Here is a 55,850-nt window from a genome sequence, read left to right as displayed (position 1 = left end):
TCGAGGACATCTACCTCGGCAACGGCGTCTCCGAGCTGATCCAGATGGCGATGCAGGCGCTGCTCGACGACGGCGACGAGGTCCTCGTCCCGGCACCGGACTACCCGCTGTGGACGGCGTCCGTCTCGCTGGCCGGCGGCACGGCCGTGCACTACCGCTGCGACGAGCAGTCCGACTGGATGCCGGACCTGGCCGACATCGAGCGGAAGGTCACCGACCGCACCCGCGCGATCGTCATCATCAACCCGAACAACCCGACCGGCGCCGTCTACGACGACGAGATGCTGCGGGGCCTCACCGACATCGCGCGCCGCCACAACCTGATCGTGTGCTCGGACGAGATCTACGACCGGATCCTCTACGACGGCGCCACGCACACCAACACCGCGGCCGTCGCGCCCGACCTGCTGACGCTCACCTTCAACGGCCTGTCGAAGAACTACCGGGTCGCCGGCTACCGGGCGGGCTGGATGGCGGTCTGCGGCCCGAAGCAGCACGCCGCCTCGTACATCGAGGGCCTGACCATCCTGGCGAACATGCGCCTGTGCGCGAACATGCCCTCGCAGCACGCCGTGGCGACCGCGCTGGGCGGACGGCAGTCGATCCAGGACCTGGTCCTGCCGGGCGGGCGGCTGCTGGAGCAGCGCGACACCGCCTACGACCTGCTGACGCAGATCCCGGGCATCACCTGCGTGAAGCCGAAGGGCGCGCTCTACCTGTTCCCGCGGCTCGACCCGGCCGTCTACAAGATCAAGGACGACCGGCAGATGGTCCTCGACCTGCTGCGGGCCGAGAAGATCATGGTGGTGCACGGCACGGGATTCAACTGGCCCGAGCCGGACCACTTCCGGATCGTGACGCTGCCGGCCGCCCCCGACCTGGCGGACGCCGTCACCCGGATCGGCAAGTTCCTGGACGGCTACGGCCAGCACTGACGCACCGGCCGCGCCCGCGGTCGAGGAACGCCCGAGGGGCGGTGGAGGGGTCCGGCCCCGCTCCACCGCCCCTCGGTCCAGGATCGGGAAAAACTTTAGAACGAATCCAATGTAGGATGGTCTCCTGACTTTCAGGAGGCCACTCATGTACGAGCCGATCCGGACCAAGCCGGTCGTCCACCGTGTGGGCGGCCGCCACTCCGACTATCCGCACAGCACCCGCGCCGAGGCGCTCGACCACCAGCTCGCCGGGCACCTGACCGCCCTGCTGGCCGTCACGGACGCGCTCGGGCAGGACGACGCCGGCAACCGCATCGCCGCCCAGGTCGCCCGGCTGCGCGGCAGCGCCCCCGCCCGGGCGCCGCACGACCCCGCCGCGGACCCCGCCGCCCTGCACCGGCGGGCGCACGACCTCGCCGGCCGGGCGCTCGTCGTGGCCGCGTCACGCGCCGACACCACCGTCGCGATCCTCGCCGCCGAGCTGATGGACGCGCACGCCGCAGCCCTGGGCCGGTTCTCCGAGAACCTCGCCGGGCGCCTCTGACGGCCCCGGTCCGGGGCCGCGGAGGCTCCGGACCGGGAGCCATGGCCGCCGTACGCCCGCCCCGGCCGGCTCCGGCGGCACCCGCGGGTCCGTACGCCCTCCCCCGCCGCCCGCGGTCACGGCGCGGGCGTGAACTCCGCCCCCGCGACCCCGCACCACGGCACCGCCGCGAACGGCCACACCGGCCCGACGGCCTCGCCCCGCTCGACGGCCTGCGGGGCCACCCCGGGGATCCGGACCAGCGCCTGCGCGGCCCGCCCGCCCGGCCGGGACCCGTCGTCGTCGCGGAACTCGACCGTCACCACGTACGCCCCCGCGACCTCGGGCCGCCCCGAGGCCTCGACCGCGGCGACGACCCGCCGGCTCGCTGGGTCGACCCGGCACCCGGTGACCCGGACGTCCTGCAGCGCCCCGCGCGGCGGAGCGGCGGCCGGGCCGCCGCCGCCCCACACGTACAGGCCCAGCGGCGTGAACACCAGCACCGCCGCCACCGCGGACAGTCCGAGGAGCCGGCCGTGCCGCTTCAACGCCGTCATCGCACCCATCGCGCCCAGCCCATCGCGTCCGGCGCGTCCCCCGCGCCCTGCGCGCCCGCGCCCAGGAGACGATCCTGACGGCCCGGCGGGCCCGCTGCCAGCACCGGCCGATGCGTACGCCGTTTCGAAGAGGGACCGGTCGGCCACCGTGCGCTCACCCGTCTCGCCGTGGAAAGTGCGTTCTGACGGGAGCAGGCTGCCCGCCCGCGGGCCGCGGAACGCATCGCGATGCGGGCGGAACACCCGGGGCGGTGCGCATGGGGGCGCAATGCGCGAGCGGCGGGCCCCCGTGCACCGGGGGCCCGCCGCCGGCGGGTGCGCGCGGCCCGCCCGGAGGAGCACGGGGGCTCTCCGGGACGGTCCGCGGCTGCGGTGGGAACCGCTTGGTCGGGGGCTCCCACAGCGGTGGGAATCGCTTGGTCGGGGACTCCCACGTTCAAAGGGCCCTTCTTCAGGGCGCGTTACGGCTCAGCCCAGGCGCTCCACGAGCGCGTGGTACTGGTCCCACAGCTCCTTGGGCGTGTGGTCGCCGTACGTGTTGAGGTGCTCGGGCACCAGCGACGCCTCGTCCCGCCACACGTCCTTGTCGACGGTGAGGAGGAAGTCGAGGTCCTCGTCGGCGATGTCGAGGCCGTCGAGGTCGAGGGCGCCCTTGGTCGGCAGGATGCCGATCGGGGTCTCGACGCCCTCGGCGGTGCCGTCGAGGCGGCCGACGATCCACTTCAGGACGCGGCTGTTCTCGCCGAAGCCGGGCCAGACGAACTTGCCCGCGTCGTTCTTGCGGAACCAGTTCACGTAGTAGATCTTCGGGAGCTTCGCGGCGTCCGCGGAGGCGCCGACCTTGATCCAGTGGGCCATGTAGTCGCCCATGTTGTAGCCGCAGAACGGCAGCATGGCGAACGGGTCGCGGCGCAGCTCGCCGACCTTGCCCTCGGCGGCGGCGGTCTTCTCGGAGGCGATGTTCGAGCCGATGAAGACGCCGTGGTTCCAGTCGAAGGACTCGGTGACCAGCGGGACGGCGGAGGCGCGGCGGCCGCCGAAGAGGATCGCGGAGATCGGGACGCCCTTGGGGTCCTCCCACTCGGGGGCGATCGTCGGGCACTGGGCGGCCGGGACGGCGAAGCGGGCGTTCGGGTGGGCGGCCGGGGTCTCGGACTCCGGGGTCCAGGGGTTGCCCTTCCAGTCGATCAGCTCGGCCGGGGGCTCCTCCGTCATGCCCTCCCACCAGACGTCGCCGCCGTCCGGGGTGAGCGCGACGTTGGTGAAGACGGTGTTGGCGTACATCGTCTTCATGGCGTTGGCGTTGGTGTGCGCGCCGGTGCCGGGGGCGACGCCGAAGAAGCCGGCCTCCGGGTTGATCGCGTACAGGCGGCCGTCCTCGCCGAAGCGCATCCAGGCGATGTCGTCGCCGATGGTCTCGACCGTCCAGCCCGGGATGGTCGGCTCCAGCATGGCGAGGTTGGTCTTGCCGCACGCCGACGGGAAGGCCGCGGCGACGTAGCGGGCCTCGCCCTGCGGCGGGGTGAGCTTGAGGATCAGCATGTGCTCGGCGAGCCAGCCCTCGTCGCGGGCCATGACGGAGGCGATGCGCAGCGCGTAGCACTTCTTGCCGAGCAGGGCGTTGCCGCCGTAGCCCGAGCCGTAGGACCAGATCTCGCGGGTCTCCGGGAAGTGCGAGATGTACTTGGTGGTGTTGCACGGCCACGGCACGTCGGCCTGGCCTTCGGCGAGCGGGGCGCCGAGGGTGTGGACGGCCTTGACGAAGAAGCCGTCCTCGCCGAGCTCGTCGAGCACGGCGCGGCCCATGCGGGTCATGGTGCGCATGGCGACCGCGACGTAGGCGGAGTCGGTGATCTCGACGCCGATCGCGGAGAGTTCGGAGCCGAGGGGGCCCATGCAGAAGGGGACGACGTACATCGTGCGGCCCTTCATGGAGCCGCGGAAGATGCCGTTCTCGCCGGTGAAGATGTCCTTCATCTCCGCCGGGGCCTTCCAGTGGTTGGTCGGGCCGGCGTCCTCCTCCTTCTCGGAGCAGATGAAGGTCCGGTCCTCGACGCGCGCGACGTCGGAGGGGTCGGAGGCGGCGTAGTACGAGTTCGGGCGCTTGGTCTCGTCGAGCTTGCGGAAGGTTCCCTTCGCGACGAGCTCCCCGCACAGGCGCTCGTACTCGGCCTCGGAACCATCGCACCAGACGACGCTGTCCGGCTGGGTGATCGCCGCGATCTCGTCGACCCAGGCGATCAGGTCCTTGTGGTTCGTCGGTACGGAAGTGGGAGCCGCGTTGTCGCGCGCCACGATTGCTCCTTGTTGAGGGGTTCGTTTGGTGAATGCCCCGTGGGGGCTGCGACCCGGACGCTTCGCGCTCCGCTCATCCGGTGCCGACCGCACTCATCTGATCATCCGGTGCATGTGCGCATATGTCCAGGGGGCCTCTCACGTGAGCATCGCCACTCCCGTCAATCTTCCGTAAAGCACACCGGGAGAAACCTACGGACCCGTAGGTAGCATGTGGACCATGACTTCTGACGCCGCAGTCGTGCGGGAGGCCGCTGCGGCGGCTGCCGCGCCGGAGGCCAAGCCGCTGATGCGCGGCTGGCTGCACGCAGGGATGTTCCCCGCCGTCGTGGTGGCGGGCCTGGCCCTCATGGCCTTCACGGACTCCGGGCGCGCCCGGGTGGCGTGCGGGGTGTACGTGCTCACCGCCTGCCTGCTGTTCGGGATCAGCGCCGTGTACCACCGCGGCACGTGGGGTCCTCGCGGCGAGGCGGTGCTGCGCCGCCTCGACCACGCCAACATCTTCCTGATCATCGCGGGGACGTATACCCCGCTGACCGTCCTGCTCCTCCCGCCCTCCACCGGACGGACGCTGCTGTGGGCGGTCTGGCTCGCGGCCGCGGCCGGGATCGCCTTCCGGGTCTTCTGGGTCGGCGCCCCGCGCTGGCTCTACACCCCCTGCTACATCGCGATGGGCTGGGCGGCCGTCTTCTTCCTGCCCGACTTCCTGCGCGCCGGCGGCATCGCCGTCCTCGTGCTCGTCGTCGTCGGCGGGCTGCTCTACAGCGCGGGAGGGGTCATCTACGGGATCAAGCGCCCCAACCCCTCACCGCGCTTCTTCGGCTTCCACGAGGTGTTCCACTCGCTGACGCTGGCCGCGTTCGTCGCGCACTACGTCGGCATCTCGCTGGCGGCGTACCGGCACTGACGGGGCGGGCGGGCCCGGGCGGTCAGGAGCCCGAGCCCGCCGCCGTGCCGAGCTGGGCGGCGAGTTCCGCCGGGTCCGCCGTGGGCCGCTCGCACACGAAGTGCCGGCACACGTACGCTGCCGCCCGTCCCTCGACGGGCGTCCGCCCCGCCAGCAGCGGGAACTCGCCCTCGGCCGCGCCCGGTCCGCCGTCCGCGGCCGGCTCGCCGACCGCCACGACCGCCCCGGGGGCCGTCGCCAGCAGCGCCGTCCGGTGCAGCTCCGCGCGCGCCGGATCGTCCGGCCGGCCGACCACGGCCACCTCGCGCGGCCCGTCCAGCAGCGCCTCCGCCACCGACAGGCCGTGCCCGATGAAGCGCGGGACGCGCGGGCCGAGCGCCCGCACCACCCCGAGCGCCCGCTCGGCCGCCGTGCGGTGCGCCTCCGAGCCGGTGTGCGCGGCGTACGAGAGCAGCGCGCCGGCCGCGGCCGTCCACCCGGAGGGCGCGGCGGTGTCGGTCGGGTCCTGCGGCCGGCGGATCAGCTGCTCCGCGTCGTGCGCGGTGTCGTACAGGGAGCCGTCCTCGGCGGTGAACCGGTCCAGCACCAGGTCCAGGAGGAACCCGGCGAATTCCAGCCAGACACCCTCGCCGGTCACGGCGGCCAGCGCCAGGAACCCCTCGGCGACGTCCCCGTAGTCCTCCAGCACCCCGGCGTTGGCCCCGACCTGCCCGTCCTTGCTGGTGCGGGCCAGGCGCGGGGCGCGCCCGTCCTCCGCCCGGAAGTGGACCCGTACGAGCAGGTCGGCGGCCTCCGTGGCCCGCTCGACGAGATCCGGCCGGTCGAAGTACGCCCCGCACTCGGCGAGCGCGGCGACCGCCAGGCCGTTCCACGCGGCGACGACCTTGTCGTCACGGCCCGGCGCAGGGCGGGCGGCGCGCGCCTCGAGCAGCCGCTGCCGGATCCCGGCGATCCGCCCCGCGTCGACGACCGGCCCGTCCTGCGGGAGCCGGAGCACGGACGCGCCGTGCTCGAACGTGCCCTCCTGCGTCACCCCGAAGCACGCGGCGGCCAGCGCCGCGTCCTCCGCGCCGAGCACCTCCTCCAACTGGGCGGGCGTCCACGCGTAGTACGCGCCCTCCGCGGGCTTCCCGGTCCGCGGGTCCTCGCTGTCGGCGTCGAGCGCGGAGGCGAACCCGCCCTCGGGGGTGCGCAGCTCCCGCACCATGAAGTCGGCGGTCTCCAGCGCCACCCGCCGGGCCAGGTCCGAGCCGGTGGCCCGCCACAGGTGCGCGTAGACGCGGCACAGCAGGGCGTTGTCGTAGAGCATCTTCTCGAAGTGCGGGACCACCCACTCCCGGTCCACGGAGTAGCGGGCGAAACCGCCGCCGAGCTGGTCGTAGATGCCGCCGCGGGCCATGGCCTCGCAGGTGTCGGCGGCCATCTGCAGCGCACCCTCCGCCCCGGTGCGCGCGTGGTGGCGCAGCAGGAACTCCAGCACCATCGACGGCGGGAACTTCGGCGCCCCGCCGAACCCGCCGCGCGCCGCGTCGTACTCCCGGGTCAGCGCCAGCAGCGCCTGCGCCGCCTCCTCGGGGCCGGGGGCGGCGGCCCGGCCGTAGTCCAGCTGCCGGCCGGCCAGGTCCTGCGTGATGCGCTGCGCGACCTCGGCGACCTCCCCGCGCCGGCCCGTCCAGGCGGTGCTGATGCCCTCCAGGACCTGCGCGAAGGAGGGCATGCCGTGGCGCGGCTCGGGCGGGAAGTAGGTGCCGAAGTAGAACGGCTCGGCGTCGGGGGTGAGGAAGACGGTCATGGGCCAGCCGCCCTGGCCTGTGGCGGCCTGCACGGCCTCCATGTAGACGGCGTCGACGTCGGGCCGCTCCTCGCGGTCGACCTTGACGTTCACGAAGTGCTCGTTCATGTACGCGGCGGTGTCGTCGTCCTCGAACGACTCGTGTGCCATGACGTGGCACCAGTGGCACGCCGAGTAGCCGACCGACAGCAGGACGGGTACGTCGCGCCGCTTGGCTTCCTCGAACGCCTCGGGCTCCCACGGCCACCAGTCGACCGGATTGTCGGCATGCTGAAGCAGATACGGCGAGGTCACACCAGCCAACCGGTTCATACGACCCAGCCTCTCACAACGGCCGACGCGACCGGTGAAACCCCCGCGAGGCCGCCCCGGTTGGCCGAATCGCGACGACCGGTGCACGCCGGCTCGCCGTCGGTCACGCGAAGGCGGCGGCGTTGCGCCTGGCCCAGTCGGTGAACGGGGTGGCGGGGCGGCCGAGGACCTTCTCGACGTCGGGGCTGACGGCCTGCTCGCGCGGGGTGGGGGTGCCGAGGATGTCGAGGGTGGTGTCGGCGACCGGGGCGGGCATGAAGGCGAGCATCTGCGCGCGGGCCTCCTCCCGGGGCTGGTCGGTGAAGGCGACCTGCTCGCCGATGGCGTCGGCGATGGCGGCGGCGCGCTGGAGCGGGGTGGTCGGGGCGGGGCCGGTGAGTTCGTAGCCGGCCTTGCTGTGGCCGGGGCGTGTCAGGACAACGGCGGCCACGGCGGCGATGTCGTCGGGGTCGATGACCGGGAGGCCGACGTCGCCGAAGGGCGCGGCGACGGTCCGGCCCGCCTTGACCGAGGGCGCCCAGGCGTAGGCGTTGGAGGCGAAGCCGCCCGGGCGCAGGATGGTCCAGTCGGCGCCGGAGTCCATGACGGCCTGCTCGTAGGCGGCGAAGGCCCGTCCGTGGGACAGGGAGTCGGGGCGGGTGACCACCCCCTGGGAGGACAGCAGGACGATCCTGCCGTAGTGCGCGAACGGGGCGACGACGGCGGCGGGGTCGCCGGTCATCATGAGGTCTCCCCCGACGAGCAGGAAGACCGCGTCCGCCGCGGCGGGCAGGTCGGCGACCGGCCGGGCCAGGTCGGCGGCGACGGCGTGCACGCCGGGCGGGACATCGGCGGGGGTGATGCGGCGCGACACGGCGGTCACCTCGTGTCCCTGCTCGGTCAGCAGGCGGACGAGCGTGCGGCCGACGTTTCCGGTGGCACCCGTGACAACGATCATGCGGAGTTCCTCGAATCAGAGCGTGGTGGACTGGCAGCCGTAGTTAGTTAGCTGACTAACTAACTCGCTGGATCGGAGGCTAGCACGGGTCGAGGCCGTAAAGTAAGTCAGGTGACTCACTCGAAGGAGCCCGCCCGCACCCGCGGCGCAGGCGCGAAGCGGCGGCGGCTCATGGAAGCCGCGGCCGACGTCGTCCACCGGCAGGGCGCCGAACGCACCACCATCGCCGACATCGCGCGCGCGGCCGAGGTGCCGGTGGGCAACGTGTACTACTACTTCAAGACCAAGGACGAGCTCGTCGCCGCCGCACTGTCCGAGCACGAGCGGCACCTGAACGTGCTCGTCAGCGAACTGAACCTGCTCCCCGATCCCCGTGAGCGCCTCAAAGGGCTGATCGACGGCTGGGCGGGGCAGCGCGATCTCGCCGTCCGCCACGGCTGCCCGACCGGCACGCTCGCCGCAGAGCTGGGAAAACGCGACGAGGGAGGCCTGGACGTCGAAGCGGGCAGGGTCATCCGCCTCCTGCTGACGTGGGTGGAGGACCAGTTCCGCGAGCTCGGCCAGCCGGATCCCGAGGGCCTGGCCCTCACCTTGGTGGGCGCCTACCAGGGCATGTCCCTGCTGGCCAACGCCCTGCGGGACCCGGGGGTCATGGACCGTGAATGCGCTCGCCTGACGGCCTGGATCGACACCTTCGAGGCCGCCTGAGCCCGTGGGCGAGGGGGGCCGCCCGCCGTGCCCGGGGTCGCACGCGGCGGGGCGACCTGACGGGGCGTCGGGCGGGCCGGCTCAGCGGTCGACGAGCCCGCGGAGGAGTTCCAGGCCCGCCGGCCAGTCACCGAGGCCGCTGCCGGAGTTGATGTGGCCGTGGCCTTGGACGAGGTGGGCCCGGGCCTGCCAGTCGCGCCCGAAGGAGACGGAGGCCTCCGGGCCGCAGTAGGGGTCGTCGTCGCTCGCCACCATCAGGCTCGGGCACGGCAGGGGGCGGGCGGACAGGCCCCGGAACGTCGGTGCGGCCTCACGCGGGAACGCCGGCCCCCCGGGGTCGGGAGGGGCGACGAGGAGCGCCGCCACCGCGTCGGGTCGAGCCTGCTCCAGCCAGTGTGCGGCCGCCCAGCAGCCGAGGCTGTGCGCCACGAGCGCCACCCGGCCGCAACGCCGGGAAGCGGTCTCGTAGGCGGCCTGGATCGCCGCGGTCCAGTCCGGCAGGTCGGGCCGGCTCCACGAAGCGGGCGCGATCCGCACCGCCGAGGCCCCCCACCGCTCCTCCCACAGGCTCTGCCAGTGCCGCTCATCCGAACCGTCGATTCCCGGGATGATGACGTACGCGACCATCGTCCACCGCCGTTCCGCTCCCGGCCCCCGCACTCCGCCGGGGCACCCAGGGGCGATTCTTGATCGATCGGCGCCTGCGATCGGGCCCGGCGAGCGATCTCAAGGAAAGCGGGGGCGAGGACGATGGAATCACTCGACGAGATAGACCGGGCCATCCTGGACCTGCTCCAGGCCGACGGCCGGCTCACCGCGGCCGAGGTCGGACGCCGGGTCGGGCTGTCACAGCCGGCGACCGGCGCCCGCATCCGGCGCCTGGAGAAGAGCGGGGTCATCACCGGCTACCGCGCCGTCGTCGCCCCGGCCGCGGTCGGGTTGAACATCCACGCCGTCGTCCGGCTGCGCACCACCCACGCACGGCTGGCCCAGGCGCTCACCCTCGCCGCCCGGATTCCCGAGGTCGTCGCGACCCTGCGCGTGACCGGTGAGGACTGCCTGGTGCTCGACGTGCACTGCTCCCACGCCGAACGCCTGGAGCAGATCGTGGACTCGCTCGCCCGCCACGGAGCGGTCACCACGTCCCTCGTCCTGCGCAGCTACCCGCCGAAGCCGCTGCCGACGGCGGGCGGCCGTCAGCCCTTGTAGGAGTTGATGAGCCGGGCCAGGTGTTCGCCCGCGACCGTCAGGGGCGTCTCGCTCTTGAAGACCTGTGCGGTGAGCTCGGCGCCTTCGAGGGTGCTGATGACGGTGGTGGCCAGGTCGTGCGCGTCGCGTTCGGGGAATCCGGCGCCGCGAAGGGTGTCCGCCACCATGTCCCGCCAGTGCTGGAACGCCTGGGTGACGGCCTGCTCGATCTCGGGTACCCGGCCGGTGGTTTCGAGTGCGGTCGCGCTGATCGGGCAGCCGTCCACCCATCCGGAGTCGCGCAGGTGGCCGGCGAGCGCGCGGGCGCAGGCGGCGACGGCCTTCGCCGGGTCGGCCTCCTGCGACAGCGACGCCGACAGCAGCTCGGCGAACTCCTGGTCCGCGTGCCGGACGGCGGCCACGCCGACGGCCTGCTTGCCGCCGGGGAAGAAGTGGTAGACCGAGCCGAGCGTGGCCTTGGCCTCCTGGGCGACCTGCTTGATGCCGGTCCCCTCGTACCCCTGGCGCTGCATCAGCAGGGAGGCCGCGCGGACGATGCGCTCCCGGGTGTCCGGCTGTGGTGATTTCGCCATGCGGCAGAGCCTACTGGGTAGAGCGTTCGTTCTAGCTTGTGGATCAGGTGAACGCCGTGCTAGCTTCCGACTAGTTAGAACGTTCTTTCTAGAACTTCTCGACGCCAAGGAGCTGGAGATGGAACACAAGCGGATCACCGTCAACGGCCTGGACCTGGCCTACGTCGAAGCCGGCGAAGGGCCGCTCGCCCTGATGCTGCACGGCTTCGACACACCCAGGCTGTACCGGTACCTCATGCCCGCGCTGGCCGAGGCGGGATACCACGCCGTCGTCCCCACCATGCGCGGGTTCGCCCCGTCCCAGGTGCCGCCGGACGGCAGCATGCGCCTTCCCGACCTGATCGCCGACGCCAACGGCCTGCACGAGGCGCTCGGCGGTGGCTCCGACGCGGTCCTGATCGGGCACGACTGGGGCGGCTTCACCACCTGGGGCGCCGCCGCGGCCGCACCCGAGCGGTGGTCCAAGGTGGTCGTCAACGACGTCCCGCCCCTGGAGTTCTACGACCGGGGCAGTGCGGATCCCGACAGGATCGAGCGGTACGTCCACTTCTACTTCTTCCAGATGGCGATAGCCGACCAGCTCGTCGCGGCCGACGACCTCGCCTACCTCGACTGGCTCTGGGACCGCTGGACGGGGAACGTCCCCGGCTACGACTCCACCGAGGACCGCAAGGCGATGAAGGAGGGACTCAACACGCCGGAGAGGCTCCACCTCGGGCTGGAGCTCTACCGGCAGAACTTCCCGGCCGCGACCTTCGGCACCCCGCAGTGGGACATGGTCCGCGTGCTGGACAAGCTGCCGACGCAGCCCACCCTGTACCTCCACGGAACCGAGGACCCCGTGGTCGACGAGGCGACGCTCGCCGAGATCGTCGCCATGCTGCCCCCCGGCTCGGACGGCGCGATGATCGAAGGCGCCGGCCACCACCTCCTCGCCGAGAAGCCGCAGGAAGTGAACGAGCGCATCCTCGCCTTCCTGGCCCGCTGACCACACACTGCGGCGCGGGTCGACCGGCGGTCGGCCCGCGCCGGGCCGGTACGGGTCAGCGGGCGGCGTCGGGGCGGGGCAGCTCGTCCAGGTCGAGGGTGTAGGTCCGCCCGTCGGCGAGCTCGATGGGCAGCTTGCCCGTGCCGTACCGGTGCGTGTGCGCCGCGATGTAGCCGGAGCCGGTCGGCCGGGTATGGACGACGACCTCCCCGGCGTACGGGTCCACCACCACGTAGACCGGGATGCCGTGGCGGCCGTACTTCGCGGTGCAGTCGTCGTGGTCCTTGCGGGAGGAGGGGGCCGACACCACCTCGGCGATCAGCAGAACGTCCTCGAAGCCGTAGCGCTTGCCCTGACGTTGCGCGTCCTCCCGCATGATCGCGAGATCGGGGGCGGAATTCTCGTCGGCCGGGAAGTCGATGTAGACGTCGGAGATGGTCTTCGCGTGACGCCCCAACGACACGATCGTGTCGTACTGCATCGACTTGATGGTGTTGGAGCGCTCTGCGCTCTGCGGGGTCATGACCACCTTGCCGTCGACTCCGAAGAAGACCGCGTACCCGGCGGGAAACTCGGTTTGCGTGACCGCGTCGACGCTCATCGACGACTCCCTCCTGCCACCTCACAGGACAACGATCCCTACGGGGTCCGCTGCAGAGAGCAGGCCGCCCTCCGCCACGCGGCGGGCCCCCGCCGGGGCGCGGCGGGGGCGCGGGGCCGGGTCGGGCCTGCGGGGGCGGGGCGTGGATATATGCGCCGTGCGGGGCGGCGGGGCCCCAACTGGCTCTGATCTAGCTCAAGTTATGTCGCGCATCGGGGGGTCCGGTCCCACACTTGGGGCACGTTGCCGGAGCTCTCTTGAGGGGATGCCGATGCGGGACAGCCATCGCGGTGAGGCCGAGCGACTGCTGCAGCGGGCCGTGGACGAAGAGGCCAGGCGGGCCGCCGGTGCGGGGGCGCCGTTCGACGGGGCCGCGCTGCTGACCCGCGGGCTCCAGGCGCTGGACTCCCTCGCGGCGAGCGCCGCCGAGGAGTACGAGGCGTACGTACGGGCGCTGGACGCCTCGGACGCCGGGGCCGAGTCGCTCGGCGAGGCCTTCCGGCGGCAGAACACCTCGACGGCGCTGCTGGTGACGGCGGTGGCGGCCGCCGCCGCGGCCGGCGCGGACCTGTCGCTCGGGTTCCCGGCCGGGGCGGCGCTGACCGCCGGGGCCGTCACCGGGGTCGCGGGCGCGGCGGCGGCCGTCGCGAAGGTGACGGCCGGGCACCTGCCGGCCGCGAACCGGCGGGCGGGCGAGCGGGGGCGGCCCGGCGGGCCCGAGCAGCTGAGGCTGAAGTGGCTGACGGCGCTGGAGGTGCGGGGCATACGGCCGTTCCTGGAGCAGCAGCGCGCGGTGGCGGCCGCGGCCCGCGCGCCCCGGCAGGCCCGGCAGCCCCGGCCGGCGGCCGCGGCACCGCCGCCGCGCGGGGGTGACCGCAGTGCGCAGGCGCGGCGGCGCAGCGTCCTGGAGCAGTCCTTCGGGCAGCTCCCGGAGCCGGCGGCGGAATTCACGGGCCGGCGGGCCGAACTGGCCCGGATCGCGCAGTGGGTGCAGGCGGCGCGGGCCAGCACGGAGACCCGGCCGGTGGTGGTCGTCCTGTACGGCGAGCCGGGCGTCGGCCGGACGGCGCTGGCCCTGCGGGCCGCGGACGCGCTGCGGGACCAGTTCCGCGGCGCGTGCGTGGTGGACCTGCGCGGCGGCTCGCCGGGCGGGCGGACGCCGCTGCCCGTGCGGGAGGCGCTGCTGCACCTGCTGAACCGGCTGGGCGCGCCCCGTGAGCAGCTGCTCTTCCGCGAGGGCTCCTCCGTGGAGCAGCAGGTGCGGCGGCTCGGCGAGCTGTACCACCAGCAGGTGCAGGGGCTCCCGGTGACGGTGGTGCTGGACGACGCGGTGGACGCGGAACAGGTTCGCCCGCTCGTACCGGAGCGGTCCGAGAGCCTGGTGCTGGTCACGGCGCGGGCACCGCTGGAACTGCCGGGACCGGCCGCCTGGGTCCACCAGCTGCCGGTGCAGCCGCTGCCCGCCGCTGAGGCGGCGGACCTGGTCCGGGCGGCCGCGGCGGGGGCCGGAGCCGTGGACGGGCCGGACGACGCGGCCGTGGCCGAACTCGTCGCCCTGGCCGCCGGCCTCCCCCTTGCCCTCCGCGCCCTGGCCCCCGCGGCCGCCCCGCGGGAAACCCCCGCCGCCGCGGGCGGGGCCGGGGTCTCGGACGCCGACGCGGCGGCCCCGCGCGGGAACGGGCGCGCCCCGGCGGTGCTCACGGGCGGCAACGAGGACGCGGACACGCACGCGGGCAGCGACGGAGATCCCGGCGCGCCCCCCACGGGCGGGCACGCGGGCTCCGCCCGGGTGGCCGCGGCCGCCGGCGGGCATGCCTCCGCGGCACTCCCCGGCGGCCACGAGGGCGCTGCGGTGCCCACGGGCAGCGGCGAAGGTGCCGGCGCGCTCCCCCCGGGCCGGCACGCGGGCGCCGCCCGGGTGGCCGCGGCCGGCGTCGGGGGCGACGGGACGCCCGCGGTCGGGGACCCGGCCGCCGCGGCACTCGCGGGCACGGGCGTCGACCGGGCGGCCGCAGACGGGCATTCGGCCGTGTCCGCAGCGCCCGGAGGCGGGGGTGCCGGCGTCGGCACACCCGCCGGCGGGGGCATGGCCTCCACCGGGGAGACCGGCAGCAGGGACGGTACTGCCGCCGCGGCGGCCGTGAGCGGGAACGCGGGCGCCGCCAGGACACCCGCGGACAGCGGCGAAGGTGCCGGCCTGCCCTCCACGGGTGGGGCGATGACAGGCGGGGTGGACACAGGGGCCGGGCAAGCCGCGGGCCGCGACCGGGCCGCCGCGGCGGGCGCGGTGCAGGACAAGAGCGCCGGCGGGGCGGCGGCCGGGACCGACAACGCTTGCCGGGTGGTCTCCCGCAGGGACGCGGGACCCGACGGATCAGCGCCGGGCAGCGGCCACCACGCCGACGGATCAGCCGCAGACCGGGCCCAGGCCACCCCCGCGGCGACCGGCGGAGTCCCCGCACGCGACGACGAAGGAACCGCCGGAGCACCCACAGGCAGCGGCCACGGCACCGGCCGACCGACCCCAGGCCAAACCCACACCACCCCAGCGGCAGCCGGCGCGGCGCACGCGCGCAGCGACGAAGAATCCACCGGAGCACCCACAGGCAGCAGCCACGGCACCGGCGGACCGACCGCAAGCCGAACCCACGCCGCCCCAGCGGCAGTCGGCGCGGCGCACGCGCGCAGCGACGAAGAAACCGACGAAGAAACCGCCGGAGCACCCGCGGGCAGCGGCCACGGCACCGGCGGACCGACCGCAGGCCGAACCCACACCACCGCGGCGGCGCCCGGCGGGGGCGCCGGGGCGCCCTCGGGCGCGGACGCCGGCACCGGCGGGGCCGCCCCCGGCGGGGCCGGCGCGGCCCTCGCGGGCGGGGCCGGCGCCGGGCAGGTCCTGGAGCGGGCGCTGGCCCGGGCCTACGGGCGGCTGCCCGAGGATCGGCAGCGGCTGTTGCGGCGGCTCACGCTCGCCGGCCGGGCCTCCTTCGGCCCCTCCGCCGCGGCCGCGCTCATCGGCACCGGCCCGGTCGAGGCCGCACGCCTGCTGCACGAGCTGGCCCGCGCGGGCCTCCTGGACCACGTACGCGGCGAACGCTTCCGCATGCACGACGCGGTCCGCGCCTACGCGGCGGCGCGACTGGCGGCGGACGGGGACCGGGCGGGCGCCGCGGCGGCGCACGGCCGCCTCATCCGCGACTACGCGCAGCTCGCGGATGCGGTGATCCGGATGGTCGACGGGCAGACGTCGACGCGCTCCGGCCACTTCGGCGGGCACGGCTTCGCCTCGCTGGAGGCGGCGCTGCGCTGGCTGGACGAGGAGTCGAGCTTCATCACGGCGGCCCTGCGGCACGCCGGGGACGTCGACGATCTGCAGGCGGTGCTCGACCTGCTGGGAGCGCTGTGCGACTTCTGCCTGCTGCGCGGCGACCTGTACCGCCTCGGGGAGATCGACGAGCTGACGCGGGCGGTGGAGGCGGCCCGCCGGGGCCGGCCCGGCCAGGGCCGCCTGGTGCGGTCGGTGCAGTGGCGTACGGGCATCGCGGCGCGCCAGCTGGGCGAGCTGGACCGGGCCCGTACGACGCTGTCGTCGGTGGTGGACCAGTACCGGGAGGCGCGGCAGGACGCGGGCGCGGCCATGGCGCTCGTCTCGCTCGGGATCACGCTGCACCACCAGGGCCGGCTGCGGGACGCCGCCGCCCGCATCCGGGAGGCGCTGGAACTCCAGGCTCCGGCGGAGCTGGCGGGCGACCGGGCGTGGGCGCTGCACGCGCTCGCGGCGGTCGAGCGGGACTCGGCCCGCCTGGCGGAGGCGCTCGGGCTGCTGCGGCGCTCCCTCGCGCTGCACCGGGAGCACGGCAGCGTGCACGGCGAGGCGTGGGCTCAGTTCCAGCTCGGGCAGGTGTACCTGCGGCTCGGGGAGGTCCCGCAGGCGGAGGAGGAGCTGCACCGGGCGCTGGACCTGTACGGGCGCACCCGCGACGACCGCGGCCGGGCCTGGGCGATGACGCAGCTGGGCCGGGCGCGGGTGGTGGACGGCGATCCGGGCCCGGCGGTGGAGCGGCTCCGGGAGGCGCTGGCCCGCCACCGGGAGGCGGAGGACGCGCGCGGCGAGGCGTGGACGCTGTACTACCTGGGGCAGGCGCTGGAGGAGGCCGGGGAGCCGGACGAGGCCGTGCGGGAGCTGGAGCGCGCCAGGACGATGTTCTCGCGGATGCGGGACGTGTACGGGCTGGCGCACGCCCGGCACCACTCGGGCCGCGTGACCCGCGACCTGCGGGCGGCCCGGACCGGCAGCCTCCGCAACTCCGGTTTCGCCCGGCAGCTGCTGGTGGACGCGCGGGCGGACTTCCGGCGCATCGGGCTCGCCCACGGCGAGGCGTGGACGTGCCTGGAGCTGGCGGTCGTCGACGCGGGCAACGACCGGACGGCGCAGGCGCTGGACCTGTGCGAGGAGGCGGCCCGGCTGTTCATCTCGTACGGGGACCGGCGCGGCGAGGACTGGGCGCGGTTCATGCGCTGCACGCTGCTGCCGTACGCGGCCCCCGGCGGCGGCGCGGAGGAAGCGCGGGCGGAGCTCGCGCGCCTGTCGGGCGCCCCGCACCCGGCGCGGGACGGGCGGCTGGCGGACTGCCTGGACGCGTACGCGGTGGTCCTGGCGCGGGGCGTGGACCCGGCGGAGGGCTGGCAGGGGTGGCGCCTGTCGATGGTCCCGGACCTGCACGCCCAGGAGGTCATGGGCGTCCCGATGCCCCCCGCGGTTTGAGGCGCCAGCCGCCGCTCCGGTGCCGCGCCCCGGCGGGTGCGGGTCCGCCGGGGCGCGGCGTCGTCGTCCGTGGGCCCGGCGCGTGCGGGGGCGCCGTACACCGGCCTGCGCCGACCGGCCGCCCGCGGGCCGGCCGGAGGCGCCCCCGGCGGGTCCGGGCGCGCCCGGAGCCGCCGCCCCTCCGGTGGACCGGGGAGGCGGCGCGGGCGGGCCCGGAGGGCCGCTATGCCGGGTTGTCGGCCGTCGGGGTGGTGCGTGCCGGAGGCTGCTCCGGGGTCTCCTGGAAGTCGACCTTGCCCATGTGCCGGTTCATCGACTTCATCAGGCCCCACACCGCGAGGGCGAGGGCCGCGAACACGATGAAGCCCAGGACGCCGGGGGTCACCTTGTTCTTGTCGAAGGTGTCGCCCGCGAGCGGGAGGAGCTGCGTCAGTGCTGCGTGGGTAGCGCTCATGACGGGACATTCTCCCGGATGCCCGCGAAGAGGTCGGACTCGGGGAGGGAGGTGTCGACGAGGGACTTCGCGAGCTCGTACTCCTCGGTGGGCCAGACCTCCCTCTGGATCTCCATGGGGACGCGGAACCAGCCGCCGTCCGGGTCGATCTGCGTGGCGTGCGCGATGAGCGCCTTGTCGCGGATCTCGAAGAAGTCGGCGCACGGCACGTGCGTGGTGAGCGTCCGCTCGGTGCGCTCGAACTCCTTCCAGCGCTCCAGCCACTCGCCGTACGGGGACTCCATGCCGCGGGCGAGCAGCGCCTCGTGCAGGGCGATGGTGCGCGGCTTGTTGAAGCCCTGGTTGTAGTAGAGCTTCTGCGGCTGGAAGGCCGGGCCGAACTCGTCCTCCGGGTACTTCTCGGTGTCGGCCGCGCCGTCGAACGCCACCATCGTGATCTTGTGGGTCATGATGTGGTCGGGGTGCGGGTATCCGCCGTTCTCGTCGTACGTGGTGATGACCTGCGGCCGGAAGGCGCGGATCTTCTTCACCAGGCGGCCGGCCGCCTCGTCGACGTCCTCCAGGGCGAAGCAGCCCTCGGGCAGCGGGGGCAGCGGGTCGCCCTCCGGGAGGCCGGAGTCGACGTAGCCGAGCCACTCCTGCTCGACGCCGAGGATCTGGCGGGCCTCCTCCATCTCCTTGGCGCGGACCTCGTGGATGTTCTCCTCGATGTACTTGTCACCCTGGAGCTTGGGGTTCAGGATCGAGCCGCGCTCGCCGCCGGTGCAGGTCACGACCAGCACGGGCACCCCCTCGGACACGTACTTGGCCATCGTGGCCGCGCCCTTGCTCGACTCGTCGTCGGGGTGCGCGTGGACGGCCATCAGTCGCAGCTGCTCGGTCAAGACAGGATCCTCTGTGATTCGTCAGGCGGACGGCTTCTATAGTGACCGAACCGGGGGGTGGAAAAATTCCGGGGTGAGACCGGAAAATTCAGCGCCCGCCCGGCTTCCCGGAAGGAACGATCATGAGCACCGTGCGCGAGGGACTGCCCGAGGGCCGCTACGGCCGGTCGGCGGACGAGCGTGCGGACCGCAGGCTGAAGATCGCCGGCTCGGTGCTGGGGGTCGCGCTGCTGGCCGTGGTCGGCTGGATCGGCTGGGGCTACGTCGCCGGGCAGACGGTCAGCGCCGAGGTGATCAAGTTCCAGGTGGTGTCGGACTCCGAGGTGAAGGTGCACCTGGAGGTCCGCAAGGACGCCTCGGTCGCCGGGGTGTGCACCCTGCTCTCCCAGGACCGCGACCACACCGAGGTGGGCCGGGCGGACTTCACCTTCCCGCAGGAGGCGTCGCGGGTGGACGAGCTGGTGTCGCTGAAGACGACCGCGCGCGCGACGGCGGTCGAGCTGGTGGGCTGCCAGGCGGCCGGCTCCGCGGGCTGATCCCCCTCCCGGCTGCGCCTCCGCTTCCGGCCGGCGCCCGCGGCCCCGTTCGGACGTCCGTCCGGACACTTTCCTGCTCACAGGGCCGATGACACACTTCATACACACGGTGTCCTCCCCCTTTTCTTCCCGAATTGTTAGGCTCGTGGTTTCGCCCGCCACCGGCGGACAAGCAGTCCCCTGTACCGACGAGGAGCACCCGTGACCCAGACGAGCGACAGCGTCACCTGGCTGACCCAGGCGGCGTACGACCAGCTGAAGGCCGAGCTGGACTACCTCTCTGGTCCCGCCCGCACGGAGATCGCAGCGAAGATCGCAGCCGCCCGCGAGGAGGGCGACCTGCGCGAGAACGGCGGTTACCACGCGGCCAAGGAGGAGCAGGGCAAGCAGGAGCTCCGCGTCCGCCAGCTGACGCAGCTGCTGGAGAACGCGAAGGTCGGCACGGCCCCGGCCAGCGACGGCGAGGTCGCCCCCGGCACCGTCGTCACGATCGCCTTCGACGGCGACGAGGACGACACGATGTCCTTCCTGCTGGCCTCCCGCGAGTACGCGTCGGGGGACATCGAGACGTACTCCCCGCAGTCGCCGCTCGGTGCCGGCGTGCTCGGGAAGAAGATCGGCGAGGAGGCCGACTACGAGCTGCCGAACGGCAAGACGGCCATGGTCAAGATCCTCGACGTCAAGCCCTTCACCGGCTGATCGGCAACCCGCCCGCCGGCCTTGTGTCGGAGCCCCCTCGGACGTCCGTCCCGGGGGGCTCCGGCGTTCCGGGCCCGGGGCTCACTCCGCGCGGCGGTACTTGCGCACCGCCAGCGTGCGGAACACCGCGACGATCAGCACCGACCACAGCACCGACGCCGCCACCGGGTGCTCCATCGGCCACGCGTCGGACGGCGACACGCCCGGGTTGCCGAAGAGCTCGCGGCAGGCCTGGACGGTCGCGCTGAACGGGTTCCACTCGGCGATGGGCTGGAGCCAGCCCGCCATGTTCTCGGTGGGCACGAAGGCGTTCGACACGAACGTCACCGGGAAGAGCCAGATCAGTCCCCCGGAGGTGGCGGCCTCCGGCGTGCGCACGGTCAGGCCGATCAGGGCGCCGATCCAGGAGAACGCGTAGCCGAGGAGGAGCAGGAGCGCGAAGGCCAGGAGTGCCTTGGGGATGCCCTCGTGGATGCGCCAGCCGACCAGCAGCGCGACGACCGCGAGGACCCCGAGGGTGAGGGTGGTCTGCGCCAGGTCGGCGAGGGTGCGGCCGGTGAGGACCGCGCCGCGCGCCATCGGCAGGGAGCGGAACCGGTCGATCAGGCCCTTGTGCATGTCGTCGGCGATGCCCGCGCCCGCGCCGGCCGTGGCGAAGGTGACGGTCTGGGCGAAGATGCCCGCCATCAGGAACTCGCGGTAGCCGGCGGCGCTCGTCGAGCCGCCGATCATCATCGAGCCGCCGAAGACGAAGCTGAACAGCACCACGAACATGATGGGCTGGACCAGGCCGAAGACGACCATTTCGGGAATCCGGGTCAGGCGGAGGACGTTCCTCTGCGCGATGACCAGGGAGTCGCTCAGGCTGCTCACTCCGACCACTTCCCGCCCGCCGCGGCGTCCGGGACCGGCGCGCCGGGCCCGCCGGCCGTCCTGGTCCTGTCGTCCGCTCCGGCTTCGTCCCTCCCGCCGTTCCCGCCGTTTGCGCCGCCCCCGCCGCCCTCGCCGTTCAAGGCGGCCGCGTGGCCCGTCAGGGAGATGAACACGTCGTCCAGGGTGGGCCGCCGCAGGGCGATGTCGTCGATCTCGATACCGCGGGCGTCCAGCTCGCGGATCACCTCCGCGAGCAGCCGGGCGCCGCCGGAGACGGGGACCGTCAGCTTGCGGGTGTGCTCCTCGTACGTCGTGCCGCCCTCCCCGAAACCGGCCAGCACGGACCGCGCCTCGCCGATGCGCTCCCGGTCGTGGACGACGACCTCGACGCGCTCCCCGCCCGTCCGCGCCTTGAGCTGGTCGGAGGTGCCGCGCGCGATGACCCGGCCGTGGTCGACCACCGCGATGTCGTGCGCGAGGTGGTCGGCCTCCTCCAGGTACTGGGTGGTCAGGAGCAGGGTCGTGCCGCCCGCCACGAGCTCCTGGATGACGTCCCACAGCTGCTGGCGGTTGCGCGGGTCCAGGCCGGTCGTCGGCTCGTCCATGAACATCACGGGCGGCCGGACGACGAGCGCGGCCGCCAGGTCCAGGCGCCGGCGCATGCCGCCGGAGTACGTCTTCGCGATCCGGTCGGCGGCGTCCGCAAGGCGGAAGCGGTCGAGCAGCTCGTCCGCGCGCGCCTTCGCCTCCCGGGCGCCCATCTGGTAGAGCCGGCCGACCATGCGGAGGTTCTCGCGGCCGGTGAGGTACTCGTCGACGGCCGCGAACTGGCCGGACAGGCCGATGGAGCGGCGCACCTCGTCAGGGTGCTTGAGGACGTCGACACCGGCGACGACGGCCCGGCCGGCATCCGGCCGCAGGAGGGTGGTCAGGCAGCGGACGGCCGTCGTCTTGCCCGCCCCGTTCGGACCGAGCAGGCCCAGGACCGTGCCCTGCGGCACGTCGAGGTCGACGCCGTCCAGTGCCCGTACCTCACCGAAGGTCTTCACCAGGCCTTCGGCGTAGATGGCGCCCGGCATGAAGGTCCTCCCCGTGCGGAGCGGAGTCGGTGCTTTCCCCCGCAAAGCCTAGGGTGGCGGTGGCCTTTCCGCGCGCGGTTCCCGCGAACCCGTCGACCCGGGACGGGCGGGCGGGGCGTGGCCTCCGCGCCGCGGTCAGCGGATGACCGCGCGTCAGCCGATGACCGCGTACCCCGCCCCGTGCAGCGCCCGCGCGACCGCCGCGCAGTGCTCCGGGCCCTTCGTCTCCAGGTGCAGCTCCACCTCGACCTCCGCCAGCCCCAGCCGCGGATCGGTGCGGACGTGGCTGACGTCGAGCACGTTCGCGTCGGTGTCCGACAGCACCGCCAGCAGCCCCGCCAGCGCGCCCGGGCGGTCGGCGACCCGCAGCCGCAGCGACAGGTAGCGGCCCGCCGCGGCCATGCCGTGCCGCAGGATCCGCTGGAGCAGCAGCGGGTCGACGTTCCCGCCGGACAGGACGGCCACGACCGGCCCGTCCGCGTACCGCTCCGGCTCGGCGAGCAGCGCCGCCACCGGGGCGCAGCCGGCAGGCTCGACGACCAGCTTGGCGCGCTCCAGGCACAGCAGCAGGGCGCTGGAGAGCTGGTCCTCGGTGACGGTGCGGACGTCGTCGAGGAGCTCCGCGATGATCTGGAAGGGGATGTCGCCGGGGCGGCCCACCTTGATGCCGTCGGCCATCGTGGTCGGGCTGTCGATCGCGACGGGGTGGCCCGCGCGCAGCGAGGGCGGGTACGCGGCCGCGCCCGCCGCCTGCACCCCGATCACCTTCACGTCGGGGCGCAGCGCCTTGACCGCGATGGCGATGCCCGCGGCGAGTCCGCCGCCGCCGATGCCGACGAGGATCGTGCGGACCTCCGGGCACTGCTCCAGGACCTCCAGGCCCAGGGTGCCCTGGCCGGCGATGACGTCCCGGTGGTCGAAGGGGTGGATGAAGACGGCGCCCGTGCGCTCGGCGTGGTCCTGGGCCGCGGCCAGGGTCTCGTCGACGACCTGGCCGTGCAGGCGTACGTCGGCCCCGTACTCCTGGGTGGCCGCGACCTTCGGCAGCGGCGCCCCGACCGGCATGTACACGGTCGCGTGGACGCCGAGGAGGGAGGAGGCCAGGGCGACGCCCTGCGCGTGGTTGCCGGCACTGGCCGCGACGACGCCCGCGGCCCGCTGCTCGGGGCGCAGGCCGGCGATGCGGACGTAGGCGCCGCGAAGCTTGAAGGAGCCGGTCCGCTGGAGGTTCTCGCACTTGAGGTGGACCGGAGAGCCGGTGAGCGCGGAGAGGTGCCGGCTGCCTTCCATCGGCGTGACCCGGGAGACGCCCGAGAGCATCTTCTGCGCCCCCCGTACGTCGTCGAGGATGACCTGCGGGACGGGCTGGGGCACGCGGTAGTTCATGGGCCCAGTCTCGCAGCCCGCGCGGATCGCGGCGTACGCCCCGGATCGCCCGGAGGGGCGGTGCAGGTGCGGTGGGGGACGCGGCCGGGGTGGCCCCAGGGGCGTACCCGGCACAGGGCGTACAAGGGGCGAAATCCGGCCATGCGGGACGGCTTCGCGGGGTTGGTCCGTACCGGCTTCGTACCGGTCGTATCAGTTCTTCCACGGGGCGTACGAGCCGCCGCGGCGCCGCGTACTCTGTCCCCCATCCTTGTCGGCCCCACGTGAAGAGAGCACACGGCCATGCCTTCCAACCCGGCCAATTCCGACCTGCCCGCGGTGGCCGAGACGCCCGCCGACGCCGGTCTCCTGGACGCGCTCCAGCACCAGGTGGCCGTATTCGCGCGCCGCGCCGAGCAGACCCGCCTCGGCGGGGTCGGGCAGGCCCGCAACTCGATGGACCGCGCCGCGTACCTGCTGCTGAACCGGCTCGACCTGGAAGGCCCGATGGGCGTCAAGGCGCTCGCGTGCGGCATGGGCATCGACTCCTCGACGGTGACCCGGCAGGTCGCCCCGCTCGTGGACACCGGCCTGGTCAAGCGGACCTCGCACCCCGAGGACGGGCGGGCCGTCGTCCTCGCACTGTCGCCGCGCGGGCTGGCCAGGCTGGAGGAGGTCCGGCACTCGCGCCGCGAGCTGATGGCCCGCGTCACCGACGGCTGGACCGAGGAGGAGCGCGAATCCTTCACCACGCTGCTCACCCGCTTCAACGGCTCCCTGTCGGAGCTGATGGGCAGCGTCTCCGAGGCCGGCCCGGCCTCCTGAGCACGCAGCTCCGGCCTTTTGAGCGCACCGGTCCCGGCTCGTGAGCCCACGGGCCGGCCTCTTGGGCCGCCCCGCCCCGTCCCGTCCCTTGACCGCACCCGCCCCGTCCCGCGGGCACACCCGTCCCGCTTCTTGCGCGCACCCGCCCGGCTCCCGGACGCAGGCCCGCCGTCGGTGGCCGCCGCGGGCTTCCGGCGGCGTCCGACCCCTTGACCGGGGCCGTGGCGCTGCCCGCACCATGTCTCCTGTGGACCGCCGATCGGGGCCCTGGGCCGAATTCGAGGCCTTCGTCGCGGGTGCGGCGGGGCGGCTCCTCCACGTCGCCGTACTGCTGACCGCCGAGCCCGGCACGGGGGCCGGGGACGCGGTCGGGGGCGGTGTCGGGGGTGGTACGGGGTCCGGGTCCGGTGCCGGCTCCGGCTGCCCCGGCGCCCGGCGGCTCCTCGCGGGCGCGCTGGCCCGTACGTACGCCGACTGGCGCCGGGTCCGCGGCGACGACCCGTACGACCACACCCGCCGCGAGCTGTGCGCCGCCTATGCCCGCACCGCCCGCCGCTACCGCGGCGGCCCCGGCGTCCTCGCGCGGCTCGCTCCGCAGGAGCGGCTCGCGCTGGTGCTGTGCGTGCACGAGGGCGTGCCCGAGGAGGTCGCGGCCGCGCAGCTGGGGCTGCCGGTCGACCGGATGCGGGCGCTGACCGCCCGCGCCGTCGCCGCGATGCGCCCGGAGCGGGAGGCCGCGTGAGCTTCCCCGACCGCAAGGAAGAGCAGGTCAGGCGGCTGCTGGCGGGGCCGCGCCCGCCCGTTCCGGCCGGGCTCGCCGTCGCCGCCGCGGCCCGCGGGGACCGGCTCGTCCGGCGCCGCCGGGTGCTGCGCCGGATCGGCTGGGCGCTGCTGTTCGCCGCCGCGGCCGCGTTCGCCGTGTGGGCGTCCCTGGCCCGGCCCTGGGAACTGCCGCCGAGTGAGGTCTCCCCACCGCTGCAGGGGTGGTAGGCGCCGGTTCCGGGGGGCATGGCCCCCGCCCGAGTACAAAGCCGCCGCTGCCAGGGGGTGGCCGCAGCCGCCCGGGGGCGTGGCCGCCGCGTTGGGGTTGGTGGCCGCCGCCCGAGTTCAAAGCCGCCGCTGCCAAGGGGGTGGCCGCCGCGTCGGGTTGGTGGCCGCCGCCTCCGGGGGGCGTGGCCGCCGCCCGGGGCGTGGCCGCCGCCGGTGGTGGCCGCCGCACCCGTCGTACCCGGCCCGGACTGGCGCCGGGCCGGGTGCGGGGGCGCCCCGTGAGCCGGGTGTCAGCCCAGCGCCTGCGTCAGGTCCGCGAGGAGGTCGTCGGCGTTCTCGATGCCGACCGACAGGCGCACCAGGTCGCCCGGCACCTCCAGCAGCGAGCCGGCCACCGAGGCGTGCGTCATGCGGCCCGGGTGCTCGATCAGGGACTCGACGCCGCCGAGGGACTCGCCGAGCGTGAACAGCTTCGCCCGGTTGCAGACCTCGACCGCCGCCTCCTCGCCGCCGGTCACCCGGAAGGAGATCATGCCGCCGAAGTTGCGCATCTGCTTGGCCGCGACCTCGTGGCCCGGGTGGTCGGGCAGGCCCGGGTAGAGCACCCGGTGGACCTTCGGGTGGCGGGTGAGCAGCTCGGCGACCTTCGCGGCGTTCTCGGCGTGCCGGTCCATGCGCACGGCCAGCGTCTTGATGCCGCGCAGCACGATCCACGAGTCGAACGGGCCGGCCACCGCGCCCATCGCGTTCTGGTGGTAGGCGAGTTCCTCGCCGAGCGCCGCGTCGGCCGTGACCAGGGCGCCGCCGACCACGTCGGAGTGGCCGCCCATGTACTTCGTCAGCGAGTGCACGACGACGTCCGCGCCGAGCGCCAGGGGCTGCTGGAGGTAGGGCGAGGCGAACGTGTTGTCGACGACGAGCTTCGCGCCGGCCGAGCGCGCGATGTCCGCGACCACCGCGATGTCGGTGATGCCGAGCAGCGGGTTGGAGGGGGTCTCCACCCAGATCGCCTTCGTCTTCGGGGTGATCGCGGCCCGCACCGAGTCCGGGTCCGAGGTGTCGGCCACCGACCACTCGACGCCCCAGCGGGAGACGACCTTCGCGAACAGGCGGAACGTGCCGCCGTAGGCGTCGTTCGGGATGACCACGTGGTCGCCGGGCGCGAGCAGCGTGCGCAGCAGGCAGTCCTCCGCCGCGAGCCCGGACGCGAAGGCCAGGCCGCGCACGCCGCCCTCCAGCGCCGCGAGGTTCTCCTCCAGCGCGGTGCGGGTCGGGTTGGCGCTGCGGCTGTACTCGTAGCCGCCTCGCAGGCCGCCCACGCCGTCCTGCTTGTACGTGGAGACCTGGTAGATCGGGGGCACGACCGCGCCGGTCAGCGGGTCGGCGGTGTTCCCCGCGTGGATCGCGCGGGTCTCGAAGCTCTGGTGCTCGTGGCTGTCGTGGCTCATGGGCAGAGCCTAAGGCCCCCGGGGCGGTACGCCACTTCGTGTGCGGTGCCGCACGGTGATCCGTAACGCGCCGTTCGTGCGGGGCGTGTGGTGTCCGGTAGGGATCGGCCTCGGCTTGGGCTGCTCGTTGGATTCGGCTCGGGTTGATCGTGGATTCGGCTCGGGTTGATCGTTGGATTCGGCTCGGGTTGATCGTTGGATTCGGCTCGGGTTGATCGTTGGATTCGGTTGGGGATTCCGCTCGGGCTGATCATTGGCATCGCTCCGGGCCGCTCATTGGCCTCGGCACGGGTGGGTCTGGTTCGCTTGAGGGCATGGAGATTCTGTGGTTCCTGATCGCGATGGGCCTGCTCGTGGCCGTCCTCGGCCCGTACATACGGCGCAGGAGGGCCGGGCTGCGCCTCGTCGAGCCCGGCAGCCCCGACGCGGCGGACCCCGCGAACTACGGCTTCGCCCGGCAGGAGGACCTCGACGTGCGCGTCCCCGGGCCGGACGAGGACCTGATGGACGCCCTCACCGCGGTGCAGGGCACCGGGCAGTGGCAGGCCGCGTCGCAGCTGCTGGCCGGCACCCCGAAGGAAGGCGAGCTGCGCTGGCAGCGCGTCCAGGCCTTCGGCGGGGCCGCCGCCCTGGAACTCGCGGCGCAGCCCGGTACGGGCGCCCAGTGGCTCAAGTCGTGGCGGCTGCAGGCCGAGAAGGATGCGGGCGGCGCCCAGGTCCACGCCGAACTGCTGGTGCAGCAGGCCTGGCGGCACTCCGGCGGCGTCGGCTCGGAGGACCACCGGATCATCCTCGAAGAGGCCCGCGAAGCCTGCCGCAAGGCGGCGCTGCTGTCACCCGGTGATCCCGTCCCCTACCTGACGGAGCTGGCGGTCGCCCGGGGGCTGGGCTACCCGGAGAGCGAGTTCGACCGGCTGTGGGCGCAGGTCATCGACCGCGCCCCGCACCACATGGGCGCACACCTGGCGGCCCTGCAGTACTGGTGCGAGAAGTGGCACGGCTCGCGGGAGAAGGCCGACGCGTTCGCGCACGCGGCCGCCGCCCGCGCCCCGAAGGGCTCCCTGCTCGCGGCGCTGCCGCTGTTCGCCGTGTACGAGCACACACCCGAGGTGGTGCTGACCAACTACTGGGAGAGCGCCGTCGTGACGCGCGCCGTGGAGGGCGCCCTGTACGCCGTGCACCACGCCCGCCCCGACGACCCGGTGCTCCCGCTGGTCCGGCACATGCTGCTGTCTTTCCTCGTGCCGATGGAGCGGTGGGCGGAGGCCATGGAGCAGGTGCGGCACGTCGACGGCTGCGTCGGCGCCCTGCCGTGGTCGGCCTCGCAGGACCCGGCGGCGCAGTACGCGGTCTACCGCGCGCTGGCGGTCGCCGGGTACGAGGCGAACGGGGGGTCGCCGGCGACGTTGCCGCACTGAGGGCGGGATAGCGGGAGGGCGTGGGGCGGCGGGTGGGCGGCGGGTGGGCGGCGGGATGCCGTGGGGCGGGAGGGCAGGGGCGTCGGGGGGTTCCCGCCAGTCCCATCGTCCTTCCGGGGCGGGCCGCCCCGTCAAGGGCGCTCCTCCTTCGTCGTCGCGTCGCTGCGCGATGGCCTTCGGCCACCCTTGACAGGACGACCCACCCCGGAACGCCGAAAGACTGGCGGGAGCCCCCGAAGGAAGGGTCACAGGGGTACGAATTCCTTCCGGCCCGAGTCCGAGCTGTGCGAGCCGGCCGTCGAAGAGCAACGACCGCCCGAGATCGTTACGGGGCGCTGTCGGCGCGCGTCCGCGGGCCGGCTGGGGGCTGGGCATAAGCCGCCCACGATCGCTACGTGGGCGCTGTCAGCGGGCGTCCGCGAGCCGGCTGGGGGCTGGGCATAAGCCGCCCACGATCGCCACATGGGCACTGTCCGTGCGCGTCCGCGGGCCGGCCGGGGGCTCGCGCTGCCGGCAGGTGTGCGCCGGTCGGGGGACGTTCCGGGCGAAAGCGTGCGGTGCGTGGGCGGGAGGTTGCCGTGGGCGAGGGGCAGGCCGCATGATCCCCTGCAAGGCCGAGCGGCCTGTGTCGGCCGGCCACTGACCATGGCGCGGCCGGAGTCCGACCAGCACGCCCCCGCCGGCAGACCGGGTGCGCGGCCGACCACCGCGCGCGGCCGGCGGGGCGTTACCTATCCGGGGGGATCTGTCCTACATGGGCGCTTCGCCGCGCGCTCCGCGCGCCTTCGTCCTGCCCGCAGGTTGCCGCCTGCACCGCCACGCCGTACCGCTGCGGGAGTCGGGGGCCCGTTCGTGAGCGGGCGCACCGCGCGGGGGCTCGTGCCGGCCGTTCTCGGTGTGCTCGGCGTGCGGGCGGTCCGGCAGGCCGCCGCCCGCTCCGGAGGCGGTGCGGCGGAGGAGCCGGACCGCGTCGCGCCGGACGGTGTGGTCCGTGCCTTCGGGTTCGTGCCCGAGGGTGAGCTCGACACCGTGCACGACCAGCCCGTCACCGCCGACGAGGCCGCCTGTCTGGGCGCCGTCGGCGCCGGGGAGTGGGAGGCCGCCGCCGACTGGGTCGCGGGCGCCGGGCGGGACTGGGAGGAGCGGCGGCGGCGGGTCGGGGTGCTGGCCGGGGCCGCCGCGCGCGACGGTGCTTGGCTCGCTGCGTGGGAGGCGGACCGGCCGGGCGATGTTGCGGCGGCCCTCGTCGTGGCGGACGCCGCCGTGCGGGCCGCGTGGGACGTGCACGGCGCCCGCGGTGCGGAGCGGCTCCGGCACTTCCGGGAGCTGTTGCTGGCGGCGCAGCGCGCTGCGTACGCCGCGCAGGAGGCCGCCGACCCCGGTGACCCCGTCCCGTACGTCGTCGAGCAGCGCGTCGGGACCGGTCTGGGATACCCGCACGCGCGGTACGAGGAGCTGTGGGGGCGGATCACCGCGCGGGCGCCCCGGCTGCTGTGCGCCCACACCGCCGCCGTCGAGTACTGGACGGCCCGGTGGCGCGGCTCGCACGAGCTGGCGCTGGGCTTCGCCCGGCGGGCGGCCGACGGGGCGCGGCCCGGGGAACTGCTGCGGCTGCTGCCGCTGATCGCGTACTTCGAGGACGAGTCCGGGGAGCAGGGGCTCCCGGACCACTACAAGCGGCCGGAGGTCGTGGAGGCGGTCGACGCGGCCCTCGCCGACCTGGCCGCCGCCGCGCCCGGCGACCGGCGGACGGCGGCGCTGCGGCACATGCTCGCGTGGATGCTGTTCTGGCAGGACCGGGACGCGGAGGCGGTCGAGCAGTTCCGGGCCGTCGACGGGTACGTGGGCGCGCTGCCGTGGACGCGGCACGCCCGGCCGGAGCGGCGGTACGCGCACGCCCGCGACTGGGCGGCCCGCGTCGCGGGCGGGCGGGAATCCTGCGCGGTCCCGGGCCGTTGAACAGGCATCCAAGGAGGCGATCCATGTTCTCGTACCGGCGCACGCCCGAGCTGCCCACCGCCGAGGAGGCCCTCGCCGGCCGCCCCGAGCCCCTCTTCGCCCTGCCGCCCGTGCACACGGTCCTCGGCAACCCCCTCGCGGGCCCCTACCCGGCGCACCTGGAGACGGCGGACTTCGGGCTGGGCTGCTTCTGGGGCGCGGAGCGGAAGTTCTGGCAGGTCCCCGGCGTGTGGACCACCCTCGTCGGCTACCAGGGCGGCCACACGCAGAACCCGACGTACGAGGAGGTGTGCTCGGGAATGACCGGGCACACGGAGGTCGTGCGGGTCGTGTTCGACCCGTCGGCCGTCTCGTACGGGACGCTGCTGAAGGTGTTCTGGGAGTCCCACGACCCGACCCAGGGCTTCCGCCAGGGCAACGACGTGGGCACCCAGTACCGCTCGGCGGTCTACACGCACTCCGCGGCCCAGCAGGCCGCGGCCGAGGCCTCGCGCGACGCCTACCAGCAGGTGCTGGCCTCCTCCGGGTACGGCCCGATCACGACGGCGGTGCTCCCGGCGGACGAGCGTCCCTTCTGGCCTGCAGAGGCATACCACCAGCAGTACCTGGACAAGAACCCGGCCGGGTACTGCGGTATCGGCGGGACCGGGGTGTCCTGCCCGATCGGGGTGGCGCCGGCCGCCGGCGGGTGAGGCAGCCGCGGATTCCCGCCCGGCCGGTCGGCCGGGCGGGAGCCCGTCGGTCAGATCGTGGACGTGTCGATGACGAAGCGGTAGCGGACGTCGCTCGCGAGGACGCGTTCGAAGGCCTCGTTGATGCGGTCCGCGGCGATCACCTCGATCTCCGCGCCCAGGCCGTGCTCGGCGCAGAAGTCCAGCATCTCCTGCGTCTCGGCTATGCCGCCGATCATCGACCCGGCGAGGGTGCGGCGGCCCGTGATCACCGAGAAGAGGTTCAGGCTGACCGGCTCCTCGGGGGCGCCGACGTTGACGAGGGCGCCGTCGACCTTCAGCAGCCCCAGGTAGCGGTCGAGGTCCACCGGGACGGCCAGCGTCGACACGATGAGGTCGAAGGTGCCCGCGAGCTCCGTGAAGGTGGCCGGGTCGCTCGTCGCGCGGTAGTGCGCGGCGCCGAGGCGCAGGCCGTCCTCCTGCTTGCGCAGGCTCTGCGACAGGACGGTGACCTCCGCGCCGAGCGCGTTCGCGATCTTCACGCCCATGTGGCCGAGGCCGCCGAGGCCGACGACGGCGACCTTCTTGCCCGGGCCGGCGCCCCAGTGCCGCAGCGGCGAGTACAGGGTGATGCCGGCGCACAGCAGCGGGGCGGCCTGGTCCAGGGGCAGGGCGTCGGGGATGCGGACCGCATAGTTCTCGTCCACGACCAGGTGCGTGGAGTAGCCGCCGTACGTGGGCTCACCGCTGCGGTCGAGGGCGTTGTAGGTGCCGGTCATGCCCTCGACGCAGTACTGCTCCTGCCCGCGCAGGCAGTACTCGCAGGTCCGGCAGGAGTCGACGAAGCAGCCGACGCCGACCCGGTCGCCGACCGCGTAACGGGTGACGGCGGAGCCGGTTTCGGCGACGACGCCGGCGATCTCGTGGCCCGGGACCATCGGGAAGATGCCCTCGCCCCAGCCGTCGCGGGCCTGGTGGATGTCGGAGTGGCAGATGCCCGCGTACTTGATCTCGATGAGGACGTCGTGCTCGCCGACGGGGCGGCGCGGGACGGTGGTGCGCTCCAGCGGCGCCTTCGCGGAGGGGGCGGCGTAGGCGGCGGCCTGGGTGACGGACATGGGTGTGCTCCTCGTACAGGCAGATCATGCGGTGGTCACACTCTGTCGGATCCGCGGGCCGCCACCCAGACCCCTGGCGTTCCTACGTCTGCCGTTCCTATCCCTGGCGGGGTCAGGCTCGCGCCTCCGGCGGGGGCGGCCGTCCGGCGATACTGGGCCGATGGACCAGCTTGATCCGCGTTCCGAGCTCGGCGAGTTCCTCCGGAGCCGGCGCGCCCGGCTGCGCCCGGCGGACGTCGGCCTGCCGGACCACACCCGCTACCGCCGCGTGCCCGGCCTGCGCCGCGAGGAACTGGCCCACCTCGCCGGGGTGTCGGTGGCGTACTACACGCGCCTGGAGCAGGGCCACGGGCAGAACGTGTCCGCCGAGGTGCTCGACGCGCTCGCGCGGGCGCTGCGCCTCGACGGCACCGAGAGCGCCCACCTGCGCCAGCTCGCCCGGCCGCGGCCCCGCCGCCGCCGGCAGGTGCACCGGCCGCAGCGGGTGCGCCCGGAGCTGCGGACGCTGCTGGACGCGATGGACGGGGTCCCGGCGTACCTGGTCGGGCACCGGCAGGACGTCATCGGCTGGAACCGGCTCGCGGCGGCCGTGTTCGGGGACTTCGGCGCGCTGCCGGCGCAGGAGCGCAACCTGGTGCGGATGGTGTTCCTGGACCCGGCCACGGCCGAGCTGTACGCGGACTGGGAGTGCCGGGCCTGCGAGGTCGTCAGCAACCTGCGCATGTACGCGGGCCGGAACCCCGACGACGAGCAGCTGACCGCGCTGGTCGGCGAGCTGTCGGTGAAGAACGAGGAGTTCCGCCGGCTGTGGGCGGCGCACACGGTGGCGGACAAGACGCACGGCGTGAAGCGGCTGCGGCATCCGCTGGTCGGTGCGATGGAGCTGTCGTTCGAGACGCTGGCCCTGCCCGACGACTGCGACCAGCGGCTGGTCGCCTACCACGCCGCGCCCGGGTCGCCCTCGCAGGACGCGCTGCGGCTGCTGGCGTCCTGGTCCGCCCCGTCGGCCGCCGGCGGCCTTGCCGGTCCGGCGGGAGCCGCTGAGTCCGCCTCGCAGGCGGGGCCGGCCGCTACAGCTTGAGCTGCCAGACCGCGGCGTCGCGTTCGCGCCGGTAGCCGAGGGAGGCGTTGACGGCGCGCATGGGCGCGTTGTCGTCGGCGACGGTCGTGGCGATGGTGCGCAGGTTCGGGTGGCGGGCCGCCGCCTCGGCGAGCATGCGGAGCTTCACGGCCCGGCCGAGGCCCTTCCCGCGGTGGCGGGGGACGACGACCGTGTCGCACTGGAGGGCGCGCGGCCCGTCCGGGTCGGGCAGGACGAGTTCGGTGTACGCGGCCACCTCGCCCTCCGCGGTGACGGCGGCGACCGTGCCCAGGGCGGCCCCGCGGTCGAGGAGGTGCTGCTGGGAGGCGTGCAGGCGCTGCGGCGTCCAGGAGACGGTCTGCTCGTCCAGGTCCCCGGTGGGGGCGTCCTCCATCGCGCCGTGCGCGGCCGCGGCGGCCTCGGCCCAGGCGTCGGGGACGAGTCCGGGCCAGTGGAGGAGGGTGTAGCCGGCCGGGTCCGCGCCGCGGGCGGCCGGGGCGGCGGGCACGTCCTGGACGTACCAGGCGAGCGGCAGGACGTTCTCGAAGCCGAGCGACTCGGCGAAGGCGCGGCCGGGGCCGCCCTCCTCGATCTCGGCGGAGACGGAGGTGCGGCCGTCCGCGAGGAGTTCGGCGCGCACCTGCTGCCACAGGGCCGTGCCGAGGCCGCGGCGGCGGGAGCGCGGGTGGACGGCGAGCGTCCCGAGGAACGCGGTGTGCCGGTTCTCCTCGTCGGTGAACAGCAGGAGCTGGGCGACGCCGTCCTCGGCGGCCCACACGGCGGTCCGCCCGCGCGCCGGCGGCACCCGCAGCCGGCCGGCGACCTCCACCCGGGACGGCGGCGGCAGCTCCGGCAGGTCGGCGGCCCGGGCGGCGGCCAGGACATCCAGCCACGCGTCGGTGTCGGCGTCGGAGACGGGCAGGTCGAGGGCGCGTATCGCGTGAGGGGTCGTCATGTGCCGGACCCTAGCCGGGCCGGGTCGGCGGGCGCGCGCGGATTGTGCGGGGCCCCGGAACGCCGGACGGCGGGGAGCCGCCGGGGCTCCCCGCCGTCGGCGGGTGGTGCGGGGCGGTGCGGCCCGGTGTCGGGCCGCACCGTACGGGACGTCAGACGGCGGAGCCGGCCTTCCATTCGGCCCAGCCGAGGTTCCAGCCGTTGAGGCCGTTGTCGGGCTTGATGGTCTTGTCCGGGGAGTTGACCACCGTGACGACGTCGCCGATGAGCGAGTTGTCGTAGAACCAGGCGGCCGGCTGGTTCGGGTCGCCGGCGCCCTTGACGTCGTTCAGGCCGACGCAGCCGTGGCTGGTGTTGACGCTGCCGAAGATCGAGTCGGCGCCCCAGTAGTTCCCGTGGAGGAACGTGCCCGAGGTGGACAGCCGCATCGCGTGCGGGACGTCCTTGATGTCGTACTCGCCCTTGCCGTCGGAGTCGGTGAAGCCGACGGTGGCGCCGTTCATCCGGGTCTCCTTGAACTTCTCGGAGATCACCATCTGGCCGTTGTACGTGGGCGTCGCCGGGGAGCCCGCGGAGATCGGGATGGTCTTGATGACCGCGCCGTCCCGGGTCACCGTCATCTTCTTCGTCTTCGCGTCGACGGTGGAGACCTGGCTCCGGCCGATCTTGAAGGTGGCGGTGCGGTTCTGGACGCCCTGGACGCCGGGGGCGCCCTGGACGCCGTCCAGCGCCATCTTCATGGTGACGGTGGAGCCGGCCTGCCAGTAGTTCTCCGGGCGGAAGTCCAGGCGCTGGGCGCTGAACCAGTGGCCGACGACCTCCTGGCCGGAGCTGGAGGTGACGTTGATCGCGGACTGGACCGCCTTCTTGTCCTTGATCGGCTTGTTGAAGGTGATCGAGACCGGCATGCCGACGCCGACGGTCTGGCCGTCCTCCGGCACGAAGGAGCCGATGAAGCTGTTCTCCGGCGAGACGGTGCTGAAGGTCGCGTTCTCGTGCGCCTCCTTGCCGCTCTCGTCCTTCGCGGTCGCCGAGAGCGCGTACTTCGTCGAGCGCTTCAGCGGCGCCTCCGGCTTCCAGCTCTTGCCGTCGGCGGCGATCTTGCCGGGCACCGCGGCACCCTCGGAGGTCTTCAGCTCGACCGCCGTCAGCGTGCCGTCGGCGACGGAGACGGCGGTCGAGTCCAGGCCGGCGTTGTCCGTGCCGTCCTTCGGCGTGATCGTGATCTTCGCCTTCGACGCGTCCTTGGCGGCCGCCGCGTCGACGTCGGACTGGGACTTGTTGGTGTCCCCGCCCCCCGCCTTCTCGTCGCCGCCGGTGCACGCCGTGAGCATCAGTACGCCGCCGAGCAGGGCGGATATGGCCCCCATGGACCTTCTCCGCAGCTTGCTGTCCGTCCTCACACGCCACTCCATCGTTGCCTGAACCCCCCGGGGATCGTCCCCGGGCAGGGGGACACGCCCCCTGCCACGAACCAGTCAACGCGTTGACGGCCGGGATCGGTTCCACATTCCGTTTGAATGTGGGCAACCCCACGGTCAGGCGCTGCCGGGCTCTCTGTCGAAGTCCCCATCTTCCTCGCCCAGGTCCCACTCCAGGGACTCGGGGTCGTATTCGACGGGCTCGCTGCTCCAGGAGGCCTGGACGAGCTCCACGCCGGGGATCTCCGCGACGAGGTCCGTGGGGTCGACGAGGTAGGCCAGGGCCTCGGACTCGTCCTCCCGCACGGCCGACTCGGCGTGGCCGCGCTCCTCGTCCGGCATGAACTCGTCGGCGTCGATGTGCTCGAGCGCGGCGCCGGTCAGGGCGCCGGCGTCCGGCACCTCCAGCACCAAATCGACTCGAAGCCGTACGTATCGTGATGTGTCAGAAGGGTTCATACGACGGAGCGTAAGCCCGGAGAAGCCCCGGCTTTCCCGCGACCCGCCCCTTTCCGTAGCATCACCGCACACGGCCAATTCGCTGCTTCCGCAAGGGGGATCGCCCCGTGTCCGCACGCCGTCCGCTGCTCACCGCCCTCGGGGCGACCACCCTGCTCGCCGCCCTGTGCTTCGTGCCCTCCGCGGGCGCCGCCGCGCCCGGCGGATCCGCACCGGCTCCCGCCCCCTCCACGGCGCCCCAGGCGGCGGACGCGGGCGGTCCGGGCACCGTGACGACGGCCTCCGCGGCCTCCGGTGCGGCCGCGGGCCGCCCGGCCGCGCAGGCCGGCCTGACGCTCGCGGACACCGGCGGCGTCGACACCACCCCCTACCTGCTGGCGGGCACGGCCTGCCTGATCGTGGGCGCGGGGTCGGTCACCTTCTCGGTGCGCCGCTCGCGCGGCGCCTAGCCGCGCGCACGGCGCGGGGGCCGCGCCCGGGATGTCCTCCCGGGGCGCGGCCCCCGTCGTGTGCGCGGTGTGCGCGGCCGCCGTCAGGCGAGCGGGCCGGTCACGGCCTCGACCGCGGCGACCAGGCCGCCGGAGCGGACGAACGCGTCGGCGGCGGCCAGGTCGGGCGCGAGGAAGCGGTCCGGGCCGGGGCCGCCTATGCCGGCCGCGCGGGCGGCCTCGATGGCGGCGAGGCTGGCCGGGGCGGCGGTGAGGCCGTGGCGCAGCTCGATGGCGCGGGTGGCCGCGTACAGCTCGATGGCGATGATCCGGGACAGGTTGTCGACGGCGGTGCGCAGCTTGCGCGCGGCCGACCAGCCCATGGAGACGTGGTCCTCCTGCATGGCGGAGGAGGGGATGGAGTCGGCGGAGGCGGGGACCGCGAGCCGCTTCATCTCGCTGACCAGGGCGGCCTGCGTGTACTGGGCGATCATCAGGCCGGAGTCGACGCCGGCGTCCTCCGCGAGGAAGGGCGGCAGGCCGTGCGAGCGGTTCTTGTCGAGGAGCCGGTCGGTGCGGCGCTCGGCGATGGAGCCGAGGTCGGCGGCGGCGATGGCGAGGAAGTCCAGGACGTAGGCGACGGGCGCGCCGTGGAAGTTGCCGTTGGACTCGACGCGGCCGTCGGGCAGGACGACCGGGTTGTCGACGGCGGAGGCCAGCTCGCGGGAGGCGACCAGGGCGGCGTGCGCGAGGGTGTCGCGGCCGGCGCCGGCGACCTGCGGGGCGCAGCGCACCGAGTAGGCGTCCTGGACGCGGGGCGCGGACTCCTCCTGGTAGTGGCCGGTGAGGCCGGAGCCCTTGAGGACGGCGGCCATGTTGGCGGCGGAGGCGCCCTGGCCGGGGTGGGGGCGGATGGCGTGCAGCTCGGGCGCGAGGACCTTCTCGGTGCCGAGGAGGGCCTCCAGCGTCAGGGCGGCGGTGATGTCGGCGGAGGTGTAGAGCCGGTGCAGGTCGGCGAGGGCCATGAGGAGCATGCCCAGCATGCCGTCGGTGCCGTTGAGGAGGGCGAGGCCCTCCTTCTCGCGGAGGACGACCGGCTCGATGCCGGCCTCGGCGAGGAGCTCGCCGGCGGGGCGGACCGTGCCGTCGGGGCCCTCGGCGTCGCCTTCGCCCATCAGGGTGAGCGCGCAGTGCGAGAGCGGGGCGAGGTCGCCGGAGCAGCCGAGCGATCCGTACTCGTGGACGACGGGCGTGATGCCGGCGTTGAGCACGTCGGCCATGGTCTGCGCGACGGACGGGCGGACGCCGGTGTGGCCCGAGGCGACGGTCTTCAGCCGCAGGAACATCAGGGCGCGGACGACCTCGCGCTCGACGCGCGGGCCGAGGCCGGCGGCGTGCGAGCGGACGATGTTGCGCTGGAGCTGGGCGCGCAGCTCGGGGCTGATGTGGCGGGAGGCCAGGGCGCCGAAGCCGGTGGAGACGCCGTAGACGGGCTCGGGCTTGGCGGCGAGGGAGTCGACGATCCCGCGGGCGCGGGCGAGCGCGTCGAGGGCCTCTTCGGAGAGCTGGACCCGCGCGTTGCCGCGGGCGACGGCGATGACGTCCTCGGGGGTGGTCCCGGACGTCCCCACCACGACAGTGTGCATATCCATATTCAGCACCCTACGGATTGAATCGCTTCATGTCACTAGCGACTTTCACGAGGACCTCTTACGCCGCCGCGGGCCCCGCGGCCCGGCCCGCCCCGGCATCACGCCCGCCCCCGGAACCGCCGCCGCTCCCCCGGCTCCTCCCTGGCGGCGGCGTCTGCCAGGCGCACCACGGCGGTGTCGCGGCCGGCGACGACGGGGCCGCCGGAGCGGGCGGCCTTGGCCTTGTACTGGGCGGCGTCGGCGAGGCGGAAGAGGCGGCGGGAGGACTGCACCGGCCCGATCGGGTCGCCGGTGGAGGCGACCCCGCAGGCGACGCCCTCGCCGAGTTCCAGCCCGCCCGCGCGCCGGCACAGCTCCTCGCCGGCGCGGACCACGTCGTCGGCCGGCGGTCCCACGCTGACCAGGCAGAACTCGTCGCCGCCGAGCCGGGCGGCCAGCGCCCCGGGCAGCATGGCCCCGCACAGGCTGAGCACGGAGCCGAACCGTTCCAGCAGCCGGTCGCCGGCAGCGTGGCCGAGGGTGTCGTTGACCCGCTTGAGCCCGTTGAGGTCGCAGACGACGAGGCTGACGACGGTCCCGTCGCGCCGGTGCGCCTCCAGGGCCTCGTCGAGCCGCATGTCGACGGCCCGCCGGTTGGCGAGCCCGGTGAGCGGGTCGGTGAAGGCCAGCCTCCGGGCCTCCTCCAGCCGGTCGTTCTGCGCGAGCCCGGCGGCGATGACGGCTGCGAGGACGCCCGCGAATTCGGCGTCGTCCCCGTCGAAGTCCGCCAGCCCGTCGTCCCGGGCCACGTACAGCTCGCCCCAGGCCCGCCCGCTGAGCACGATCGGCGCGACCACGCAGGTGCCGCGCCCGCGCCGGCGCAGGGCCTCGCCGCGGCGCCCGGGGCGGCCGCCGCGGGCGTGCTCGACCCAGGCGTGCGGGCCGCCGCCGCCGGCCCACAGCTCGTGCAGGAACTCGGTGATCTCGGGGAAGTCGTGCACGGGGTACGACTCGTCCTCGGGGAACTCGGCCTCGCCGGGCCGGAGCCCGCCCTCGTTGACGAGCACCCGCAGCCGGCCGCGCTCCCGCTCCCAGGCGGAGATCGCGGCGAACGAGCCGTCCAGCGCGAGGCGCGCGGCGCGCGCGGCGGCGCGCACGCTGTCCCGCGGCGCGGCCGCGGCGGCCATGGCCTGCGCCAGGCCCACGACGGCTCGCAGCCGCCCGTCGAGTCCCATCACCCCAGGTTAGGGACTTTTGTCCGCATTCGTGTCGGCGCGGCCGGGAACCCGGTCCGCGCCGCGCCGGCGCCCCGCGCACGCCCCCGTCCGGGGGCCGGCGTCAGACGCCGGGCCAGTTCGGGCGGCGCTTCTCGTTGAACGCCGCCACGCCCTCGGCCCGGTCGCCGGAGAAGGCCACCGTCCGCCAGGCCGCGTCCTCGATCTCCAGGCCGGCCGCCAGGTCCATCCCGTGGCCCAGCCGCAGCGCCCGCTTCGCGGCGCGCAGCCCCACCGGGGAGTTCGCCGCCATCCGGCCCGCCAGCTCCAGGGCCTCCTCGCGCGCCCGGCCCGCCGGGACGAGCGAGTCGACCAGGCCCAGCGAGAGCGCCTCGGCGGCCTCCACCCGGCGCGCCGTGAAGATCAGCTCCGCCGCGCGGGCCGCGCCCACGCGCCGGGGCAGCAGCTGGGTGCCGCCGCCGCCCGGGATCACGCCGACGGACACCTCGGGCAGGCCCACCACGGCCGTCTCGTCCGCCACGATCACGTCGCAGGCCAGGGCCAGCTCGAAGCCGCCGCCGAGCGCGAAGCCGTGCACCGCGGCGATCGTCGGCATCGGCAGCTCCAGGACGCCCCCGTACGCGCCGCGGGTGGTCGGCCGCTGCCGCACCAGCTCGGCGTCGGAGAGGGAGTTGCGCTCCTTGAGGTCGGCGCCGACACAGAAGGCCCGCTCGGCGGCCGAGGTGAGGACGACGACGCGGGCGGAGGGGTCGGCCGACAGCTCGGCACAGGCCGCGCCGATCGCGCGGGCCATGGCGGTCGAGACCGCGTTCATCGCCTTCGGGCGGTCCAGGACCAGCTCCACGACCCCGTCGCCACCGTGCCGACGCACCGATACGAACTCCGACTCCACCGACACAGGGACCCTCCCGGTTAACGAACGTTACCCGGGGATCTTAGGCTTCCGCCGCGTCAGCGACCAGGGCTCCACGACGCCCAGGCCGCGCACCGGCCGCTGCCACATCGGCTGGAGCGCGAAGCGGTAGGAGCCGCCGCCGAGCTCGGCCTCGGCCTCCTTCTCCGAGACGGGTGCGGCGCCCGTGCGGCCCAGCTCCTCGGCCATCGCGCCGTCGACGAGGACGGCGTCCTTCGGCGCTATGGAGGTGAGCCGGCTGGCCAGGTTCACGGTCGTCCCGAAGACGTCTCCCATGCGCGTGGTCACCGTGCCGAAGGCCATGCCGACGCGCAGCTCGGGCATCTGCCGGTCGGCCTCCATCGTCTCGACCAGCCGCAGCGCGATCTCGGCCGCCGTGGCCGCGTCGTCGGCGACGTAGAGCACCTCGTCCCCGAGGGTCTTGATGAGCCGGCCGCCGTGCGCGGCGACCAGGTCCGCGGAGGTCGTCTCGAAGGACTCGACGAGCTCGCCGAGCTCCTCCTCCTCCAGGCGGCGGGTGAGCCGGGTGAAGCCGACCAGGTCCGCGAAGCCGACGGCCAGGCGCCGGTCGACCATCTCCTCGTCGTCGGCGGCCTGGACGACGCGGCCGGTGGCGGCCGCGAGCTGCCGCCGCCACACGTAGACGAGGAACTCCTCCAGCTCCGGCAGGAGCAGCTCGACCAGCGGGTACGTGACCTCCGTGCGCGTCATGCCCGGCTCGGGGGGCTCGGTGAGCCCCTCCAGGAAGGAGTCGATCTGCCATTCGGCCAGCCGGGCGGTGGTCTGCCCGGTCGAGCGGGCCACCTGGACGGCCATCGGCTCGCTCAGCAGCCCGGCCTCGACGAGGCCGGCGAGCCGGCGCAGCGCCAGGACGTCCGCCTCGGTCAGGGCGCGGGCCTGCCCGATGTCGGCGAAGCCCATGGCCCGCCAGAAGCGGGAGGCGAGCTCCATCGACACGCCGGCGCTGCGGGCGGCCTGGAACGGCGTGTAGCGGCGCTCCGCACCGAGGATCAGCTGCTCCAGCCGGATGGCGAGCGGGTCCGCCGTGGGCTGGGCGGTGTGGTCGACCTCGTGGTGGGGAGTGTGCTGGTCGCGTCCGATGGGGGTGCCCGGGCCGGGGCCGCCGTGGCCCGGGGAGGACGCGCCGGACGAAGGGTCGTCGACGGTCAAGGGCCGCCTCCTGTCCATTTCCGTGCGCACTGCCCTGCCGAACCGGTGATCGGCGGGAGACCCTCCGATCGCCTAAACCATACGGCAGGTGTGCCGTAGCTCACTCCCCACTCCCGTCACCTCCGGCGGCAGCGGGGCCGCGCGCTCACCCGGCGGGCCTCAGGTGCACCACGTCCCCGGCCCCGACGGCCTCGCGGGAGCCGTCCGCGGTGCGCAGGACGAGCCGTCCTTCCGCGTCCACCGCTTCGGCCGTTCCGGTGAGCGAGCGCCCGCCGGGCAGCTCGGCCCGGACCTCGCGGCCGAGGGTGGCGCAGCGGGCGGCGTACGCCTCCAGCAGCCCTGAGGCGGCCGGGTCGCCGGCGGCGGCGCGCCAGTCGGCGTACGACTGCTCCAGGGAGCGCAGCACGGCCTTCAGCAGCGGCTCGCGGTCGGTGACGGCGGCCTTGGCCAGCAGCAGCGAGCCGGCCTCGGGCACCGGCAGCTCCTCCTTGGTCAGGGAGACGTTGAGGCCGATGCCGATGACGACGCCGTCGGCGGTCCGCTCCGCGAGGATCCCGGCGGCCTTGCGCTCCTGGCCGTCGACGGTGACCAGCAGGTCGTTGGGCCATTTGAGGGCGGTGTCCACGCCGGCGGCCCGCTCCAGTGCGGCCGCGGCGGCCACGCCGGCCAGCAGCGTCAGCCAGCCCCAGCGCTCCTGCGGGACGGCCGGGCCGGGCTTGAGCAGGACGGAGAAGAACAGCCCGGAGCGGGCGGGCGCCACCCAGCTGCGGTCCAGGCGGCCCCGGCCGGCGGTCTGCTCCTCGGCGACGAGGACCGCGCCTTCGGCCAGATCGCCGGCGCGGGCCGCGAGGTCGGTGTTGGTGGAGCCGGTGCCGGGGACGACCTCCACGGAGGTCCACAGGCTTCCGCCGGCGGTCAGGGCGCGCCGGAGTGCGGCGGCGTTCAGCGGCGGCCGGTCGAGGTCGGACCAGCGGTCGGCAGGGGCCCCGGAGGAAGCCCCGCCTGGGGCATCGGATGGCGTCATGCAACCCAGATTAGGTGTGTCAAACGCCGCACTGCCGAGCGCCATGCCCGCCGATACGCTACGCACCAGTAGCCAGCAGTAGTCATTCAATTGACCAGGCAGTTGACACCACACAGGGAGCCGCGACCCCGATGTCACAACCGTCCGAGCCGATCGACATCCACACCACCGCGGGCAAGATCGCGGACCTGCAGCGCCGTATCGACGAGGCCACCCACGCCGGCTCCGCCCGGGCCGTGGAGAAGCAGCACGCCAAGGGCAAACTGACGGCCCGCGAGCGGATCGCCCTGCTGCTGGACGAGGGCTCCTTCGTCGAGCTGGACGAGTTCGCCCGGCACCGGTCGACCAACTTCGGGCTGGAGAAGACCCGCCCGTACGGCGACGGCGTCGTCACGGGCTACGGCACGGTCGACGGCCGTCCCGTCGCCGTGTTCTCGCAGGACTTCACGGTCTTCGGCGGCGCCCTCGGCGAGGTCTACGGCCAGAAGATCATCAAGGTGATGGACTTCGCCCTGAAGACGGGCTGCCCCGTCATCGGCATCAACGACTCCGGCGGCGCCCGCATCCAGGAGGGCGTCAGCGCGCTGGGCATGTACGGCGAGATCTTCCGCCGCAACGTCCACGCGTCGGGCGTCGTCCCGCAGATCAGCCTGGTCGTCGGGCCGTGCGCCGGCGGCGCCGTGTACTCGCCGGCCATCACCGACTTCACCGTGATGGTCGACCAGACCTCGCACATGTTCATCACCGGCCCGGACGTCATCAAGACGGTCACCGGCGAGGACGTCGGCTTCGAGGAGCTCGGCGGCGCCCGCACCCACAACTCCACCTCGGGTGTGGCCCACCACATGGCGGGCGACGAGAAGGACGCCATCGAGTACGTCAAGTCGCTGCTGTCGTTCCTGCCGTCGAACAACCTCTCGGAGCCGCCGGCCTTCCCGGAGGAGGCCGACACCGCGGTCTCGGAGACGGACCTCGAACTGGACGTGCTGATCCCGGACAGCGCGAACCAGCCGTACGACATGCACACCGTCATCGAGCACGTCCTCGACGAGGGCGAGTTCCTGGAGACGCAGTCGCTGTTCGCGCCGAACATCCTGACCGGCTTCGGCCGCGTCGAGGGGCACCCCGTCGGCATCGTCGCCAACCAGCCGATGCAGTTCGCCGGCTGCCTCGACATCGACGCGTCCGAGAAGGCCGCCCGCTTCGTGCGGACCTGCGACGCCTTCAACGTCCCGGTGCTGACGTTCGTGGACGTGCCGGGCTTCCTGCCGGGCACCGACCAGGAGTACAACGGCATCATCCGGCGCGGCGCGAAGCTGATCTACGCGTACGCCGAGGCCACCGTCCCGCTGATCACGGTCATCACCCGCAAGGCCTTCGGCGGCGCCTACGACGTCATGGGCTCCAAGCACCTCGGCGCGGACCTGAACATCGCCTGGCCCACCGCCCAGATCGCGGTCATGGGCGCCCAGGGCGCCGTCAACATCCTGCACCGCCGCACCCTCGCCGAGGCCGAGGCCGCCGGGGAGGACGTCGAGGCGGTCCGGGCCCGGCTGATCGGCGAGTACGAGGACACCCTCCTCAACCCGTACACCGCCGCCGAGCGCGGGTACATCGACGCGGTGGCGATGCCGTCGGAGACGCGGGCGCACATCGTGAAGGGGCTGCGCCAGCTCCGCACCAAGCGGGAGTCGCTGCCGCCGAAGAAGCACGGCAACATCCCCCTCTAGCCGCACGAGCCTCCAGGAGGTAAAGCCTGTGGTGATCAAGGTCGTCAAGGGGAACCCGACGCCGGAGGAGCTGGCCGCCGCACTGGCGGTGGTCCGGGCGCGCGCGGCGGCGCTGGCGTCGGCGCCGTCGGACGCGCCCCGGGCAGCCGACGCCTGGTCGGCGCCCGACCGGGTGGCGCGGCGCACCCTGCCGCACCCCGGCCCGGGCGCCTGGGCCCGCACGTACTGGCCCGGCCGGGGCTGAGAGACGGCGCGAAGCGGAGGCGGCGCCTGAGTACCCGTACTCAGGCGCCGCACCGGTCCGCGGGGCCACGATCGGTACATGCTGTGGTCTGACCCGGAGAACGAGCCGCCCGAGGACATGCGCGACGCGCAGGCGATGGTCCGCCGGATGACCCTCGTGGTCGTCCTGGCCATGGCGGTCGTCGTGTACGTGCTGGGCGTGGGCCACTAGTCCGGGCGCAGGGTACGCCGCGCCGCGCCTACGATGGCGGGCATGACTGCTGCCCGGACCCTCGTGCTCGCCTCCGCCTCGCCCGCCCGGCTGAACCTGCTGCGGCAGGCCGGGCTCGCCCCGCACGTCATCGTCAGCAACTTCGACGAGGACAGCCTGCGTGCGGAGTCCCCGGCGGAGCTGGCGCTCGCCCTGGCCGAGGCCAAGGCCGGCGTCGTGGCGGGCCTTGACGAGGCGGCGGGCGCCCTGGTGATCGGCTGCGACTCGGTGCTGGAGCTGGACGGCGAGGCGCTGGGCAAGCCGGAGGACGCCGAGGAGGCCACCGCCCGCTGGAAGGCGATGCGGGGCCGGTCCGGCGTCCTGCGCACGGGCCACTGCGTGGTCGACACGGCGACGGGGCGCGCGGTCTCCGCCACCGCGTCGACGACGGTCCGCTTCGGCGAGCCGACGGACGCGGAGGTCGCGGCGTACGTGGCGAGCGGCGAGCCGCTGCACGTCGCGGGCGCCTTCACCCTGGACGGGCTGTCGGCGCCGTTCATCGAGGGCATCGACGGCGACCCGGGCAACGTCATCGGGCTGTCGCTGCCGCTGCTGCGCTCCCTGCTGGGCGAACTCGGCGTGTCGATCACCGACCTGTGGGCGTGACCCCCTCGCCGGGCGGGCGGTCGGCCTCGCCGCGCCCGGGGGCCGCGTACTGCGTGAGGGCGTACACGAGCAGGCACAGGGTCAGCATCAGGACGGCGAAGGCGCCCCAGCCGACCAGGCCGACGGCGAGCGCGCCGAGCACGCCGTGGGTGACGGCGGCGCAGACGAGCACGACGCGGGCGAACCGCCCGGGGGCGCGGTCGCGGACGGCGGCCGCGGCCAGCAGGACGGCGCACAGCAGGAGGAAGGCGGCCGTGCCGGCCCCCATCGCGTAGGTCGCCATGACCATGACATCCGGGTCCATGCCGGCGATGGACATCGACTGGCTCTGCGTCGTCCGCCCCAGCACGAAGTGGACGAGCGCCAGCACCAGCGCCTCGGCCGCGAGCACGACGGCGCCCAGGCCCGCCGCGAGCCTGCGCAGCACCACGTCCACGGCCCCCACCCCTTCCTGCGGAAACGGGCCACGGGCCCGTTCGACGCCTGGAGGCTACTAACGGGTAAACGTGCGGACAAGGGGTGTGCACGGCGCGCTTGCGGAACGCCGCGCGGAGGGCGGCCGCGCAAAGAATCTGTGGGCCGTTCGTAGGGAATCGACAAAGAATCGCCGGGGCCCGCTGAGCCGGCGGACAGAGACCGTGGCTACCTGACGGGGTTACTGTGCAGTCGGGGATCCCCCTGACCTGGGGCACCACTTGGACTTTCCTCGATCGAGGCGGACTCGAATCACACTCCGTGTGGGCAAGGTCACCTCTAGGAGAGGGTCGTAAGGCCGTGTGGGCAGTCCCTAAACTCAGCTTGTTTCAAGGAGGGAGCCATCGTGCGCAAGGTGCTCATCGCCAACCGTGGCGAAATCGCTGTCCGCGTTGCTCGGGCCTGCCGGGATGCCGGGATCGCGAGCGTAGCCGTCTACGCCGATCCGGACCGGGACGCCCTGCACGTCCGCGCGGCCGACGAAGCTTTCGCGTTGGGCGGTGACACCCCCGCTGCGAGCTACCTGGACATCTCCAAGGTCCTCCAAGCGGCCGCCGACTCCGGCGCCGACGCCATCCACCCCGGATACGGCTTCCTGTCCGAGAACGCCGAATTCGCGCAGGCCGTCATCGACGCGGGCCTCACCTGGATCGGCCCGCCGCCGCAGGCCATCCGCGACCTCGGCGACAAGGTCGCCGCCCGCCACATCGCGCAGCGCGCCGGCGCCCCGCTCGTCGCCGGCACGCCCGACCCGGTGTCGGGTGCCGAGGAGGTCGTCGCCTTCGCCAAGGAGCACGGCCTGCCGATCGCGATCAAGGCCGCCTTCGGCGGCGGCGGCCGCGGCCTGAAGGTCGCCCGCACGCTCGAAGAGGTCCCCGAGCTCTACGACTCCGCCGTCCGCGAGGCCGTCGCCGCCTTCGGCCGCGGCGAGTGCTTCGTCGAGCGCTACCTCGACAAGCCGCGCCACGTCGAGACCCAGTGCCTCGCCGACAGCCACGGCAACGTCGTCGTCGTCTCCACCCGCGACTGCTCGCTCCAGCGCCGCCACCAGAAGCTCGTCGAGGAGGCCCCCGCGCCGTTCCTCTCCGAGGCGCAGAACGCCGAGCTGTACCGCGCCTCGAAGGCGATCCTGAAGGAGGCCGGCTACGTCGGCGCCGGCACGGTCGAGTTCCTCGTCGGCGTCGACGGGACGATCTCCTTCCTGGAGGTCAACACCCGCCTCCAGGTGGAGCACCCGGTCACCGAGGAGGTCGCCGGCATCGACCTCGTCCGCGAGATGTTCCGCATCGCCGACGGCGAGGAGCTCGGGTACGGCGACCCGGTCCTGCGCGGCCACTCCTTCGAGTTCCGCATCAACGGCGAGGACCCGGGCCGCAACTTCCTGCCCGCGCCCGGCACCGTCACCAAGTTCAACGCGCCGACCGGCCCCGGCGTCCGCCTGGACGCGGGCGTCGAGTCCGGCTCGGTCATCGGCCCGGCCTGGGACTCCCTCCTCGCCAAGCTGATCGTGACGGGCGCGACCCGCGAGCAGGCGCTGCAGCGGGCGGCGCGCGCGCTGGCCGAGTTCGAGGTCGAGGGCATGGCCACCGCCATCCCGTTCCACCGCGCGGTCGTCGCCGACCCGGCGTTCGCCCCGATGGACGGCACCCCGTTCAAGGTCCACACCCGCTGGATCGAGACCGAGTTCGTCAACGAGATCCCCGCGTTCGCGGCCCCCGCGGCCGACGAGGCCGAGGACGAGCCCGGCCGCGAGACGGTCGTCGTCGAGGTCGGCGGCAAGCGGCTGGAGGTCTCCCTCCCGTCGTCCCTGGGCATGACCCTGGCCCGCACGGCCGCGGCAGGCGGCGCCAAGCCGAAGCGCCGCGCGGCGAAGAAGTCCGGCCCGGCCGCCTCCGGCGACACCCTCGCATCGCCGATGCAGGGCACGATCGTGAAGGTCGCCGTCGAGGAGGGCCAGCAGGTCAACGAGGGCGACCTGGTCGTCGTCCTGGAGGCGATGAAGATGGAGCAGCCGCTGAACGCGCACCGCTCCGGCACCATCGTCGGCCTGACGGCCGAGGTCGGCGCCTCCCTCACCTCCGGCGCGACGATCTGCGAGATCAAGGACTGACCCGCTCCACCCCGAACGCCGGCGCGCTCCCACGAGCCGCCGGCGTTCGCACGTCCGCTTCCGCCGGCGGCGGAACACCGCCCGACCGGGCTCGGTGATCCCTACGGTCGGGCCCATGACGACGGTGACGACGCGCACGATCGCCTACGCGGCCGACGGACTGACGATGACCGGGCACCTCGCCCTCCCGGCCGGTACCGACCGCCGGCCAGGGGTCCTGGTCGGGCCGGAAGGGGTGGGGCTCAGCGACGTCGAACGCCGACGGGCCGAAGCGCTCGCCGAACGGGGCTACGTGGCCCTCGCCTTCGACCTGCACGGCGGGCGCTACCTGGGCGACCCCGAGGAGATGCTGGCCCGCTGCATGCCGCTGCTCGCCGACCCCGCCCGGATGCGGGGCATCGGCCGCGCGGCGCTCGACGTGCTCCGCGCCGAGCCGCGGACCGACCCGGACCGGATCGCCGCCGTCGGCTACGGCACCGGGGGCGTGATCGCGCTGGAACTCGGGCGCGACGGCGTCGACCTGCGCGCGATCGCGACGGTCAACGGACTGACCACGGGCCGCCCGGACGAGACGGCGCGCATCGGCTGCCCCGTATGGGCGGGGGTCGGGTCGGAAGACCCGATCATGCCGCCGGCACAACGGGACGCATTCGCCGCCGAGATGCAGGCTGCGGGCGTCGACTGGCGCCTGGTGGTCTACGGCGGCGCCCTGCACGCCTTCCACCACCCGCCGGTCGACCACACCGTGCGCCCCGGCGTCGGCCACCACCCGCGGCATGCGCAGCGGGCCTGGCGGGACGTCGTCGACCTGCTCGGCGAGTGCCTGCCCCTCCCGGAGTGACCCGGCCCCGTGATGCGGGGCTCCGCCCCACCCCCCGCGCCTCAAACGCCGGCGAGGCGGGGATGGCGGGCCCGTCGCCGCCCTGCCGGACGGTGGCTCCGCCGGAGCCAGTGGGGCTCCGCCCCACACCCCGCGCCTCAAACGCCGGCGAGGCTGGAATGGCCCGCCCGCGGCGGATTGCGCGGCAACGTGAGCGGGTCGCGCCCTGGCTGCGGTTCGGCTTCGCGCTTCGGGCCGGGCAGAATCAGCCCCGCCGGCGATTGAGGCGCGGGGCGCGGGGCAGAGCCCCACAAAGCTTCGGCGCAGCCACCGCCGGCACTGTGCGCGCCCGCCGCACAACCCAGCCCCGCCGGCGATTGAGGCGCGGGGCGCGGGGCAGGGCCCCGCAGGCTTGCGCGAAGCCGCCGGCCGTGGTGGGCGTGCCCGCCGATCCAGCCCCGCCGGCGGTTGGGGCGTCGGGCCGGGGTCGGGTCAGCGGCGGCGGAGGTCCGCCACTCGGCGGTCCGGGGGCTGGGGGTCCAGGAGGGACGCGGCGGCGCTGCGCAGCGGGGTGGCGCCGTGGCGTTGGACCGGGAGGGGACCTTCGCGGCGGGGGCGGCGGCGGCCCTGCATGCCGTCCATGCCGGCTCCGGAGCCGCCGGCAGCCGTGCCGGCCACGGTGATCTGGACTCCCTGGTCCGCGAGCGCCTGCAGCTCGGTCGCGGCACGGTCGTCGTGCGGCGGCGGCTCGTCCGTGACGAGACGGGTCATGACGTCCGTAGGCACCGTCTGGAACATGGTGTCGGTGCCGAGCTTGGTGTGGTCCGCGAGGACCACGACCTCCGCGGCCGCCTGGACCAGCGCCCGGTCGACGCTCGCCGACAGCATGTTGGACGTGGACAGGCCGCGCTCGGCCGTGAGCCCGCTGCCGGACAGGAACGCGCGGGAGACCCGCAGCCCCTGCAGCGACTGTTCGGCTCCGCTGCCGACGAGCGCGTAGTTGGACCCGCGCAGGGTCCCGCCGGTCATGACGACCTCGACCCGGTTGGCGTGCGCCAGCGCCTGCGCGACGAGGAGGGAGTTGGTGACCACGGTCAGCCCCGGCACGCGGGCCAGCCGGCGCGCGAGCTCCTGGGTGGTGGTGCCCGCGCCGACGACGACGGCCTCGCCTTCTTCGACGAGGCCGGCCGCGACGTCGGCGATGGCGGTCTTCTCCGCCGTGGCGAGGTGCGACTTCTGCGGGAACCCGGACTCGCGGGTGAACCCGCCGGGGAGGACCGCACCGCCGTGCCGGCGGTCGAGGAGTCCTTCGGCCTCCAGTGCCCGCACGTCCCGCCGTACGGTCACTTCGGAGGTCTGGACGACGCGGGCGAGCTCCCGGAGCGATACCGCTCCGTTCGCGCGCACCATTTCGAGAATCAACTGGCGACGTTCTGCAGCGAACACGAAACTGACAGTAACCCGGTCGACCGTCTGCTTTCAGCTCCTTGCGCCGGAATACCGAAGTTGTCCATAAGGCGGGGGAGTTAGTGGTATACGCGGCCGGTCAGACGGGCCCGCGGCAGGCCGCTGCCGCCCGTACCGCCCCCAACCTCCGCCGACTATGCGGAGGTTGGGCGGGTTTGCGACCCGTCAGCCTTCGCCTTCCGTCTTTCGGGTCTGCAGCTGGCGCGCCACTTCCGCGATCGATCCCGACAGCGAGGGGTACACGGTGAACGCGTTTGCGATCTGCTCGACGGTCAGGTTGTTGTCGACGGCGATCGAGATCGGGTGGATCAGTTCGCTCGCGCGGGGCGAGACGACGACGCCGCCGACGACGATCCCGGTGCCGGGGCGGCAGAACAGCTTCACGAAGCCGTCCCGGATGCCCTGCATCTTGGCGCGGGCGTTGCGCAGCAGCGGCAGCTTGACGACGCGGGCGTCGATGCGGCCGGCGTCGACGTCGGCCTGGGTGTAGCCGACGGTCGCGATCTCGGGGTCGGTGAAGACGTTCGAGGAGACCGTCTTGAGGTTCAGCGGGGTGACCGCGTCGCCGAGGAAGTGGTACATGGCGATGCGGCCCTGCATGGCGGCGACGGACGCCAGCGCGAACACGCCGGTGACGTCGCCGGCCGCGTACACGCCGGGCGAGGTGGTGCGGGAGACCTTGTCGGTCCAGATGTGGCCGGAGTCCTTGAGCCGGACCCCCGACTCCTCCAGGTTCATGCCCTTGGTGTTGGGAATGGCGCCGACGGCCATCAGGCAGTGGGTGCCGGTGACGACGCGCCCGTCGGAGAGGGTGACCTCGACGCGGTCGCCGACCCGCTTGGCGGACTCGGCGCGGGCCCGTCCGATGACGTTCATGCCGCGCCGGCGGAAGACGTCCTCCAGGACGGCCGCGGCGTCGGGGTCCTCGCCGGGCAGGACGCGGTCGCGGGAGGAGATCAGCGTGACGCGCGAGCCGAGGGCCTGGTAGGCGCCGGCGAACTCGGCGCCGGTGACGCCGGAGCCGACCACGATGAGCTCCTCGGGGAGCTCCTCCAGGTCGTAGACCTGCGTCCAGTTCAGGATGCGCTCGCCGTCGGGCATGGCGTCGGGGATCTCGCGGGGGGTGCCGCCGGTCGCGATCAGCACGGCGTCGGCCGTGAGGATCTGCTCGGTGCCGTCGGCGGCGGTGACGATCACGTCGCGGGTGCCGTCGATGCCCTGCGGGCCGCCGAGTCGGCCGCGGCCGCGGATGACGCGTGCGCCCGCCCGGGTGACGGAGGCGGTGATGTCGTGCGACTGGGCGAGCGCGAGCCGCTTGACGCGCCGGTTCACCTTGCCGAGGTCCACGCCGATGATGCGGGCGGACTGCTCGATCGGCGGGGTGTCGTCCGCGACGACGATGCCGAGCTCCTCGTACGAGGAGTCGAAGTTCGTCATGACCTCGGCGGTCGCGATGAGGGTCTTGGAGGGCACGCAGTCGGTGAGGACCGATGCGCCGCCGAGGCCGTCGCAGTCGACGACGGTCACCTCCGCGCCGAGCTGGGCCCCCACCAGGGCCGCCTCATACCCGCCGGGTCCGCCGCCGATGATCACGATCCGGGTCACGAAAACTCCGCCTCACGTCTACCCGGCCGAGCGCCGCCCCGGCCGGGGCTTCCGGGGGGTCTCCCCGGGGGATGCATTCCGCCCTCCATTGTCCCGCACGCTTCAAGGTGCTTCTCCCCCGGTCCCCCGGCCGGCCGCGGCGCGCGACTCCGTACGGGCTACCGCACCGGGCGGGCGCCCCGGGCCGCCCCTCCCGTACCCTCGACTCCATGTCGCTCTACGCCGCGTACGCCGGCAACCTCGACCCGCGGCTGATGACGCGCCGCGCCCCGCATTCGCCGCTGCGCGGAACGGGCTGGATCAACGACTGGCGGCTGACCTTCGGCGGCGAGCAGATGGGCTGGGAGGGCGCCCTCGCCACCATCGTCGAGGCTCCCCGCCAGCAGGTCTTCGTCGCCCTCTACGACATCGCGCCCCTGGACGAGGACTCCATGGACCGGTGGGAGGGCGTCGGCCTGGACATCTACCGCCGGATGCGGATCCGGGTGCACACCCTGGACGGCGAGGAAGCCGCCTGGTGCTACGTGCTGAACGGGTACGAGGGCGGCCTGCCGTCCGCGCGGTACCTGGGCGAGATCGCAGATGCCGCGGAGTCCGCGGGCGCCCCGCACGACTATGTGATGGAACTCCGCAAGCGCCCCTGCTGAGCCCGGCCCGCGCGCTCTCCGGCACCCGGCGCTCCCCCGCGCCGCCTCGCGTCGTCGCAGGTCGCGGGCGTGCGGCCGAACCGGGCGCGCCCGGCGCAGCGGGACGATTCGGCGGAAACGCCAAGGCAACGATCCGAACACCGTGAGCAGCGCCATCTACGCGCGTAGGCGATAAGCGGCTACGCTCGTCTGCGTGAACGCATCTGTTACCGACCCCCACGCCGCCGCAGACGCCGCCGCCGCGCGCCTGCGCGAGCTCACCGGCGCCGAGACCCACGACGTCGCCCTGGTCATGGGCTCCGGCTGGGCCCCCGCCGCGGAGGCGCTCGGCGCCCCCGAGTTCGAATTCCCCGTCACCGAGCTGCCCGGCTTCCCGCCCCCCGCGGTCGAGGGCCACGGCGGCAAGGTCCGCTCGTACAAGATCGGCGACAAGCGCGCGCTGCTCTTCCTGGGCCGCACGCACTACTACGAGGGCCTCGGCGTCGCCGCCGTCGCCCACGGCGTCCGCACCGCCGTCGCCGCGGGCTGCAAGACCGTCGTGCTGACCAACGGCTGCGGCGGCCTGCGCGAGGGCATGGCGCCCGGCCAGCCGGTCCTGATCAGCGACCACCTGAACCTGACGGCGACCTCGCCGATCGTCGGCGCGAACTTCGTGGACCTGACCGACCTGTACTCGCCCGCGCTGCGCGCGATGTGCAAGGAGATCGACCCGACCCTGGAGGAGGGCGTCTACGCCCAGTTCCCCGGGCCGCACTACGAGACCCCGGCCGAGATCAACATGGTCCGCGTCCTCGGCGCCGACCTCGTCGGCATGTCCACGGTCCTGGAGGCCATCGCCGCCCGCGAGGCCGGCGCCGAGGTGCTCGGCATCTCCCTGGTCACCAACCTGGCGGCGGGCCTGTCCGGCGAGCCGCTGAACCACGAAGAGGTCCTCCAGGCCGGCCGTGACTCGGCCGCCCGCATGGGCAAGCTGCTGACCCAGGTCCTCGCCCGCATCTGAGGCACCGGCACCGTACGAGAGACAAGGCGGAAGTAGTGCAGGAACAGGACGACCTGATCACCCGGGCGCGCGCCTGGCTGGCCGAGGACCCCGACCCGGAGACGGCGCAGGAGCTCGCCGGCCTCATCGAGGCGGGCGACACCGACGAGCTGGCGGCCCGGTTCTCCGGCACCCTCCAGTTCGGCACCGCCGGGCTGCGCGGCGAGATCGGCGCCGGCCCGATGCGGATGAACCGCTCGGTGGTCATCCGGGCCGCGGCGGGCCTCGCCGCGTACCTGAAGGCCCAGGGCCACGCCGGCGGGCTGGTCGTGATCGGCTACGACGCGCGCCACAAGTCCGCGGACTTCGCCCGCGACACCGCCGCCGTCATGACCGGTGCCGGCCTGCGCGCGGCCGTCCTGCCCCGCCCCCTGCCGACGCCCGTCCTCGCGTACGCCATACGGCACCTCGGGGCCGTCGCCGGCGTCGAGGTGACCGCCAGCCACAACCCGCCCCGGGACAACGGCTACAAGGTCTACCTCGGCGACGGCTCGCAGATCGTCTCCCCCGCGGACGCCGGGATCGCGGCCGAGATCGCCCGGGTGGAGACCCTGGCGTCCGTGCCGCGCCCGGAGTCCGGCTGGGAGGAGCTCGGCGAGGAGGTCCTGCAGGCGTACCTGGCCCGTACGGACGCGGTGCTGACGCCGGGCTCCCCGCGCGGCGTGCGCACCGTCTACACGGCCATGCACGGCGTCGGCAAGGACGTCGTCCTGGCGGCGTTCGCCCGGCACGGCTTCCCCGAGCCGGTCCTGGTCGCCGAGCAGGCCGAGCCGGACCCGGACTTCCCGACGGTGGCGTTCCCCAACCCGGAGGAGCCGGGCGCCATGGACCTGGCCTTCGCGAAGGCCGCCGAGGTCCGCCCGGACATCGTCATCGCGAACGACCCGGACGCGGACCGCTGCGCGGTGGCCGTCCCGGACGCGGCGGCGCCCGGCGGCTGGCGGATGCTGCGCGGCGACGAGGTCGGCGCGCTCCTCGCCGCCCACCTGGTCCACAAGGGCGCGCGGGGCGTCTTCGCCGAGTCGATCGTCTCCTCCAGCCTGCTCGGCCGGATCGCGGAGGCGGCCGGCGTCGGCTACGAGGAGACCCTGACGGGCTTCAAGTGGATCGCCCGCGTCGACGGCCTGCGCTACGGCTACGAGGAGGCGCTCGGCTACTGCGTGGACCCCGAGGGCGTCCGCGACAAGGACGGCATCACCGCCGCCCTGCTGGTGGCGGAGCTCGCCTCGGAGCTGAAGGAGCAGGGCCGCACCCTGACCGACCTGCTGGACGACCTGGCCATGGCCCACGGCCTGCACCACACCGACCAGCTGTCGGTCCGCGTGGAGGACCTGTCGGTCATCGCGAACGCGATGGCGCAGCTGCGGGCGCAGCCGCCGGTGTCCCTGGCGGGCCTGCGGGTGGTCTCGGCGGAGGACCTGAACCGGGGCACGGACAAGCTCCCGCCCACGGACGGCCTGCGCTACTACCTGGAGGGCGACTACAAGGCCCGGGTGATCTGCCGACCGTCGGGCACGGAGCCCAAGCTGAAGTGCTACCTGGAGGTCGTCGTCCCGGTGGCCGAGGCCTCCGACCTGGCGGCGGCCCGCGTCCGCGGCCAGGAGGTCCTGGACGCGGTCAAGAAGGACCTCTCGGCGGCCATGGGCCTCTGAGCCGCCGCCGAGCATGCCCGTACGGGCCCCGGACCCTCGTGGTCCGGGGCCCGTCGGCGTTCCTGCGGGACTACGCCGCCACCCAGCCGGTGAGCGCGGCCCAACTGGCCGGGGCCAGGTCCAGGACCGGGCCGCCGTCGACCTTCGAGTCACGGACGTGCACGGCGTGGGGGCAGGCGGCCACCTCCACGCACTGGCCGCCTTCGCTGCCGCTGTGGCTGGACGTGCGCCACCTCGCGGAGACCTCGACGCAGGCGCCCCCCTCGTCACCGCTGTGGCTGGACTTCCGCCAGTCATAGGCCACTTCGACGCACTGGCCGCCCTCGTCACCGCTGTAGCTGGACTTGAACCACACGAGTTCGGTGCTCATGACTCTCCTAGCAGCCGGTCCAACAGCCCCTTGGTCTCTGCCACGTTGAGGGCCTGGGACCGCAGCATCGCATACTTCTGCGTGAGGATGCTGACCTCGTTCGGGTCGCGAACGAGGAAGCTGCCGCGCTGAGTCTCGGAGTAGGCGAGGTGCTGGAACTCGGGTGTTTCCAGGAGCGTGAAGGGGCCATTGAGCCCCGCCTGGGCGGTGAGTCCCAGCGGCAGCACCTGGACCGAAGCAGACGGCAGGTCGGCGCACTCCCGCAGGTACCGGATCTGCTCCCGGTACACCTCCGCCCCGCCGATCCGGTCCCGCAGGGCGGGCTCCCAGATCACGAACGAGAGCGTCGGCGGCACGGGGCGGCGCAGTATCTCCTGGCGCTGCATCCGCCGCGCCGTCTGGAGTTCGACCTTGGCCTCCCCCAGGTACGGGACGCGGCAGGACAGCACGGCGCGGGCGTAGGCCTCGGTCTGGAGCAGGCCGGGCACGATCATCGTGTCGAACCAGGACAGGGCGAGGGCCTCGCGCTCCCGCTCGAAGTACTCCTCGGCCCAGGCCGGGATCATGTCGACCTCCGGCATCCGCAGGGCCGCGACGGTGAGCACGCCGGGGAGCCCGAGGGCCCGGTCCATCCGCTCGGCGACGTCCGGCATCAGCACGCGCCGCCCCTGCTCGATGGAGGCGATGGTCTCGCTGTCCATGTTGACCAGGTCGGCGAGCCCGCTCTGGGTGAGCTTCTTGGCGATCCGGCCGGTGGCTACCTGCTCGCCGATCATCTTCATCGCGGTCGCGTTGGGCCGTGGCGCCCTCTTCCGTGGTGGCATACGCGTGCACTGCCACCCGCGCCTGCGGCTCAATCCCGTACCAACCCGTACTCCTCGATGAGTACGGGTCGGTACCGCATCCCCCGGGCGACGGCCCGAACAGGCCTCCGAGCGGGACGGGTTGGTCAGCCGGTCGGCGACGGTGCAGGCGACGGCACGGGGCGGACGAGCTCGCCCAGCGTCGGGACGGACTCGGGGCGGGCGCGGACGGCGTCCGTGCACTCCCAGGCGCGCGGCGGGTCGCTGTCCGGGCCGCCGAGGACGACCGGGCCCGGCC

Annotated in this window: 54 protein-coding genes (2 of these 54 cut by a window edge); 26 read left to right on the top strand and 28 right to left on the bottom strand. The window is 74.0% G+C overall.

All coding sequences use genetic code 11. The features are described from left to right. Both IE170_RS05775 and IE170_RS05770 read left to right on the top strand, forming a co-directional pair. Positions 1–935 carry the 3' portion of a pyridoxal phosphate-dependent aminotransferase gene (locus IE170_RS05775; protein ID WP_189808172.1) on the top strand. It extends 277 nt beyond the left edge of the window, so only the last 935 of its 1,212 coding nucleotides appear in the window; its start codon lies off the left edge, out of view; it ends in the stop codon at positions 933–935. 145 nt (positions 936–1,080) lie between these two features. After that, positions 1,081–1,479, top strand: a complete 399-nt coding sequence (locus IE170_RS05770) for an SCO4983 family protein (protein WP_189808171.1) — start codon at positions 1,081–1,083, stop codon at positions 1,477–1,479. A gap of 116 nt (positions 1,480–1,595) precedes the next feature. Here the strand turns inward: IE170_RS05770 and IE170_RS05765 are convergent, their stop codons facing one another. Further along, positions 1,596–2,015 (bottom strand): hypothetical protein, encoded by a 420-nt coding sequence (locus tag IE170_RS05765; RefSeq protein ID WP_189808170.1) that lies wholly within the window; start codon positions 2,013–2,015, stop codon positions 1,596–1,598. Between the two features lie 468 nt (positions 2,016–2,483). Further along, the gene (locus IE170_RS05760; RefSeq protein ID WP_189808169.1) at positions 2,484–4,310 is read right to left on the bottom strand and encodes a phosphoenolpyruvate carboxykinase (GTP); all 1,827 of its coding nucleotides are present in this window, start codon (positions 4,308–4,310) and stop codon (positions 2,484–2,486) included. 220 nt (positions 4,311–4,530) lie between these two features. Between IE170_RS05760 and trhA the strand changes: the two genes are divergently transcribed. Further along, on the top strand, positions 4,531–5,217 hold the full coding sequence (gene trhA, locus IE170_RS05755; protein ID WP_189808168.1) for a PAQR family membrane homeostasis protein TrhA: 687 nt from the start codon (positions 4,531–4,533) through the stop codon (positions 5,215–5,217). A gap of 22 nt (positions 5,218–5,239) precedes the next feature. Here trhA and IE170_RS05750 read toward each other — a convergent pair whose 3' ends face one another. Together IE170_RS05750 and IE170_RS05745 are read right to left on the bottom strand one after the other, a co-directional pair. Continuing rightward, complete coding sequence (locus IE170_RS05750) at positions 5,240–7,321, bottom strand: thioredoxin domain-containing protein (RefSeq protein WP_189808167.1); 2,082 nt, start codon at positions 7,319–7,321, stop codon at positions 5,240–5,242. A 103-nt stretch (positions 7,322–7,424) separates the two neighbouring features. Beyond that, on the bottom strand, positions 7,425–8,258 hold the full coding sequence (locus tag IE170_RS05745) for an NAD(P)H-binding protein (protein ID WP_189808166.1): 834 nt from the start codon (positions 8,256–8,258) through the stop codon (positions 7,425–7,427). A gap of 111 nt (positions 8,259–8,369) precedes the next feature. Here IE170_RS05745 and IE170_RS05740 point away from each other — a divergent pair, with 111 nt between their 5' ends. After that, complete coding sequence (locus IE170_RS05740; protein ID WP_189808165.1) at positions 8,370–8,966, top strand: TetR/AcrR family transcriptional regulator; 597 nt, start codon at positions 8,370–8,372, stop codon at positions 8,964–8,966. An 81-nt stretch (positions 8,967–9,047) separates the two neighbouring features. Here the strand turns inward: IE170_RS05740 and IE170_RS05735 are convergent, their stop codons facing one another. Continuing rightward, positions 9,048–9,593, bottom strand: a complete 546-nt coding sequence (locus tag IE170_RS05735) for an RBBP9/YdeN family alpha/beta hydrolase (RefSeq protein ID WP_189808164.1) — start codon at positions 9,591–9,593, stop codon at positions 9,048–9,050. A 123-nt stretch (positions 9,594–9,716) separates the two neighbouring features. On the opposite strand from IE170_RS05735, the gene IE170_RS05730 reads away from it, so the two are divergent. Continuing rightward, complete coding sequence (locus IE170_RS05730) at positions 9,717–10,175, top strand: Lrp/AsnC family transcriptional regulator (protein ID WP_189808163.1); 459 nt, start codon at positions 9,717–9,719, stop codon at positions 10,173–10,175. On the opposite strand, the gene IE170_RS05725 is transcribed toward IE170_RS05730, so the two are convergent. After that, positions 10,163–10,747 (bottom strand): TetR/AcrR family transcriptional regulator, encoded by a 585-nt coding sequence (locus IE170_RS05725; RefSeq protein WP_189808162.1) that lies wholly within the window; start codon positions 10,745–10,747, stop codon positions 10,163–10,165. The two genes, IE170_RS05730 and IE170_RS05725, sit on opposite strands and share 13 nt — an antisense overlap. Before the next feature lie 118 nt (positions 10,748–10,865). Here IE170_RS05725 and IE170_RS05720 point away from each other — a divergent pair, with 118 nt between their 5' ends. Beyond that, on the top strand, positions 10,866–11,735 hold the full coding sequence (locus IE170_RS05720; RefSeq protein WP_189808161.1) for an alpha/beta fold hydrolase: 870 nt from the start codon (positions 10,866–10,868) through the stop codon (positions 11,733–11,735). Between the two features lie 55 nt (positions 11,736–11,790). Here the strand turns inward: IE170_RS05720 and IE170_RS05715 are convergent, their stop codons facing one another. After that, complete coding sequence (locus IE170_RS05715; RefSeq protein WP_189808160.1) at positions 11,791–12,336, bottom strand: Uma2 family endonuclease; 546 nt, start codon at positions 12,334–12,336, stop codon at positions 11,791–11,793. 271 nt (positions 12,337–12,607) lie between these two features. Here IE170_RS05715 and IE170_RS32425 point away from each other — a divergent pair, with 271 nt between their 5' ends. After that, positions 12,608–17,101, top strand: coding sequence for a tetratricopeptide repeat protein (locus IE170_RS32425; protein ID WP_223855961.1), 4,494 nt, complete (start codon positions 12,608–12,610; stop codon positions 17,099–17,101). Between the two features lie 223 nt (positions 17,102–17,324). On the opposite strand, the gene IE170_RS05700 is transcribed toward IE170_RS32425, so the two are convergent. Continuing rightward, a complete protein-coding gene (locus IE170_RS05700) occupies positions 17,325–17,555 on the bottom strand; it encodes a hypothetical protein (protein ID WP_189808159.1) in 231 nt (76 codons plus the stop codon). After that, complete coding sequence (gene mca / locus IE170_RS05695; RefSeq protein ID WP_189808158.1) at positions 17,552–18,439, bottom strand: mycothiol conjugate amidase Mca; 888 nt, start codon at positions 18,437–18,439, stop codon at positions 17,552–17,554. The genes IE170_RS05700 and mca overlap by 4 nt, the downstream gene beginning before the upstream one ends. A gap of 122 nt (positions 18,440–18,561) precedes the next feature. Between mca and IE170_RS05690 the strand changes: the two genes are divergently transcribed. Further along, positions 18,562–18,975, top strand: a complete 414-nt coding sequence (locus IE170_RS05690; RefSeq protein ID WP_189808157.1) for a DUF4307 domain-containing protein — start codon at positions 18,562–18,564, stop codon at positions 18,973–18,975. 201 nt (positions 18,976–19,176) lie between these two features. After that, positions 19,177–19,674 (top strand): transcription elongation factor GreA, encoded by a 498-nt coding sequence (gene greA / locus IE170_RS05685; protein ID WP_189808156.1) that lies wholly within the window; start codon positions 19,177–19,179, stop codon positions 19,672–19,674. Positions 19,675–19,755: 81 nt separating this feature from the next. On the opposite strand, the gene IE170_RS05680 is transcribed toward greA, so the two are convergent. The 3 genes from IE170_RS05680 to ilvA form a co-directional block, all read right to left on the bottom strand. Next, entirely contained in the window at positions 19,756–20,556 is an 801-nt protein-coding gene (locus tag IE170_RS05680; RefSeq protein WP_373298946.1) for an ABC transporter permease, read from the bottom strand. Then, positions 20,544–21,626, bottom strand: coding sequence for an ATP-binding cassette domain-containing protein (locus IE170_RS05675; RefSeq protein ID WP_189808155.1), 1,083 nt, complete (start codon positions 21,624–21,626; stop codon positions 20,544–20,546). The genes IE170_RS05680 and IE170_RS05675 overlap by 13 nt, the downstream gene beginning before the upstream one ends. Positions 21,627–21,779: 153 nt before the next feature. Further along, positions 21,780–23,012, bottom strand: a complete 1,233-nt coding sequence (gene ilvA, locus IE170_RS05670) for a threonine ammonia-lyase (RefSeq protein WP_189808154.1) — start codon at positions 23,010–23,012, stop codon at positions 21,780–21,782. 282 nt (positions 23,013–23,294) lie between these two features. Between ilvA and IE170_RS05665 the strand changes: the two genes are divergently transcribed. The 3 genes from IE170_RS05665 to IE170_RS05655 all read left to right on the top strand — a co-directional run bounded on the left by IE170_RS05665 (position 23,295) and on the right by IE170_RS05655 (position 24,806). After that, on the top strand, positions 23,295–23,816 hold the full coding sequence (locus tag IE170_RS05665) for a MarR family winged helix-turn-helix transcriptional regulator (RefSeq protein WP_189808153.1): 522 nt from the start codon (positions 23,295–23,297) through the stop codon (positions 23,814–23,816). A gap of 247 nt (positions 23,817–24,063) precedes the next feature. Beyond that, complete coding sequence (locus IE170_RS05660) at positions 24,064–24,558, top strand: RNA polymerase (RefSeq protein WP_229884602.1); 495 nt, start codon at positions 24,064–24,066, stop codon at positions 24,556–24,558. Continuing rightward, complete coding sequence (locus tag IE170_RS05655; protein ID WP_189808151.1) at positions 24,555–24,806, top strand: hypothetical protein; 252 nt, start codon at positions 24,555–24,557, stop codon at positions 24,804–24,806. Before IE170_RS05660 ends, IE170_RS05655 begins: the two co-directional genes overlap by 4 nt. Positions 24,807–25,096: 290 nt before the next feature. Here the strand turns inward: IE170_RS05655 and IE170_RS05650 are convergent, their stop codons facing one another. Then, positions 25,097–26,254: a cystathionine gamma-synthase gene (locus tag IE170_RS05650; RefSeq protein ID WP_189808150.1), complete on the bottom strand. Its 1,158-nt coding sequence runs from the start codon at positions 26,252–26,254 to the stop codon at positions 25,097–25,099. 314 nt (positions 26,255–26,568) lie between these two features. Between IE170_RS05650 and IE170_RS05645 the strand changes: the two genes are divergently transcribed. The 3 genes from IE170_RS05645 (at position 26,569) to msrA (ending at position 30,323) form a co-directional block, all read left to right on the top strand. Then, complete coding sequence (locus IE170_RS05645) at positions 26,569–27,672, top strand: hypothetical protein (protein WP_189808149.1); 1,104 nt, start codon at positions 26,569–26,571, stop codon at positions 27,670–27,672. Between the two features lie 852 nt (positions 27,673–28,524). Continuing rightward, entirely contained in the window at positions 28,525–29,631 is a 1,107-nt protein-coding gene (locus IE170_RS05640) for a hypothetical protein (protein WP_189808148.1), read from the top strand. A 23-nt stretch (positions 29,632–29,654) separates the two neighbouring features. Continuing rightward, a complete protein-coding gene (gene msrA, locus IE170_RS05635) occupies positions 29,655–30,323 on the top strand; it encodes a peptide-methionine (S)-S-oxide reductase MsrA (RefSeq protein ID WP_189808147.1) in 669 nt (222 codons plus the stop codon). Between the two features lie 50 nt (positions 30,324–30,373). Here msrA and IE170_RS05630 read toward each other — a convergent pair whose 3' ends face one another. Continuing rightward, a complete protein-coding gene (locus IE170_RS05630; protein WP_189808146.1) occupies positions 30,374–31,420 on the bottom strand; it encodes an NAD(P)-dependent alcohol dehydrogenase in 1,047 nt (348 codons plus the stop codon). 160 nt (positions 31,421–31,580) lie between these two features. Between IE170_RS05630 and IE170_RS05625 the strand changes: the two genes are divergently transcribed. After that, a complete protein-coding gene (locus IE170_RS05625; protein WP_189808145.1) occupies positions 31,581–32,501 on the top strand; it encodes a helix-turn-helix domain-containing protein in 921 nt (306 codons plus the stop codon). On the opposite strand, the gene IE170_RS05620 is transcribed toward IE170_RS05625, so the two are convergent. The 3 genes from IE170_RS05620 to IE170_RS05610 all read right to left on the bottom strand — a co-directional run bounded on the left by IE170_RS05620 (position 32,491) and on the right by IE170_RS05610 (position 35,335). Beyond that, positions 32,491–33,456, bottom strand: a complete 966-nt coding sequence (locus IE170_RS05620; RefSeq protein WP_189808144.1) for a GNAT family N-acetyltransferase — start codon at positions 33,454–33,456, stop codon at positions 32,491–32,493. The genes IE170_RS05625 and IE170_RS05620 overlap by 11 nt on opposite strands. 151 nt (positions 33,457–33,607) lie before the next feature. Next, entirely contained in the window at positions 33,608–34,870 is a 1,263-nt protein-coding gene (locus tag IE170_RS05615; RefSeq protein ID WP_189808143.1) for a L,D-transpeptidase, read from the bottom strand. Positions 34,871–34,993: 123 nt separating this feature from the next. Next, positions 34,994–35,335, bottom strand: a complete 342-nt coding sequence (locus IE170_RS05610) for a hypothetical protein (RefSeq protein ID WP_223855960.1) — start codon at positions 35,333–35,335, stop codon at positions 34,994–34,996. 107 nt (positions 35,336–35,442) lie between these two features. Between IE170_RS05610 and IE170_RS05605 the strand changes: the two genes are divergently transcribed. Continuing rightward, positions 35,443–35,784 (top strand): hypothetical protein, encoded by a 342-nt coding sequence (locus tag IE170_RS05605; protein ID WP_189808141.1) that lies wholly within the window; start codon positions 35,443–35,445, stop codon positions 35,782–35,784. A gap of 83 nt (positions 35,785–35,867) precedes the next feature. Here the strand turns inward: IE170_RS05605 and hutH are convergent, their stop codons facing one another. The 5 genes from hutH to IE170_RS05580 all read right to left on the bottom strand — a co-directional run bounded on the left by hutH (position 35,868) and on the right by IE170_RS05580 (position 41,736). Next, positions 35,868–37,409 (bottom strand): histidine ammonia-lyase, encoded by a 1,542-nt coding sequence (gene hutH, locus IE170_RS05600; protein ID WP_189808237.1) that lies wholly within the window; start codon positions 37,407–37,409, stop codon positions 35,868–35,870. Between the two features lie 104 nt (positions 37,410–37,513). Next, on the bottom strand, positions 37,514–38,629 hold the full coding sequence (locus tag IE170_RS05595; protein WP_189808140.1) for a GGDEF domain-containing protein: 1,116 nt from the start codon (positions 38,627–38,629) through the stop codon (positions 37,514–37,516). 103 nt (positions 38,630–38,732) lie between these two features. Continuing rightward, entirely contained in the window at positions 38,733–39,527 is a 795-nt protein-coding gene (locus tag IE170_RS05590) for an enoyl-CoA hydratase/isomerase family protein (protein ID WP_114053885.1), read from the bottom strand. 24 nt (positions 39,528–39,551) lie between these two features. After that, positions 39,552–40,712, bottom strand: coding sequence for an adenylate/guanylate cyclase domain-containing protein (locus tag IE170_RS05585; RefSeq protein ID WP_189808139.1), 1,161 nt, complete (start codon positions 40,710–40,712; stop codon positions 39,552–39,554). A gap of 145 nt (positions 40,713–40,857) precedes the next feature. After that, positions 40,858–41,736: a biotin--[acetyl-CoA-carboxylase] ligase gene (locus tag IE170_RS05580; protein WP_189808138.1), complete on the bottom strand. Its 879-nt coding sequence runs from the start codon at positions 41,734–41,736 to the stop codon at positions 40,858–40,860. A 131-nt stretch (positions 41,737–41,867) separates the two neighbouring features. On the opposite strand from IE170_RS05580, the gene IE170_RS05575 reads away from it, so the two are divergent. From IE170_RS05575 to IE170_RS05565, 4 genes are all read left to right on the top strand, one after another. Further along, complete coding sequence (locus tag IE170_RS05575; RefSeq protein ID WP_189808137.1) at positions 41,868–43,466, top strand: acyl-CoA carboxylase subunit beta; 1,599 nt, start codon at positions 41,868–41,870, stop codon at positions 43,464–43,466. 28 nt (positions 43,467–43,494) lie between these two features. Next, the gene (locus IE170_RS05570; RefSeq protein WP_189808136.1) at positions 43,495–43,710 is read left to right on the top strand and encodes an acyl-CoA carboxylase epsilon subunit; all 216 of its coding nucleotides are present in this window, start codon (positions 43,495–43,497) and stop codon (positions 43,708–43,710) included. A 78-nt stretch (positions 43,711–43,788) separates the two neighbouring features. Beyond that, the gene (gene mmpB, locus IE170_RS33135; protein WP_263406979.1) at positions 43,789–43,920 is read left to right on the top strand and encodes a morphogenic membrane protein MmpB; all 132 of its coding nucleotides are present in this window, start codon (positions 43,789–43,791) and stop codon (positions 43,918–43,920) included. A gap of 33 nt (positions 43,921–43,953) precedes the next feature. Beyond that, complete coding sequence (locus IE170_RS05565; protein ID WP_189808135.1) at positions 43,954–44,565, top strand: Maf family protein; 612 nt, start codon at positions 43,954–43,956, stop codon at positions 44,563–44,565. Here IE170_RS05565 and IE170_RS05560 read toward each other — a convergent pair. Then, a complete protein-coding gene (locus IE170_RS05560; protein ID WP_229884601.1) occupies positions 44,546–45,001 on the bottom strand; it encodes a hypothetical protein in 456 nt (151 codons plus the stop codon). The genes IE170_RS05565 and IE170_RS05560 overlap by 20 nt on opposite strands. A gap of 384 nt (positions 45,002–45,385) precedes the next feature. Here IE170_RS05560 and IE170_RS05555 point away from each other — a divergent pair, with 384 nt between their 5' ends. Both IE170_RS05555 and IE170_RS05550 read left to right on the top strand, forming a co-directional pair. Beyond that, positions 45,386–47,149 (top strand): acetyl/propionyl/methylcrotonyl-CoA carboxylase subunit alpha, encoded by a 1,764-nt coding sequence (locus tag IE170_RS05555; RefSeq protein WP_189808134.1) that lies wholly within the window; start codon positions 45,386–45,388, stop codon positions 47,147–47,149. A gap of 115 nt (positions 47,150–47,264) precedes the next feature. Further along, positions 47,265–47,990, top strand: coding sequence for a dienelactone hydrolase family protein (locus IE170_RS05550; RefSeq protein ID WP_189808133.1), 726 nt, complete (start codon positions 47,265–47,267; stop codon positions 47,988–47,990). Positions 47,991–48,461: 471 nt separating this feature from the next. Here IE170_RS05550 and IE170_RS05545 read toward each other — a convergent pair whose 3' ends face one another. Both IE170_RS05545 and IE170_RS05540 read right to left on the bottom strand, forming a co-directional pair. Then, positions 48,462–49,379, bottom strand: a complete 918-nt coding sequence (locus IE170_RS05545; RefSeq protein ID WP_229884610.1) for a DeoR/GlpR family DNA-binding transcription regulator — start codon at positions 49,377–49,379, stop codon at positions 48,462–48,464. Between the two features lie 222 nt (positions 49,380–49,601). Next, on the bottom strand, positions 49,602–51,041 hold the full coding sequence (locus IE170_RS05540) for an NAD(P)H-quinone dehydrogenase (protein ID WP_189808131.1): 1,440 nt from the start codon (positions 51,039–51,041) through the stop codon (positions 49,602–49,604). Between the two features lie 209 nt (positions 51,042–51,250). Between IE170_RS05540 and IE170_RS05535 the strand changes: the two genes are divergently transcribed. The 3 genes from IE170_RS05535 to IE170_RS05525 all read left to right on the top strand — a co-directional run bounded on the left by IE170_RS05535 (position 51,251) and on the right by IE170_RS05525 (position 54,379). Further along, the gene (locus IE170_RS05535; protein WP_007266087.1) at positions 51,251–51,688 is read left to right on the top strand and encodes a gamma-glutamylcyclotransferase family protein; all 438 of its coding nucleotides are present in this window, start codon (positions 51,251–51,253) and stop codon (positions 51,686–51,688) included. Positions 51,689–51,881: 193 nt separating this feature from the next. Then, positions 51,882–52,688 carry a purine-nucleoside phosphorylase gene (locus IE170_RS05530; protein WP_125545168.1) on the top strand — a complete coding sequence of 269 codons (807 nt, stop codon included), beginning with the start codon at positions 51,882–51,884 and terminating at the stop codon, positions 52,686–52,688. Positions 52,689–52,723: 35 nt separating this feature from the next. Next, positions 52,724–54,379: a phospho-sugar mutase gene (locus IE170_RS05525; RefSeq protein ID WP_189808130.1), complete on the top strand. Its 1,656-nt coding sequence runs from the start codon at positions 52,724–52,726 to the stop codon at positions 54,377–54,379. Positions 54,380–54,449: 70 nt separating this feature from the next. Here the strand turns inward: IE170_RS05525 and IE170_RS05520 are convergent, their stop codons facing one another. From IE170_RS05520 to IE170_RS05510, 3 genes are all read right to left on the bottom strand, one after another. Continuing rightward, positions 54,450–54,749: a DUF397 domain-containing protein gene (locus IE170_RS05520; RefSeq protein WP_189808129.1), complete on the bottom strand. Its 300-nt coding sequence runs from the start codon at positions 54,747–54,749 to the stop codon at positions 54,450–54,452. Then, positions 54,746–55,531 carry a helix-turn-helix domain-containing protein gene (locus IE170_RS05515; protein WP_223855959.1) on the bottom strand — a complete coding sequence of 262 codons (786 nt, stop codon included), beginning with the start codon at positions 55,529–55,531 and terminating at the stop codon, positions 54,746–54,748. The genes IE170_RS05520 and IE170_RS05515 overlap by 4 nt, the downstream gene beginning before the upstream one ends. A gap of 167 nt (positions 55,532–55,698) precedes the next feature. Beyond that, on the bottom strand, positions 55,699–55,850 hold the end of the coding sequence (locus tag IE170_RS05510) for a hypothetical protein (RefSeq protein ID WP_189808127.1). Its footprint extends 493 nt past the window's final position; 152 of the gene's 645 nt are visible here — the last part of the coding sequence; the start codon falls outside the window, past its right edge; it ends in the stop codon at positions 55,699–55,701.

The organism is Streptomyces toxytricini (assembly GCF_014649915.1).
Classification (GTDB): domain Bacteria; phylum Actinomycetota; class Actinomycetes; order Streptomycetales; family Streptomycetaceae; genus Streptomyces; species Streptomyces toxytricini.
The sequence above is the reverse complement of the archived record's forward strand: the minus strand, read 5'-3'. Positions and strand labels throughout refer to the sequence as shown.

Coding starts and splice junctions, on each gene's coding strand:
- IE170_RS05770 (WP_189808171.1), top strand. CDS start 1,081: ATGTACGAGCCGATCCGGACCAAGCCGGTCGTCCACCGTGTGGGCGGC.
- IE170_RS05765 (WP_189808170.1), bottom strand. CDS start 2,015: ATGACGGCGTTGAAGCGGCACGGCCGGCTCCTCGGACTGTCCGCGGTG.
- trhA (WP_189808168.1), top strand. CDS start 4,531: ATGACTTCTGACGCCGCAGTCGTGCGGGAGGCCGCTGCGGCGGCTGCC.
- IE170_RS05750 (WP_189808167.1), bottom strand. CDS start 7,321: ATGAACCGGTTGGCTGGTGTGACCTCGCCGTATCTGCTTCAGCATGCC.
- IE170_RS05745 (WP_189808166.1), bottom strand. CDS start 8,258: ATGATCGTTGTCACGGGTGCCACCGGAAACGTCGGCCGCACGCTCGTC.
- IE170_RS05735 (WP_189808164.1), bottom strand. CDS start 9,593: ATGGTCGCGTACGTCATCATCCCGGGAATCGACGGTTCGGATGAGCGG.
- IE170_RS05730 (WP_189808163.1), top strand. CDS start 9,717: ATGGAATCACTCGACGAGATAGACCGGGCCATCCTGGACCTGCTCCAG.
- IE170_RS05725 (WP_189808162.1), bottom strand. CDS start 10,747: ATGGCGAAATCACCACAGCCGGACACCCGGGAGCGCATCGTCCGCGCG.
- IE170_RS05720 (WP_189808161.1), top strand. CDS start 10,866: ATGGAACACAAGCGGATCACCGTCAACGGCCTGGACCTGGCCTACGTC.
- IE170_RS05715 (WP_189808160.1), bottom strand. CDS start 12,336: ATGAGCGTCGACGCGGTCACGCAAACCGAGTTTCCCGCCGGGTACGCG.
- IE170_RS32425 (WP_223855961.1), top strand. CDS start 12,608: ATGCGGGACAGCCATCGCGGTGAGGCCGAGCGACTGCTGCAGCGGGCC.
- IE170_RS05700 (WP_189808159.1), bottom strand. CDS start 17,555: ATGAGCGCTACCCACGCAGCACTGACGCAGCTCCTCCCGCTCGCGGGC.
- IE170_RS05690 (WP_189808157.1), top strand. CDS start 18,562: ATGAGCACCGTGCGCGAGGGACTGCCCGAGGGCCGCTACGGCCGGTCG.
- IE170_RS05675 (WP_189808155.1), bottom strand. CDS start 21,626: ATGCCGGGCGCCATCTACGCCGAAGGCCTGGTGAAGACCTTCGGTGAG.
- ilvA (WP_189808154.1), bottom strand. CDS start 23,012: ATGAACTACCGCGTGCCCCAGCCCGTCCCGCAGGTCATCCTCGACGAC.
- IE170_RS05665 (WP_189808153.1), top strand. CDS start 23,295: ATGCCTTCCAACCCGGCCAATTCCGACCTGCCCGCGGTGGCCGAGACG.
- IE170_RS05650 (WP_189808150.1), bottom strand. CDS start 26,254: ATGAGCCACGACAGCCACGAGCACCAGAGCTTCGAGACCCGCGCGATC.
- IE170_RS05645 (WP_189808149.1), top strand. CDS start 26,569: ATGGAGATTCTGTGGTTCCTGATCGCGATGGGCCTGCTCGTGGCCGTC.
- msrA (WP_189808147.1), top strand. CDS start 29,655: ATGTTCTCGTACCGGCGCACGCCCGAGCTGCCCACCGCCGAGGAGGCC.
- IE170_RS05630 (WP_189808146.1), bottom strand. CDS start 31,420: ATGTCCGTCACCCAGGCCGCCGCCTACGCCGCCCCCTCCGCGAAGGCG.
- IE170_RS05625 (WP_189808145.1), top strand. CDS start 31,581: ATGGACCAGCTTGATCCGCGTTCCGAGCTCGGCGAGTTCCTCCGGAGC.
- IE170_RS05620 (WP_189808144.1), bottom strand. CDS start 33,456: ATGACGACCCCTCACGCGATACGCGCCCTCGACCTGCCCGTCTCCGAC.
- IE170_RS05615 (WP_189808143.1), bottom strand. CDS start 34,870: ATGGAGTGGCGTGTGAGGACGGACAGCAAGCTGCGGAGAAGGTCCATG.
- IE170_RS05610 (WP_223855960.1), bottom strand. CDS start 35,335: ATGAACCCTTCTGACACATCACGATACGTACGGCTTCGAGTCGATTTG.
- hutH (WP_189808237.1), bottom strand. CDS start 37,409: ATGCACACTGTCGTGGTGGGGACGTCCGGGACCACCCCCGAGGACGTC.
- IE170_RS05595 (WP_189808140.1), bottom strand. CDS start 38,629: ATGGGACTCGACGGGCGGCTGCGAGCCGTCGTGGGCCTGGCGCAGGCC.
- IE170_RS05580 (WP_189808138.1), bottom strand. CDS start 41,736: ATGACGCCATCCGATGCCCCAGGCGGGGCTTCCTCCGGGGCCCCTGCC.
- IE170_RS05575 (WP_189808137.1), top strand. CDS start 41,868: ATGTCACAACCGTCCGAGCCGATCGACATCCACACCACCGCGGGCAAG.
- mmpB (WP_263406979.1), top strand. CDS start 43,789: ATGCTGTGGTCTGACCCGGAGAACGAGCCGCCCGAGGACATGCGCGAC.
- IE170_RS05565 (WP_189808135.1), top strand. CDS start 43,954: ATGGCGGGCATGACTGCTGCCCGGACCCTCGTGCTCGCCTCCGCCTCG.
- IE170_RS05550 (WP_189808133.1), top strand. CDS start 47,265: ATGACGACGGTGACGACGCGCACGATCGCCTACGCGGCCGACGGACTG.
- IE170_RS05545 (WP_229884610.1), bottom strand. CDS start 49,379: ATGGTGCGCGCGAACGGAGCGGTATCGCTCCGGGAGCTCGCCCGCGTC.
- IE170_RS05535 (WP_007266087.1), top strand. CDS start 51,251: ATGTCGCTCTACGCCGCGTACGCCGGCAACCTCGACCCGCGGCTGATG.
- IE170_RS05520 (WP_189808129.1), bottom strand. CDS start 54,749: ATGAGCACCGAACTCGTGTGGTTCAAGTCCAGCTACAGCGGTGACGAG.
- IE170_RS05515 (WP_223855959.1), bottom strand. CDS start 55,531: ATGAAGATGATCGGCGAGCAGGTAGCCACCGGCCGGATCGCCAAGAAG.